Origin of the sequence: Coprobacillus cateniformis (assembly GCF_009767585.1) — a bacterium.
Taxonomy (GTDB): domain Bacteria; phylum Bacillota_I; class Bacilli_A; order Erysipelotrichales; family Coprobacillaceae; genus Coprobacillus; species Coprobacillus cateniformis.
In genome coordinates this window covers 2,679,384-2,737,054 of sequence record NZ_WSNW01000001.1, presented here as the reverse complement: position 1 = coordinate 2,737,054, position 57,671 = coordinate 2,679,384, and the positions used below count along the sequence as shown (strand labels likewise).

Below are 57,671 nucleotides of genomic sequence, written 5' to 3'. Positions count from 1 at the left end.
TTCTTATACCAATCAAATGATTTTTTCTTATAACGTTTATTTGTTCCGTTTCCTTGATCATCTCTATCTACGTAAATAAATCCATAACGTTTACTCATTTCACCAGTTGATGCTGATACAAGATCAATACATCCCCATGTTGTATAACCCCAAAGTTCAACACCATCAATTTCAATCGCATCACTCATAGCTTGAATATGCTGTCTTAAATAATCAATACGATAATCATCTTCAACAGTATTGTCAATAAGTTCATCTTTGGCACCTAAGCCATTTTCTACAATAAATAAAGGCTTTTGATAACGGTCATAAATACTATTTAAAGTAATTCTTAAACCTAATGGATCAATTTGCCAACCCCATTCACTGGCTTTTAAATATGGGTTCTTTAAAGTCGCAAAAACATTGCCTTCTGTTTGTTTATTCATATCAGGATCAGCACTTGTACAACGAGAAGAATAATAACTAAATGAGATAAAATCAACAGTATTATCTTTTAACAACTCTTGATCACCATCTTCCATTATAGGCATTGTCCCTTCTCTTTCCATTTGTTTCAGTGCATAACGGGGATAATATCCTCTTGCTTGAACATCAATAAAGAAATATCCTTCCCTATCAATTTGAATTGACTTCCATACATCATCAGGATTGCATGTATATGGATATGTATTACCAGCTGCTAACATACACCCCACTTTATTATCAGGATCAATTTCATGAGCAATCTTGGTTGCTAAAGCACTAGCGACTAATTCGTGATGAATCGCTTGGTACTTATCTTTTAATGCTGTTTCTTTATCTTCAATAAGTAACCCTGCACCCATAAATGGTAAATGTAAAATCATATTAATTTCATTAAATGTTAACCAATATTTGACTAATCCTTTATATCTTGTAAAGATTGTACGACATAATCTTTCATAGAACTCAATCAATTTTCTATTTTTCCAGCCACCATATTCTTTAATCAAATGGATTGGACAATCAAAATGAGTAATTGTCACTAATGGTTCAATCCCATATTTATGACATTCTTTAAACACATCTTCATAGAATTTCAAACCTTCTTCATTAGGTTCTAATTCATCTCCATTTGGAAAGATGCGAGACCAAGCTAATGACATTCTATAAGTCTTAAATCCCATTTCTCCAAATAATTGAATATCTTCTTTATAATGCGTATAAAAATCTATACCTTCTTTTGCTGGATAAAATTCTCCTTCATGAAAATCTAAACTATGATCTAGTCCTAACATCACTGGAAATCTGTTTTTGCCATGTGGTGTAATATCCACATTCGCTAGGCCTCTTCCACCTTTATCAAAACCACCTTCACATTGGTTAGCGGCAGTTGCACCACCCCATAAAAAATCTTTTGGAAATCCCATTAATCTTCCTCCTTCTTATATAGTTCAATACTTCCAATAATACCTAAAGGTTCTAATGCTAAATGTCTAGAGAATGTATCTCTTTGATTTCTTGATAAATTATTTGTTGCAATCAATTCAATATGATTCATCCCTAAATTCAAACAAGTTGACAAATCATATTCATATGGTGGTGTGATTAATGTTTCTACACTTTCACCATTAACAATCAATTCAACAATTTCATAAGCTTCTCTTAATACCAAAATCATATCTTTATCCTGACAATCAATATCAAATGCATATTTAATATTGCCTGAGAATCTTGGATAATCATATCCAAGATAATGATCTAAAGACATATCTATTGGTTGACTATAATCTTTTTGATTATATTCTCTGAATGAAACTTTCACTTTATCAATATTCTTTAATTGAGTAGAACTCTTTGTATATATTTTATCATAACATTGCCCATTCACCAATACAAGAGATTGATATGGATGCAAAGTTAATGTAAATTCAAAACCACCATCCACTTTATTTCCGTTTAAACTGTATGATTTATTTTGATAAGCATCATATATCATATAATTAGCATCATGCAGAGTCACTGTTGAATGAATAGAATCTGTTATGCTTTCATTATTAAACATATAAATATTTCCATCACTTTGTTGATAAGAATAGACAACTAAGTCTTTTTCAAAAGAAGATGTTTTCACAACTGAATAATCTTTTAATTCTTCTGATAAACAAGAAAGAGAAATCATTTTTCCTGAACTCATATTTTCTGGGTAGTCATTAATAAAAATAACTCTTATACTTTGTGATAATTCCTTTAATTTTTCTATTAATAATTGAGGTAATCTTTGTGCATAAGGGATAACCAATACATCATAATGATATCCATTAATACAGTACTGATGATTTGAAATCGTTGTATCATTTAAATAATCTTCACTTATAATATCGCATGAAATTTGATGTTGTTGTAACTCTTTTAAGACTTTTTCAATAGGCATATAATCTCCAGACCACTCAGCAAAGGCATGGTAAAGAACACCAACACTTGCTTTATGATATCCACCGCTGAAGAGATGACATAATCTATCAGCATATAAAGACCATTTATGGAAGTATGGATATTGTGGATTGTTTCCATGTGCATAGAAATGGGGAGGACAGTCCCAGTCTGGGAAGTCAGCTGGATCAAATGCATGAGGAACAATAACATTCACTCCATGACTCAGCATATGATCAGTTATCCATTTCATCATCTTTAATCCTTCTACCCAGCCATAAGCACCAAAAGCTTCACACATCAGTTTTCCTTGTTTACTTGGATCTAATTTTGCGAGTGAAGCACCAAGTTTAACCAAAGCGTAGTGATAAAATTCACCATTGCTACCCCCTGTGCTAAAAGCATCATGTTGATAATCCATACCAGGGATGACTTGACCACCAATAATATCAATACCAGCCATACTCTGACCTGCCATCGCCCTAAAGAAATGCCCTGCTCCATATCCTAACCTTGCATGAGCACCATTATCTTCAATTGTATGACCAACATAATCAACGTGACGCTGAGAACACCAATCTCCAATATATTGAGAGAAATTTTGGCTATATAATTGACTGACTATATTCATATAATTAAATCTTATTTGACTTGCTTTTGTACTCTTTGATGTGAATAAAAAGATTAAATCTGTATCTTGATAACCTTTGATATTTTGTAGTTTTTGATAAACTTCATCATTCCAAGGTAACGGCATCTTTTCTCTGCCAATAGAAGCAGTTGTCCCTTTGATATTTCCAAACCTTGGTTCATCAGAGAAGAATCCAATAATTGTTTTACCAAATTCATCTTTATAATGATTAAAATGCTTTTCATAAACTTCATTGATTAAGATTTGTGTTGCTTCTTTATTCATTGGGTCTAAATAATCTTGAGTGGCTTCTTCTCCACATATCGTTGTATAGAAAACAAATAAACTATAATGTTTATTTTCTAAATTGAGATGTAAGATATGATCTTTAAATCCCTCACTCACATCAATTGCTGTGTCTTCTTTTAATCCCTCTTGTAATAACATATCTTTTTCTACAAGAATAGCTTTAAAAAACTGATCATGCTGATGTCTTTTATCTTTCATAGCTTCTCGCATATCACAAAATAGACTTAAGTTCATCTCTGCATAAGGATTGGGTCCAACAAGATCAAAGCGATAATAATCAAGATATGTTTTCTTTAAATGATTTGGTACTTTTCCATTGGCATATCCTGTTGGAAACTTCGCATCATCTAATATCCATATTTTCATATCATTTTTCTTAGCTTCTTGAATAAGAAAGTCCATTGTATTCCACCAACCCTCTTCTAAGAATTCAGGATGTGGCCTTGATTCAATACATATATTATAAATACCCTGTTCTCGCATTTGATCTATATATTCTTTTAATTTCTCATTTGATTGTCCTTTTTGCCAAAAGAACGGATAAAGATAATGTTCATTTTTATTTTCTAAATTCTCTATTACTCTTTTCATAAGATCACCTCTACTTAGAAAAGGAAATGTATTATACATTTCCTTCAGTTTGTTCTTCTTGACATGCTTGTTTATCTAGTATTTTAAAGAATGGAAAATACACAAGTGTTGATACAATTGTTGCACAAATTTGGAATGTAGCCATTTGCCATCCTCCACAAATAAATCCACTGAGAATTAATGGCGTTCCTGACGGTGCTCCAATACCAGATACGACTGGCAATATTCCTGCAGTTGTTAAGAAATATGCAATTAAGATAAAGACAACTGGTAAGAACACAAATGGTACAAATAATAATGTATTTAACATACATGGCATACCAAAGACAACAGGTTCATTAATATTGACTATTGAAGGAATCGTTGCCACTTTCCCAAAAGTTTTATATCTCTTACTTTTTGCAAAGAGAAGTATACAAATAACTAAACCAATTGTTGCTCCTGCACCACCTGGTGAAGAAACAGCATTAATCCATTGATATGTAATAATATTAGGGGCAACTTGTCCTGCAGAAGTTGCGGCTAAGTTGGCTGCATCTGCTGCCATCCAAATGGGCATAATTGCACTGACAACTGCAATTCCATGAATTCCTAAGAACCAACATAAACCAGATAAAGTATAAATCAAACAACCAGTCCATACACTATTTCCAATCCCATTTAATGGTTGACCAATTAATGTATAAACAACATTATGAACATCTCCATAAGATGTTTGTGCTGCAAGAAATGAAAGTGTCGAAAAGACTGCTCCCACAACAAGACCTGGAATAATTCCTGTAAATGATTTAGAAACAAATTCAGGTACGCCTTCAGGCATCTTAATAATTAGGCCTTTATCAGATAACTTGATAAAAATAAGTGATGTTATAATGGCTACAAACATAGAGACAAAGATTCCCTTTGCTCCTAACCAGCTTAATGGTAAGTTCGTCACTGCTGCATAACCTTCACCAGTTGTCACCATTGGTGTCACAATAAAGAAACCTAATAGTGATAACAATCCAGCAACAAGTGGATCATGTTTTGTCTGTGCTGTATAAGCATAAGCAATTGTGAACGCAGTATACAAAGCCAACATATTTGTTGTGACGTTTACCAATGTATTAAAAACATTGTTTAATCCACAACTTGTAATAAATGACTGATAAGCATCGATTGGTAAGTTTAATAGGATTGAGCCTGCAGCCCCTACCATAAGAGCAGCCATCGTTGACATAATACCTTTTGATATGGCTTGAATCACTTTGTTGTTATTTAAGTAATTCGCCATAGGTGAAAGAATTTTTTCTAATTTTTCCATAATTTCAATCTCCCTTAATAATTTTTGTTTGTCGACACATTTATCTTATCAAAGAAAACACTTACAAAATATATCGCTTTTTGTCTATAAGATTATCCTATTTTGCAAAAGAAGAATATTTTTCTCTATAAACATGTGGTGTCATTTGAAACTCATTTTTAAATATCTTATAAAAATAAGTCATATTCTCATACCCTACTTCTAGCATAATATCAGTCACAGGTAGATGCGTTGACTTTAATAAATGAACTGCGTTTTTTAATCGTTCATTTTGAACCAATTGCTTAAATGTTTGACCTGTTTGTTTCTTTATGATTTTACAAACTTTATAATCTGGTAAATGTAACTGGCCTGATAATACAGCCAAAGACCCTTCTTGATAAGAGCATGCTATATACTTCAAAATTGTACTACTGATTAATTTCTCATAACTATTAGCCTGATAGGTTTCAATATATTCTGGATGTTTCATTAATTCTGTTAACAATAAACCGACTAACAACTTTTGTTCTAAGGAATTGTTGATTTGTGGTTCATAAATTGTTGTAATAATAGACTCAATATAAGACTGTATCAGTTCATTATCCTGAAGTTTAAAGATTAAAAATTCACCATCGTTATCATATGAGTATAAAGATGAAAATATAAAATGAAAAACATCATTTTCTTCTTCTGCCATGTGTGATAAGAATTCTAAAAATTCAGGCTTAATAATAAAATTAAAAATAATATCATTCTCATGACAATATTCAATAGAATGTTCAATGTTTTGATTTAGCAATAACAACTCACCTTCATAAATTGTTATCTGTTGCTCATTAATGATATGCGTCATACTGCCACCATACACATACATTAATTCAATATAATTGTGTTTATGCATGGGATATTCAATAAATCGTGTATGTTTCCTCACACCCAACTGCTGATGTTCCTCTAATAATTTATAACAATCTATAATATGACTATCTTCATCTATAAAGATACTTTTATCAATTGTTTCCATACCATTTAAATTATTCATTTCTTCTTCAGTAAAGTAGATTAATTTTTCTAATATTTCATCTTTTAACACAATCATACCCCCTAAACACTATCATATCTTTTCTTTATTATAACAACAGCATATATCTATTTATATAACCCATATTTTGTTATTTACTAACCAAACTTTAGATTATATAATAAAAAGAGGTGATAATCATGAGACAAGACGAACTCGATAAAATATTAAGAGAGTATTCTCTTTCTGAAACAAATCATAAAAAAAACATATTTGGAGATTATGCTTATATGCCTTATGTTTATGATGATGAGCATCATAAAATTTATAGTTTTTATTTTTCAAATCATTTACCACATAATACTGTCACTATTTTAAAAAATGAACGCTTTGCTGCTGTTCCTACACATATTCATGATTTTATAGAAATTAATTATATGTACTCTGGTAGTTGTGAACAAAGCATTGATGGTAAAAAAAGTTTATTGAAAAAGGGACAAATGACTTTAATTGATACAAGGACCCCTCATTCTCTTGGCTATACAGAAGAGAATGATATCATGATCAATATTTTAATTGGAAAAGATTATTTAAATAATCAGTTCTTTTCAAAATTATCACAACATAATCTCATTACATCTTTTTTTATAAATGCCATTAATGATAAAGAATCACATTTAAACTATATGATTTTTAATACTGAAAACAATGAAAGACTACAGACTTTTCTTACTGAATTACTTTTAGAGTATTATCGGCCATCTTATAACTCAAAAGAAATGATGAATAGTCTTTTTGTCCTAATTATATTAGAAATGATCAATACACTTGATACAAGTATAAACTATGAATCTGTCAATGAATCACATTCTATTATCTTTTTAACACTTCAATATATTGCTAAAAACTATCTTCACTGTACTTTAGAATCCACTGCCCAACACGTCCATGTCAATCCTTGTTATTTAACAACACTTTTAAAGAAGCATCTCAAAAAATCTTATAAAGAATTAATTATTGATTTAAAGATGAATAATGCTGCACAACTCCTTATTCACAGTGATGAACCTATAGATATCATTGCGAGACAAAGTGGGTATCAAAATCTCACTTTTTTCTATAAGAAATTTAAAGAACTTTATCATTGTTCTCCTAAAGAATACAGACAAAGAAATCGCTTGTCATTATAAAAAAACAACCAATATAATTGCCTCCATAAAGTGAAATGAAAACTCTAAAACATAGAGACAGTTTTGTAATGGTTGTTTTTTATAATTGTGAGTCTAGTAAATCATTAAAATTTTGAATAGGAATCGGTCGAGAATATACAAATCCTTGAATCAGGTCACATTCCGTATGCTCGAGAAAATTGACTTGTTCATGTGTTTCAATTCCTTCAGCGACAGTAGATATATTTAATGCCTTAGCCATATCAATAATATTTTTCACTATAATTTTTTCTTTTTCATAACTCATATCTTTTGTTGCAAAAAATGACTTATCTAATTTAATTGTATCTACTTCTAAATTTTTTAACATGCTCAAACTTGAATATCCACTTCCAAAATCATCCATACTGCACATAAATCCAGCTTGATGAATTGATTTTATAATGTTAATAAACATCTCAATATTTTCAAAAACAATAGACTCTGTAAGTTCTAATTCTAAATATTTGAAAGGAATATTATATTTATTGCGAATTTTTATATACTCGTTTAAAAAATGAGGATGCGAAAAATGCATTCTAGACATATTAATAGAAACTGGAACGACAGCCTGATGCGCATCTAATCTTTTTCTAATCATTTGACAGACAGTTTGAAATACAAAAAGATCAACATGTGTAATAAATCCATTATTTTCAAAAACAGGAATAAATTCAGCAGGTGATAGAAATCCTCTCGTTGGGTGATTCCATCTCACAAGTGCCTCTGCTCCTGATAATTGATGCTTTTTAACAGAGTATTTAGGTTGAAAATAGACTTCAAATTCACCATTTTGTAATGCAAGATAGGCACGATTTTCGATATCTTTTTCATTAAGCATCTGAATACGAATTGTATTATCATAATAATGATAGACACACAAATCATTGTCTTGAGGTGAAACTAATTTTCTAGCTGCATGAGCACGGTCTTTTATTTGGGTAATTGGAATATCAGTTTCATCAATTAAATAAATACCTGTTGTAAAAGAAAAACGGAATTTGTAGTCACTGTTTGATTCATAATCATTAATATCTTCAAAACATCGATTTAGACGATATTCAAGTTTTTGTTGATTATCATATAACATCAAGATAGCAAAATTATCAGAAAACATACGTGCCACATATTCATTATCTAACAGATGATTGCGAATTTCACTATATACATATTTTAAAGTTTGATTTCCTAAATCAAATCCACCAATTTCATTAATAACCTTAAATTTTTGCACATTCAACCATATCATGACATATTCATATGGCTGTGCTTTTTCTATAGTTTCTCTAGCGACAATATCAAATTTTCTCTGATTAAATCCCTTTGTAACATCATCTAAATAAGCCAATTCATTTAAATATTGATTATATTTTTCTAAGAGTTCTTTTTGAACAACAATTTCAGTAATATCAGAATAAATTAACAAATAAATTGGGTCATCCTCTATCCAATCAACACATTGGGCACTGATATTAAAATAACTTCTTTCTCCCTCTGGATTTTTATAAGAAATTGTTAACTTGGTATTTTCTCCATTTCGTAAACATGGATACATCTTTTTAATTTCTTCTAGACCATTCTCTGGAGTCATATCTGTTAAGTGAAAATAATTAACATTGATTCCATGAAAATAATCTAAATAATTTTTATTACTATCTAAGTATTGAAAACCATCTTTGGTAATTCTATATTTAGAAATAAGTCCTGGAAAATGATTTTCAGTCACATCTTTTTCAATTCTTGTTTGCATCAAACTCGTAATATCCATCATAACAGAATATGAGATTTGATAGCCATTAACATACTCATTAGTAAAAGTACCGACTAATCGAATCCATAATTTACGTCCATCTTTGTGTCTCATTCTACAAATAGTCATATAACGTTTTTCACCATTTTGAATTGCTTTAAGAACATGTTGATTCAAATGATTCCATTCATCTAAATCCTGCTTAAAAAATAAATCAGGACGATTATGAAAACAGTCTTCATATTCTTTTTGTTCATATCCAAACATTTCATAATAACGCTGATTGGCAGCAACCAAAGTAAAGTGTTCATCCAATAAATGCTTACTTACACTCGCATCTATTGATTCCATTAAATATTTGTATTCCAAGTCTTTAGACAACTCGGCAATTCCATCTTCCATTATGGCACCTCTTCTCCTTTTTATATTATATCACTCCTATATCTTGAAAAAAATAATGAAATATTAATTTTATAGCAAAAATATAAAATAATAAGTATTACTTTATTTTTTAAATAGGTGTAGTTTCTAAGTAGGTTATAACGAAAATAAATTCTAAGATAATAAAATTGATAAATTCAAGAATATTCCTACATAGAAAAATAAAAGTATATAAAATATAAAATCTAATTTTGTTGTGATTTCTCTCTGTACATTTGAGGTGTCATGGCATACTTTTTCTTAAATATTCTATAAAAGTAGGAAATATTCTCATATCCAACTTCTTGAATAATATCTTGCATTGTGAGTGAAGTTGTTATTAATAAATTCTCAGCAACTTTTAATTTTTCGTTTTGTAATAATTCTGTAAATGTTTGACATGTTTGTTTTTTTATGATTTTACATATTTTATAATTTGGCTGATGAATGAGTTGAGAGAGTTCGTGCAGACTCCCATATTGATAATTTGTTATGATATATTTCAAAATTGTACTGCTTAATATCTTTTCATAACTATCACCTGTATAACTTTCTATATTCTCAGGATGATTCATCAGTTCTGTTAATAGGATTCCAACCAACAGTTTAAGTTCAATATCATTATATAATTGAGGTTCATACAAACTTATAATAATAGATTCAATATAAGATGTCACTTTTTGATTGTTTTGAACTTTAAAAACAAGAAATTCACCATCATTATCATATGAATAAAGAGCATCAAATATAAATTTTGAAACAACATTCTCATCTTCTATCATTGTAGATAAAAAACGTAAATATTCTGGTCTGATAATAAAGTTAAAAATAATATCATTTTCATCACAATAGTTTATTGAATGTTCAATGTTTTGATTCAATAAGAGAAGTTGTCCTTTTTCAATTGTTATATCCTGTTCATTGATATGATGCGTCATTCTCCCACTGTAAACATACATTAGTTCTATATAATTATGGCGATGACTTGGGTACTGGCAAAATCTTGTGTGTTTTCTTACTGAAAACATTTGATTTTCTTTTAAAAGATAATGATAATCAATGACATGAGATAATTCACTCGCAAAGATACTTTTATCTATTGTCTCTTTTCCTTGGAGTAAATTCATTTCTTCTTCTGTAAAACTAACCAATTGTTCTAAAATATGTATAGGTATCATCATGTCCCTCCAGTTTCTTATATCCATAATCACAAGCTATAATCTTTCCATAATATAAAATATATTTCATATCTAAATTTCTTTTCTTAGATTGAAAGGATAGCTGAGCTATCCTTTTGTATATATAATGATTTGATTGTCTTGATAAACTTTTTGATAAGGTTGTTTAAGTAGGATTTGATATTGTATATCGCTAGGAACTTTAATCTTCCAAATAATATCACCTTGATTTCTTTGCCATGATGAAGTTATTATTCCCTGATTTGTCTCTATTGTGCATTCAAAACGATTTATCTGTTTTGAAAAATATGGTGATAATTTAATTTTATTAAATCCAACAGCATCCTCACAAATTTGAATACCTGCTAACCCCTGGTAATACCATTGCTGATAACTTGCAAACATCGCATGATTTAAAGATAATTGTTGTCCTACAAATAATTCAGATAAAGTTCTATTGCCACTCTTTAACATAGCCAAATATCCTATATCACTTTCCTGTAATAACCATCTTTCAATAATTTCATTATAGCCATATAAATTTAAAACTTCATATGTCAAAGCCATACCAAAAATACCTGAATTGAAAATACCTTGATCTTGTTCTATCTTTTCAACAAACTTTTGGCACAATAACTGTGGTGATGTTAATTGTAATGCAACTGCAAATGCGAAACCTGTCTGTGTTCCTTCTCCAAAAGTCCCATCTTTATTTTGGAACTGATGAATCATATGTAATTTCAGTTCATCATATGTTTTCTGATACTGAGAAATATCCTCATTGATAATTTGAGCTATCAAGATGTTATATTTCAAGAAGAATAATATTGTACAATAGCCTAAAAATAATTTATCTGGTGTAGGCTTTCTAAATTGACCAGCAATTAACATGCTTCCATGATCTCCTAAACAACAATGAACCAACTTATCTAAATCATAGTTAAGAAGGTATTGCATTTGTTTATAAAGATATGGATACTCTTCTTCTAATACCTTTTTATCTCCATAATACTGATAATGCTTATATGTCAAATATGGATAAACGAATTGCCATAAGAGTGGTCCTTCACCTTCTCCTGTCCCATTGGATTGAATTCCCATATAAGGAGCTGTTTCTGGAATTCCCCCATTTTGGGTTTGTTCATAACGAAAATCTCTGATAATTTTCTTATAGAATTCTGCCAAATCAAATGTATAGAGATTTGAAGTCGCTAAAGCAACCATGTCTCCGCCATACCCTAATCTTTCTCGTGCACAATCTTCAAAAATACTATGAACATTATTGAGTTTGGTACGTATAGCTGTATCATAGAGTTCATTCAAAATAGCATTATCTGTTACTATTCTTCCTATTTGCTTTAAATTTGTATGAACATAAATTGCTGATAAATTTTTTATATCTCTTTTTTTAAGTCCTTGCAACAATACATATCGAAAAGAATGATAGGTGAAAGTATTTGTATAACTATTTCTTCCATCACATGCAATGATTTCATCTTTTTGAATGCCCATATCTGGTGCTCCTGGTCCACCAGGAATAGTTATCTCCTGAATCTGTTCACCAACACTTCCAGCTAAACAAGTATGATAATTCATTTGATTATTTTCAAATTTTTCGCTGTATTGAAGAATAACATGTGTATTATCTTGAGCATGAAATTCTATATCAATAAATCCTGAAATCATTTCACCAAAATCAACAACAAGTCCTTCCTCTGTTGATATATATTGTTTAGGTTCAACAGTTTGTTTTTTTCTAACTGGAGGTATTGTATTCAATTGCATTACTCTTTTTGTTTGATCAATGCAGACTGGTTTAATATAAGAATCAAGCTCATGTAAATCAACTCTTTCACCTAAATATAAATTATTAAATAAGAAGTGCCCCTCTTTCATCTGCCATGACTCATCACTTGATAAAATCACATTTTCATCTTGAATGAAATCACAAATAACTCTTGGTTCTCCTATCTCTTTTAAACGTTCTCTTAAATTATATTTACCAAATAACTTTAATGGTGAAGGATTATACATTCCATTCCCTAATTCTATACAAATTTCATTTTGACCTATTCGTAAAAATTGAGTCACATCATACACATCATAATAAACACATTTTTGAAACTGCGTCCAAACAAGATTCAATTCATCTTCTGTTATTCTTTGTCCATTGATATAGATAATTGAATATCCAAGTGTTGCAATATATAAATATGTTTGTTTTCTATCCCTTATACTGAACTGTTTCAATACAACTGTATTTCTTTGATCCTGATAATATAAAGAATCATCTTGACCATAGTCTCGATCAGGACCTTTGATCCAGCATCCTTTAAATTGATAATCTTCTTTCATAAATTTCACTCTTTCATAAAAACATCAAAGAAGTTTATTCAACTTCTTTGTGTGTTTCTCCAGTTTGATTTTTTAATTCTATTTCGGCTTCTTCTTTAACCAATTGATTATCAGCAACCTTCACAAATGGTAACCAGATCAACACAACAGCAATCAAACAAACAATTTGTAAAATTGAACCGGCAATACTTCCCGTTGTTAAATATCCACTAATTATGAGTGGTGTTGTCCATGGTACCTGAGCTAGTCCTGTACATACGGGCACTAAGTTTAATGCAAAAGCTATGTATGAAATCACGATAGATGCAACATTACTCAAAATAAATGGAATGAAATAAATGACATTCATCATTAATGGAATACCAAAGAGTGTTGGTTCACCAACGTTGAAAATATATGGCACACCAGCAATTTTCTTCATTTCTTTATAACGCTTACTCTTAGCAATCAAAACAATTGCAATGATAGATCCGATAATTCCAATACTAGCAAAACTATCCCAGAAACTTTGACAGATAATATTTGTAGGAACACCGCCAGCCATAGATACTGTTTTATTGGCATCTTGTAAAACTTGGAAGATTGGTGTCATCACACCATTGACAATAGAATCCCCATGAATCCCAAAGAACCATAAGACTTGTGAGAACATTTTGACAATAATAACACCTGGTAAAGAACCTCCAACTGCTTGCAAAGGCATACCTAAAACACTATTGAAAACAGCTAAAGCACTCCCACCACTCAAAGCATCAATAACTAATCTTAAAATCCAGAAAATTGTAATAACAACAAATGATGGAATAATAGATTCAAATGGTGCTGAAACTGCAGGTGGAACTGCTGCTGGCATCTTAATCTTAATACCTTTACTATCAATAAACTGATAAATCTTAGCAGTCACAATGGAAATAAGAATAGATAAAAAGATTGTTTGTGCTCCTAAATAAGTCACATCAATAAACTTGACACTTTCTTGACTACCAAATGGAACCAATAACATAAAAGCAACAACAGCTGTTAATGTCACTTGCATTCCATTAATCTTTAATTTATCAGCCAAAGATCTAGAAATAGATAACAAAACCAATAAACCACCAATACCTAGACTTGCATCATTGACTAATGCCAACTTACCTTGCCATACAGCTGTTTCTAATCCTGTTATATTGGTAATAAAATCTGTAAATGCTGGTATTGGGAAAAAAGCGATAATTAAGAAGATAGATGCAATAAATGCAAATGGCATATATGCCAACATTCCATCTTTAATTGCGTTAATATAAATGTTACCACTTAGTTTAACTGATACTTTACCAAGTCCGTTGGAGAGAGTATCAAAAAACGAGTTTTTCTTTTCCATAAAAAGTGTTTCCCCTTTCCTTATTTTCTTTTTTTACACTTTTAACTGTAACTGAATAGGCCTTTTCATAAATTACAATTCTATTATAAAGTTTGATATGTTCTTTCACAATGTCATATTCTGATTTTATAACTATCAAAATTCGACTTATTATAGTACAATAAAGAAAAGGGGTAAATATTATGAACTATCAAGTTTTAGAAGAAACACTCAAATCTAGCAAAGCATATAGTTATACATCTGATGAGGAACTCATCAATCATTTTAAAGACAAATTCACAATTGTTCCATTTCATCATGATATTATGTTTATTTTTCATCATGAGCGTGAATTTCAAAATCGTAATCATATTATTTCATTACATCAAAGGTCAAGTGGACGTGTTCCTATGCATATCTTCCACTATATTGTAATGACATATGTTTACTCAGGCACATTTGTCATTACTGTTGAAGATGAAACAGTTACACTTCATCAAGGTGATATTATTATTTTAGATAAACATGTTCCTCATAGTGTTGCTCCAACAACTGAAAATGACCTTGGAGTCAATATTATCCTTCATGAAAATTACTTTTCTCATCGTTTTATTAATAAATTGCCTAATGATCAACTGATAACTCAGTTTATGATTGAACTCATGAATCATCAACACACTCATAATCATTATTTGCTATTCTATACACATCAAGATCAACTCATTCATAATTGTATTCAAAATATTCTATGTGAATATTTTGATTCACAATTATCCTCTGATGATATTATTGATAATTACATCATGATTCTCATCACTCACCTTGCTAGAATTGGTCAATATAATACAAACCTTTCTGTCAACACTTTTAAAAATAAAGATTTATTAGATAAGATTATTTTATATATTCATCAGCATTATCAAGAAGGAAACCTCAAAAAAATGTGTCAGCATTTTGGCTATGATCCATCATATACTAGTAAACTGATTAAAAAATTTGCTGGTAAAACATTTAAACAAATGGTTAATGAAGAACGCATGAAAAAAGCTATGATCCTTCTTCAGAATAAGGAATTACCTGTTTACGAAATTGCTCAAGAAGTAGGCATTCATAACTTAACCTCATTTTATAAAAGATTTCATGAATACAGTGGTTATACTCCTCAAGAATACCGTAATCAATTATCATAATATAAAGTTTCCTGGTATAGCGTTTTCAAAACTTACCTTTTTTTCTTCACAAGACCTCTTGTTCTTGATATAATATTACTCGAGGTGATGAATCGTGGAAAAACGTGAACCAAAGGACTTAAGTATTTACGACAAACGTTTTGAAGAAGATCCTAGCTCTTTTAATGATTTTCAAGCTATGGATTATGTTAAGGAATTAAAAAATCAAGGACGCAATGATGAAGCTATTGAGGCAGGAAAAACTTTTTTACAAGTTGGTGAAGGATTAACTGGTTATATTAATCACTATGGTTATGCACTTTATAATAAATTCATTAATGTTGACGAAAATCAAATCAAAGAAAAAGAAGATTTATTCTTCTCTATCGTTGATGAAATTGCTTCTTTATGCAAGCAAGAAAAATATTCTCCATTAGAAGCAACAATTAACAAAGCAATGAAATATGTTATGAACAAACAACCAGTTGACTATAAAAAATTATCTGATCTTTTAGATAAACTTGATGTGAAAACATTAAGTATTGAACCTTTTATTAATAAAGCTGGAAAAGAATATGAATCTAAAAGAGAAAAATGGTATCGTATTAAGGTAAGATGCTTATATGAATTAGGTAATTATAGAGACTGTGTTGAAATTGCAAACATGGCTTATACACAACCAATCAAATGGCATTATAACAACTTAAATTGGGTTAAATATTATAGAGCATCTTCTTTAGTTCAATTAGAAAGATATGAAGAAGCTGAAAATGAATTTATTTCTTTAGGCAATAAAATCCCTAATGTTGATTCATTTGAAGTTTTATATCAACTCTACATGAATACTGGCAAAGAAAAAGAAGCTTATACAAATTTGATTTATAAATTCTTTACAGCTGGATATAGTCTAAAACAACTTTCTTTATATGAAAAAGTTTTCAATATTGTTAAAGATGGTAAAAATCCAGAAGTTGCTGCCTTAGCAAATGCTTTAATTTATAAAATGAAAGCCGAGCTTGGACAAGATGTCACAGATTGTACAATCGCTGATGAATATAAAGAATTAGATAGCAGTACTATTTATGATCGTTTCTATAATCAGTTGATGGAGCATTTAGATGCATATATTACTCGTTATGAAGGCAAAGTTGTTTATTACAACAAGGATAAAGAATTTGGAAGTATTTATCAAGAAGATGAAGATAACTTATTCTTTAGACAAGCTGACTATATTTATGATGAAATTGTTGAAAAAAGAGATGTTGTTGAATATAGCATTATGAAAACATATGATGTCAAAAAACAAGTGCCAACAACAAAAGCTATTTTATTAAAAACATTATATGAAGATATTAATTATTAAGCCATGAAAACATGGCTTTTTTCATTGTTCGATTTTTTTACAAAAGTGATTGTGTTATAATTCTTATAAGGTAGGTGATGTCATGAATTCAATTTTATTAATTGGAGCTATTGTTATTATAATATGTATGTTATGTAGTCAACTTTCAAATAAATTTGGTATTCCAGTCTTATTTTTCTTTATTTTATTGGGGATGATTTTTGGGAGTGATGGTTTGTTTAAAATTCCCTTTGAAGATTTCCACTTTGCTGAAAATTTATGCAGTGTTGCATTAATATTTATTATCTTTTATGGTGGTTTTACAACCAATTGGAAACAAGCGAAGAAAGTTGCTTCTGTTTCTATTATCTTATCCTCTTTGGGGGTTATATTAACTGCTATAACAACAGGATTATTCTGTTATTATGTATTACATTTTGAATGGTTAGAAAGTTTATTAATTGGTTCTGTTTTATCTTCAACAGATGCAGCAAGTGTATTTTCTATTTTACGTAGTAAACAGTTAAATCTCAAATATAAGAGTGCATCTTTACTAGAATTAGAAAGCGGGAGTAATGACCCTTGGGCTTATACTTTAACAGTTATTATTTTATCTTTAATGTCGCAAAATATAAGTATTCAAGATATTTTCTCAATTGCTTTTTCCCAAATAGTATTTGGATTGATTTTTGGTGCTGTTATTGCTTATATCTCAGTCAAGATATTTGATTCTTTTCAGTCTGAATTATCTGGAATGGCCACTCTTATTATGGTTGCTATTGCTATTCTCTCTTATGCTCTGCCATCTTATTTTAATGGTAATGGCTATATAAGTGCTTATATCGTTGGAATTGTATTAGGAAATATTGAAATTGAAGATAAGAAGGGACTTGTGCATTTTTTTGATGGTATTGTAGAACTCTTTCAAATGTTTCTTTTTTTCCTTTTAGGTCTCCTAGCTTTCCCTTCTCAAATTCCTTCACTGCTAGGTGATGCTCTTTGGATTGCCTTATTTATTACTTTTTTAGCAAGACCTGCTGCTGTTTGGCTAATTATGAAAATCTTTCATAGACCGTTTCAGCAGATTCTGCTTGTTAGCTTTGCTGGCTTAAGAGGAGCAACATCTATTGTTTTTGCAATTATGGTAACTGTCTCTTCAGCCTATACTAAAAATGATATTTTTCATATTGTATTTTGTATTGTTCTTTTGTCTATTGCAATTCAAGGAACACTTCTGCCCTATCTTGCAAAATATCTTTCTATGATTGATGAAAAAGATAATGTATTAAAAACTTTTACAGACTATAGCGAAGAAACAAATATTCAATTTATTAATTTGAAAATGACTGAAAATCATCCCTGGATCGATATGTCTATTAAAGATATTGTTTTACCACCACAAACCCGTATTGTTATGATTAAACGTCATAATATAAAAATGATTCCAAAAGGTGACAGATGCATAGAAAAAGATGATGAATTGATTTTAAGTGCATTTGAATCACAAACTGATGATCATATGACATTGACAGAAATGCTCATTGATGAAAGCAATGATTGGCTAAATTGTTATTTAAAAGATTTAGAACTACACCATGCTTTGATTATTTTAATCAAACGACAAGACCAAACATTGATTCCTACTGGCGATGTACAATTATTAGATCAAGATATTATTGTTATGGCCCATAGTAAAAAGTAACACCCACACCTCTTTGTGCATAATGTATAAAGAGGTGAAAATATGTTATCATTACTCGAAGAGATGCCTGTACTCATCTTTATTGGAGCTATTATCTTCAACTGGCTATCTACCTTTTTAGGCGCCAGCCTTGTCTATGTTACAAATAAAGAAAATAAACATCTTGTCTCTATCGCTCTAGGTAGTAGTGCTGGAATTATGATTGCAGCTTCTTTTTTTTCATTGATTCTTCCTGCCATGGATTTGCTAGAAGGCTTAAGTAAATGGTATTTATTAATTATTCCTGCCGGATTCTTCTGTGGGGTTCTTTTCTTGACACTATGTGATAAATTACTTCCTCATGAACATATGATGTCACATGAACGTGAAGGTGTCAAAGCTAAATTATCTCAAAATCAGTTATTAATGTTAGCAATGACATTGCATAATATTCCTGAAGGTTTAGCTGTTGGTGTGGCTTTTGCATGTGCACAGCATGATATTATACCAGCATTAATTCTATCAATTGGAATAGGAATACAAAACTTTCCAGAAGGAACTGCCATATCCTTACCTATGCACCAATATGGAAAAAGTAAATTTGTTGCTATGATGTATGGTCAATTTTCTGGAATTATTGAAATTCCTTCAGCAATACTTGGCTACATCTTTGCAACAACAATTAATAATATCTTACCCTTTGCACTTAGTTTTGCAGCAGGTGCCATGTTGTTTGTCTGTGTTGAAGATATGATACCAGAGGCGTCATGCAAGAATCAGATAGATATTGGAGCTATTTCCTGTATGTGTGGTTTTTTAGTGATGATGGTTTTGGATATTATGTTGTCATAAAAGAAGAGTTTGCACTCTTCTTTTATGATTTTTAGAAACATTTTTTTATAAATCTGTATTTTCCTAATTATAGAATTTATTTTTTAAATATTGAATCATATTTGTATTGACAAAGCCTGTATAGTCATTTATCATAGGACATATACATTTATAAAAACAAAAACATTGATGTGACAGAGTAAAAGTCTTTGCGACAATAGAGATATGGTGGTTGGTGCAAACCATACGATGAAAGATTTTGAATTCACCACGGAGTTATTACTTTGATAAGGAGTAGTCGGAATCATAACGTTACTATGAATGGTTTTTAACTAACTAAGGTTATTTCTGCGAAGGAATAATAAACTGAGGTGGTACCGCGATAACTCGCCCTCTATTGGTGAGTTTTTTTGTTTTTATAAAAGAAAATGGGGAGGAAATAACATGAAAAAATTAGCTGTATGTATGCTTGCTTTGGGATTATTATTAACTGGATGTGGTTCTAATGATGAACAAAATAGTCAAACAAAATCATTATCTGATGTAAAAATAGGAGCTCTTCAATTAGCACAACATCCTGCATTAGACAAAGCGTATGAAGGATTCAAAGAGACTTTAATTGAAGCTGGAATTAAAGAAAGTCAGATTGATTTTCAAAATGCTAGTGGTGATCCATCAAACTGTCAAACAATTGCAGAAAAGTTTGTCAATGATGGTGATGATTTAATTTATGCAATTGCTACTGATGCTCTTCAAGCCGCTGCCAATAAAACAAATACTATTCCTGTTATTGGGGCTGCTGTGACAAATTTTGAAGAGGCTGGAGTTGTAAAATCTAACGATAAACCACAAACAAATGTCACTGGTGCTAGTGATATGAATCCTGTTAAAGAACAAATGGATTTATTAAAGAAACTTGTCCCAAATGCAAAAAAGATTGCTATCTTCTATTGTAGTGATGAAGCCAATTCAATTTATCAAGGTCAAATTGCTGAAAAGGCGGCTAAAGAAATTGGATTAGAAACTGCTATTGTCACTGTTCCAAATGATTCTAGTGCTATCCAACAAGTGACTGAATCCATGATTGGTAAATACGATGCTATTTATATTCCTACAGATAACTTATTGGCTACCAATATGGCTACTGTCGCACAAATAACAAATGCAAATAAAATTCCATGTATTGTTGGTGAAGAAAATATGTGCTTAAATGGCGGACTTGCAACATTAAGTTTGGATTATTATACAGTTGGACAAAATGCTGCTAAACAGGCTCTTGCCATTTTAAAAGGTGAAGCTAAACCTGAAGACACTGCTGTTTCATTCATTGATGCAAAAGACTGTAAATATTTTATTAATGAAAAGGTTGCTAAGCAATTAGGTATTGAGATACCATCTGATTTAGATGCAACTCTTATTGGAAAATAGGTGTATATAATGAGTATATTATTATCGTTACAAGGTGCTATTGGTCAAGGAATTCTTTGGGGTATTATGGCACTGGGAATTTATTTGACATTTCGTGTCTTAGATATTGCTGATTTATCAGTTGATGGCAGCTTTGCAACTGGTGGGGCTGTTTGTGCAATTTCTATCATTAATGGTATTCATCCACTGATTGCAATTATATTAGCAACTTTATCTGGCTTTGCTGCTGGATTTATCACAGGATTTTTGCATACCAAATGTAAAATGCCTGCTATTCTTGCTGGAATTTTAACTCAACTTGCCTTGTATTCAATTAATTTAAGAATTATGGGTAAAAGTAATATCCCATTAATGCAGTCATCTACTTTATTTAAAGATTTTGCTCAATTGATAAATATGACTCCAAATTGGATTACCATCATTATTGGTCTTATTTGTAGTGGATTGGTGGTTTTAGGAATCTACTGGTTCTTAGGGACTGAATTTGGTTCTTGTTTAAGAGCAACTGGTAATAATGAAAATATGGTGAGAGCAAGTGGGGTTAATACAGATACGACAAAATTGTTTGGACTAATGTTAAGTAATGGATTGGTTGCGATGAGTGGCGCACTTGTCACTCAACAGCAAAGCGTTGCTGATGTCAAAATGGGGACTGGTGCTATTGTCATTGGTCTTGCATCTATTGTCATAGGTGAAGTTGTATTTGGAAAAAAAGCAGGATTTAAGTTACGTTTAGTTTCTATTGTCGTAGGTTCAATTATATATCGTATTATTGTCGCAATTGTATTGCAAATGGGATTGAATACTGATGACCTAAAACTATTAACTGCTTTAATTGTTGCTATTGCTTTAACAGTCCCAGTTATACTTGATAGAAGAAAACGTGTATCAATGTACAAAAAACTAACTGGAAAGGAGCTCAACAACAATGCTTAAATTAGAAAAAGTCACAAAATCATTCAATGTTGGGACTCCAAATGAAAAATGTGTCCTCAAAAAAATAGATTTAATTCTTGAAGAAGGCGACTTTGTTACTGTTATTGGTGGAAATGGAGCAGGTAAAAGCACTATGCTCAATATGATTGCAGGTGTTTATCCTATTGATTGTGGTATTATCACATTAGATGGTAAAGATATTTCACTCGATGCAGAGTTTGAGCGTGCGAAATCAATTGGTCGTGTATTTCAGGATCCTATGATGGGAACTGCTGCAGATATGCAAATTATTGAAAACTTAGCAATGGCTGCTCGTCGAGGACAGAGGCGAACTTTAAGATGGGGTGTTACAAAAAGCGAGAAAGAAAAATACTTTGAGGCAGTAAAATCTCTTGGATTGGGACTTGAAGAACGTCTCACAAGTAAAGTTGGCTTATTATCAGGTGGACAAAGACAAGCATTGACACTTCTTATGGCGACTCTTAACCAACCTAAACTTCTCTTGTTAGATGAACATACTGCTGCCTTAGATCCAGCCACAAGTGCAAAAGTATTAGCGATTACAAATAAAATTGTGACAGAGCAAAACTTAACAACTTTAATGGTCACACATAATATGAAAGATGCAATTGATATTGGGAATCGATTAATTATGATGTATGATGGTCATATTATTTATGATGTAAAAGGTGAAGAAAAGAAAAACTTAGAAGTTGCTGATTTATTAAAGAAGTTTGAAGAAGCAATTGGTGAAGAGTTTGTTAATGACAGAATGCTATTAGGTTAGAAAAGTTACACGGAAGATTTATATGTCTTCTTTGTAACTTTTTTATCTCATTTAAAAATGGACTATTTTTTAATATAAAATAGTCCATTATTTTCCATAACACAATAAAATATATCTTTATAGTTTTTGATACCAACAGCATGAAGTGAATCTAATAACCATGTTTCATCTTTACCCATTGTTTCTAAAATTTCATAATTAATTTCACCATCACTGATTAAAACATCAGGCATCATAACTTGACTTTGTTGTTTTGTAATAACTGATAAGTTCCCATCTGTTTCTAAAACAGCAAATTCCACTTCAGATAAAGACCCTACCCCTTCTTGTCTTAAATGATGACAAAGATCATCAATAGAATAGTTCAATGCTTTCATCTTATATTGATTTAATTGTCCCTGATAAACAATATAAGTTGGATGCCCTTCTAATATTTTTTTGACAGGTTTATACCTTAATGCAAAATAAGAACATAACTTATCAATAATAACAATAACTGCTGAAGCCAAAGCTCCTTCTAAAAATCCAATATTATCATCACCAATAGATATTGTCATTAACTCACTAATTAATAGGAAAACAATTAAGTCAGATACACTTAATTTACTCATTTCTTTCTTTCCTAAAAATCTTAATAATAATATCAAATAAAAATAAGTTCCAAAACACTCAATAAATATTTCTACATATTTCATAAAATAGCCTTCCCTTCATATAATATACAAGGAGGAAACCATGAAAAAAACAATACGTATCTATATCAATACTTTATTATTATTTCTTATTCCCTTTACACTTATCTCTCTTATTCTAGCCATTTTATCTTATTTCATGCAAATAAATGCAACTGTTCTTGAAATCATTATCCAAGTTCTTTCTTATGCATTCTTAATACTCTCTGCCCTATACTTTACATCACAAATCAATCAAAAGAGAATTTCTCATTGTTTATGCTTAAGTTTGCTTTATTTTTTAGTAAGTTTATTAATTCATTTAGGGAACTTAAATTATATTCATTTGTTAATGAAATCAATTTTATTTATGGTGATTGGACTTTATAAGGAATTAAGAGATCGTCGTTTGAATGCATAAAAAAAAACAAGTTGTTAACCAACTTGTTCATAAAACATAAAAACGATTACACTGAGTAATAACAAAGTGGGTATGATGGCTGCCATGTAGGAAAGTGAATTTGTAAGAATAGTTCCTAAACAGGCTCCAATGATAAAAAAGAAAATAACAATAAAGTACTGAAGACTCTTCAACAGAGTCTTTTTATTATGTGTTTGAAAATACTGATAAAGATGTTCTGTAGCACTTCTTAAATTTCCTGTACACATTGTTGAAGCATAAGGGTTTCCATTAAACTTCCTAAAGCTCTCCACTTGTAACGAACAAATAAATGATATCATAATATTGCAAAACATATTAAAATCTTTTGGTAGAAATGCAACTATTAATATCACAATGGCTTCTATCATTAAAACTATCTGACGCCAATGAATTTTAGGATGTTCAAAAAAGTGATGCTTAATCATTTCAGCGATAACTATCCCAATAAAAAATGCCAAGATTGGCAAAGCGTAATATAAAGCTTGTATAATGTGTCCTTCCATCATTTTAATTCCAAATAAAACCATATTTCCAGTCTGTGCATTCGCAAAAACTTGTCCTCTGCATAAATAAGTATAGGCATCTAAAAAACCACCAACAATTGCTAATAATAAGCCAACACGAATAGTATCTGACATTTGTTTTTTCATTTTATAACCCCCAAAAAGAAAAGATGATGTTGCCATCACCTTCATTAAGAAATATATTCAATCTTTAAAATTTTAACTTCATAAGGTTCAGCAACCCCAACAGAAACAATTTCATTGACTCCATGTTCCAGGATAGCTTTAGCAAGTGGTGATTCATTTGAAATTTTCCCATTAAGAGGATCTGTTTCAAATGTACCAACAATTGTAAATGATTCTGGTTCTGCACCTTCTTCAGATAAATCTAAGATTGTTACGGTTGCTCCAGGTTTTGCAACAGCACTATCCATTTGTGATTCATCAATAATTTGTACATGTAGTAACATTTGATCAATTTCTTTAATTCTTGATTCAATATGTGCTTGCTTATCTCTTGCAGAATCATAATCAGCATTTTCAGACAAGTCACCTTGTGAACGTGCTAATTGTAATTCTTCAATCACCTTAGGTCTTTCAATATTAATTAATTGTTCTCTTTCTTTTTTTAACTTTTCAACCCCACTTTGGGTTAATAATACTGCATCATGATCCATAATTATCCACCTCGCGAACTATACTATATCATAAAAATATCAAAAATACTAGCATTAATCAACGATACTTTTGATTTTTGTTATCAATAAATCGACAGCAACAATATTACTTCCGCCCTCTGGAACAATAATATGTGCATACTTTTTAGATGGTTCTATAAACTGCTCATGCATAGGTCTTACTGTTTCTAAATACTGTTTACAAACAGAATCAAGACTTCTTCCACGCTCTTCTATATCTCTTCTTAAACGTCTAATAAAACGAATATCACTATCAGTATCTACATACACCAAGATATCACACATATCACGAACAGCCTGTTCAGCTAGAACAAAAATACCCTCAAGAATGATAACATCTCTTCCTTCAATTGTTTCTGTTATATGACTTCTTGTATGTAATGTATAATCATATGTTGGCTTAAGAATCGTTTCTTTATTCTTCAGTTTCTTTAAATGTTCTACTAATAAATCAGTATCAAAAGCAAATGGATGATCATAGTTGGTTTTTGTTCTTTCTTCAAAAGCCATATGTGATTGATCTTTGTAATAATCATCCTGCTTCATAATTTTAACTTTATGATGTCCTTGAAAACAATCATATAGTTGATGAGCAATTGATGTTTTTCCAGAAGCACTTCCTCCTGCAATACCTATGATAACAGCCTGTTCTCTCATTTTGAAACCTTCCTTCCCATATCATTCACTTCTAATGGTAAATCAACATCAATATATAATATTTCCATAGGATGATTTGCCACTTCAATCATCTCTTTATCTTTATTATAAAGCTTTTTAACTGTAAAGAAAAGATTTGGATGATTTGGTGAGAAAATTTCTATATTATCTCCAACTTTAAAATAATTCCTCTGTTCTATCTTAGCTTGCTTATTTTTCTTATCATAATCCAGAATACGCATAACAAATTCTTGAGTTGGGTGTTCATCACGCAAATTAAAAAGTTGTTCTTCATTGCTTGGGTGATCATAAAAGAAGCCATGACATAAAGCTCGATTCGCAGCTTTCATTAATTCCTGATGATAACTTTCATCTTGAATAAAATCATCTGGATTTTCACAATAAGCATCAATAAGTTTACGATATGTTGAAACAACTGTTGCTATATAATGTAGAGATTTCATACGACCTTCTATTTTAAATGAATTGACACCTAATTCAATTAACTCCCCAATATGATCAATTAATGACATATCTTTACTGGACATACTAAATGGCATATCGCCTTCTTGATTCATCAAAACTCCATTTTGATATAAATCATAATACCAACGACATGACTGTGAACAACCACCACGATTTGCATCACGTCGACTGAGATAATTCGATAACATACATCTTCCTGAATAATGAATACACATGGCTCCATGAATAAAGTACTCAACATCAACAGGAGCATACTCCATAATCGTTCTTAAATCATCATATGTGACTTCACGTCCTAGTACAACACGATCCATTCCCATACTTTTATAAAATTCAATCGCTTTTAAATTCAACGTTGATAACTGCGTTGAAACATGAACCTCTAAGTTTAAATGCATATCTTTAGCTATTTTCATAATATATGGATCAGCAACAATAATAGCAGTTACACCAATATCATCCAATGCCTGTAAGTAATTCTGAATGCCTTCTAAATTATCCTGATGTAATATGATATTGCATGTGACATGAATGTGTGCCCCATATTGAGAAGCAAATTCAACTGCTTCTTTTATATCTTCCAATGTAAAATTAGAAGCTTGAGAACGCAAAGAAAATTCTTTACCACCAACAAAAACAGCATCTGCTCCATAGATAATAGCAATCTTTAGTTTCTCTAAATTCCCAGCAGGAGCAAGCAACTCTGGCTTCTTTATAATTTTTCTCTTTCCATTAATGATTTGACTCACGTTTCTCATTATCTATCTTCCTCATATCTTCTAATTTATAAACTGTTTGATCAAATAAAAATCCTCTATCTAATGGTGTCTTTAATTGATATAAAAGTTTCATATATTCTTTTATATCTTTATCATATGTTCCATTTTGGAAACTCTTTAAAGCATCACTATATAATGAAGCTATCTCCACTGCTTCTTCCTCACCCATCATCAGTGTTTCAATATATAAATAATCAAAATTATGAATTTGATTGAATAAATCGAGAGTATATAATCTCGTCTCAGAAAAAATATGTGTTCCCTTGGAATCTTCAAAAATTTTAAAAACATAATCCGAATTTTTAGCCAGCAAGGTAAAATCATTATGGTTATTGATATCTAGATTCAAACCAGATGCTTCCTTATAATTAGATAACAATGCCCTTTTACTTGCTGCTATATATTCAACACCATGTCCCTGTAACATCACAGGCATATGAACTTCCTGAGCAATAAGACATTGTTCATCTAAAGGAATAACACGAGATAAAAATGCACTTGTTACACCTTGTTCCTGTAACACATTGAGTGTCATCGCATTTGTATTTAATGTTTCAGGTGCATACATCATATCAAATGTATAGCCTCTTTCTTTCACAATCTGTAAAATACCAAAATCCTGAAATACAATCCCCTGAATAGGTAACTGACTAAGTTGCTCTATATAACCTTCAACTTCAGACATCATATATTGATCATATAAAGCATTCATTGAAACATAGAATATTTGTTCAGGATAATTTCCTATTATTTTTGTCATATCATCTAGTGAAAAAACATAGGGGCAATGAAATGAGTATTGACCACCTAATATAAAAGTGTCAATCCCCATACTTATATAATCATATAATCTTTCTTGATTATTTAATGATAAAACTATCTTCATGTTTAATCCTTTCTTCTAATCACACAGATACCATCGCCTATTGGGTAATAGTCAACATCATAATCATTATGATTAAAAATCCAATCTTTAAATCTTTTTATTTTCTTGACCAATTGTTTTGTATTTCTATTCTTAATGTGGTCAATATCAAAAATCATACCATGAAAATCTAAATTATCAACAATTATGATTCCATTTTTTTTCACAAAAGAAACATATTTTTCAAAAAACTTCTGATACTGTGCTTTGGCAGCATCAATAAAGAGACAATCATAAGGCCCATAATGTAATTTCGTTGTATCAAAAGTTAAGGCATCATCATGATATATTGAAATCTGAGAATCTAAATGATATTTATGAATATTATGAACTGCCTCTTGATATCTTTCTTCATTTAATTCTATTGTATCAATTTTTAAATCATCAACATGAGTCACCATCATCATAGATGAATAACCTATTGCTGAACCAATCTCTAAACAAGAAGTTGCTTTGATTTCATTTAACTGAGAAATTAAAAAGAGTATTCCCTCTTTTTGCATAATGGGAATATTTCTTTTTAAAGCATCTTGCTCTATTTGATCAAAATCTTTTAATCTAACCATAATCCTGCGTCCTTTGCTTTTTTCACTTGCTGTGTATGTTCTTCATATGTTTTAGTATAAACAACAACAGTCTTTGATTTATCTTGAGCATCTTTAATTGCAAAGAAATAAAAATAGTCATGTTTTTTATACTGAAGACATGCTTCCATAGTTGTTGCAGGAACACTACTAATAGGTCCAACAGGTAAACCTGTATATTTGTATGTGTTATATTGAGAATTTATTTCTAGATGTGAATAAGAAACATCTACACCTGTTCTTTGCCAAGCATAGTTAACAGTAATATCACTTTGTAAAAGCATTCCCTTTTTCAAACGATTCATAAAGACACCAGCAATCATAGGACGATCTGTTTCACCTTGCCCAGATTCTCTTTCAACAATAGAAGCAAATGTTAAGAATTGATGAGGTGTCCAATTCATTTCTTTCATTTTATCTTTATATGGTGTTAATTTCTTATCCATCATATCTAATGCTAATTTTGTAATACCTTCTAAAGTAGGATTTTCATCTGTTACATAATATGTATCAGGATACAGATAGCCTTCTAAGGGATACAGAATATTCCTATTAAGAATACTATTATCTATAAACCAATAATCCTTAATCAATGATTTTAAATATTCCTGATTTGACCACGCTTTAATAATATCATCATCTGACATATCTAATATTTCAGAAAATGCTTTTGCAACTTCTGGAATGGTATTTCCTTCTTTAATTGTTAATTTTGATTTTAAGATATATTTAAAGTCTGGATTTTGAATAATATCAAAAATCTCTGATAATGACATATTTTTATGGAATATATATGTATTTGCTTGAAGTTTATCAAAATGATTAAACTTTAAAAACAATTTTCCACATAATTTATTATTTACTAATCCAGCCTTATCAAGCGTATCTAACATTTGTGATGCACTTGAACCAGATTCAATTTTAACAATGACTTCTTCATCTTTAGTAGAGACTGCAGAAATACCATGATTATAAAAGAGGATAGAACCAATTAATGCTATTCCTACAACAACTCCTATAATAATTAAAATGATTTTTTTATTTTTCATAAATCGTCCTCCATCTCTATTATTATAAGTGATTTTACAAGAATTATCAATAAAACATACTCTTTTACATTTCTCACTATGATGATATATATTGTTTAAGCATGAACACTCATTGTAAAACAAATGTCTTAATAACATTATATGAAAGTCTGTTGATATGATATCTTTAGCAATTGTTTAATGAATTCAATGATAAAAAAGTTAAAAGTCATCTATAACTCAATTAAGAATCGTTTTTTTGCATAATCAATAGGCAATATAATATAAAAGAGTTCAAACTGAACTCTTTTATAATCCTCTACCTTCTATTAAACAAACAGGTTCACCAACCATGTAACTAAAATGTGTCTCATAAAGAACACCCTTTGATTCATTTCGTTTTAATTCAAATGATTCTAATGTCCCACCTAATTGTGAAGCAACAACAAGCCAACGATCATTAACTAAAATCATTGCACGAGGTTTTTCATCAGTATCTAAGTATTCAATATATGTTAATTTCCCTGTTGCAGAATCAACTTCAAATGCCGCTACTGAATCATGTCCACGGTTTGACACAAATAAATAGTCACCTTTTTCACTAATAACAATATCACCAGCCAAGCTTTCTTTCGTATATTCATCTTTTGGATAAGTATCAATTTCTTGTATAAAAGTAAATTGGCAATCTTGATAACTATAAACACAAACTGTATTTGATAATTCATTTAAGACATATGCATATTTACCATCAGGAGTAAAAATCATTTTCTTAGGACCACTTCCTGGAGCCAATTGAAATGAATTTTCTTCATCTCTTTCTAATCTTCCTTTTTCACCAACTTTATATAATACAACTTCATCAGTTCCTAAATCACAAACAAACATTCTTTTCTGATCAGGTGTTTGCTCAATAAAATGCGGATGAGCTTCACTTTGACGTTTAGAATCAAGTCCATGTCCTTCATGTTTTATAGTTTGTGTTACTTTTACAATCTTTTGTTTCAAAATTGCAATTGTTACAACTTCACCATTATAATAATCTACAGCATAAGCAAAATCACGATTTTCATTGACAAAACAGCTCATATACGTTTTTCCCTGACAAGTTGCTTTACCAGCTAAACCAAACTGTAAATCCATTGTTGCATATTGCCATAATCCACCATCAGTCTTTTTTCCTGTATGATTCTTATAACATACATAAATAAAGCGCTCACGCTTAAATAATGCTGTTGGATTTGCTAATGACTTATAAAACTTTTTCTTGAGAATTTCTCCATTATCAATATCCAAGTGAAAAACATACATCCCTCTTGTCATGTTATTCCCATAACTTCCTACGAAGATAGGCTTCACATTACGTTTCTTAAAAAACAGTCCCATTTGTTAATCCTCCTTAATACTTTCCTTATTATGTCATATAATTATGAATTCATTATAAACAAAGAAAAGGTAACCAAAGTTACCCTTCTTTTTTATGACAACAACATTCATGATCTTCATCATGATGTCCTTCACCATGGCAACATTCATGATCTTCATCATGATGCCCTTCTCCATGACAGCATTCATGATCTTCTTGACCATGGCAACAACTATGTTCTTCATTCTCTTCACTTTCGTCTTCAGAAATAAAACTATTAAAGACTTCTTCAATCATATCCCATTCTTCTGGTGTATCTACTGGATACAAATGTCCTTCATCATCATAAACCGATGAATAAACTTGAGGTTCTTCTGCAGTCGCATCATAATATAAAACATATTTTTTACCAGTATCATCACTTTCAAAAGTAAATAATACATCAAATTCTAATTCTTTTCCATTATCATCAATAACTTTAATTTTGTTTGCGTCCATGACTATCTCCTTTGACTATCTAAATACCCTTGTAGAATTTGAACAGCAGCGAGTTTATCAATAACTTCTTTGCGCTTCTTTCTAGAAACATCAGCAAAGATCAGTTGATTCTCCATCATTACAGTTGTTAATCTTTCATCTACAAGTATAACTTCGACATCCATCATTTTCTCTAATCGTTCCTTAAAATCAATAGAGATTTGTGCTCTCTCGCCCAAATCTCCATTCATATGCTTAGGAAGACCGAGTACAATTGTATGGATATTATTTTCCTGGACTATCGTTTTGATATGATAAGCAGCACTTTTATAGTGATTATCTTTAAAACGATATGTCTCAACTCCTTGGGCAATAATTCCTAATGGATCACTTATTGCTATACCACACGTTCTTGATCCCAAATCTAATCCTAATATTTTCTCCACTATTTTGACTCCAAATAGAATTTTACAAGTTCCTCAATAATTTCATCACGATCAATCTGTTGAATAATTGAACGTGCTCCTTTGTGGCTTGAAATATATGCAGGGTCATTAGAGATTAAGTAACCTGCAATCTGATGAACTGCATTATATCCTCTTTCATCCAGTGCTTGAGAAACAGTCATTAAATTAGAATGAATGACTTCTCTTTTAATTTCTTCTGAATTAAATAGACGTGTTTGAGTAAAATCTTTTGCCATAGCACATACCTCCTGTCTATATAATTCATATTACACCATATTGCTAAAAATTGCTAGTAAAAGTGCTTAGAATACGCTTTTTATTTGCTTGATTGCATCATTTATATGTTCTTGTGAAGGACACCCACCTTGTGCAAAGTCTGGTTTTCCACCACCTCTACCGCCTGTCACTTCATTTATCATTTTAACAAGATCACCAGCTTTATAACCATTTTTGACCATTGAAGCTGTTAAACCAACAAAATAAGATGTTTTTCCTTCATATTCACTCACCAGAACAACAACACCATTTGTTAATTGATCCCTTAATTCAAATGTCATTTGTTTAGCAATAGAAGCATCTTTACTTTCACTAACATATAAGAATTGTACACCATTTATCTCTTCTATATTCTTAGATTTTTCTTTTGCTTCAATACTATTTAATTTGTCTAAATATTGATCTCTTTCCTTTTTGACTTCATGCGTCTCATCTATGAATTGCGTCACTTTTTCTACAATTTCATTTCTATTCTTTAATTTGAATAATTCACTTATTGTTTGAATTGTTTCTTCAGATTTCTTCATTGATTGATATGCTTTCTGTGCAGTCACAGCTTCAATACGACGAATCCCTGATCCAACACTTTCCTCACTTTCAATCTTAAACAAAGCAATCTGAGCACTATTGGAAACATGGCACCCACCACAAAGTTCTTTAGAGTAATCTCCAACACTGACAACACGAACTTGATCTCCATACTTTTCATCAAACAATGCCATTGCACCAGAATGCATAGCTTCATCTTTGCTCATGAATTCAATTTGTACATTTAACCCATTAAAAATTTGTTCATTAACTTGATCTTCAACTTTGCGTATTTCTTCATCAGTCATCTTTTGTGGATGTGTAAAGTCAAAACGTAATCTTTCAGCATCAACATAAGACCCTGATTGCGAAACATGTTCACCTAATACTGTCTTTAAAGCCTTTTGTAATAAGTGAGTTGCAGTATGATTATTTTGAATCAATGCACGTTTATGTGCATCAACTTTTAAAATCAATTCATCTCCAACCTTGACACTTCCATTTTTAATTTTAATCACATGTAAATGTTGTAGACGGGGTGCTCTTGAAACATATGTCACATCTAACAATGTTGTCTCATTAGACATCGTTCCAGTATCAGCACACTGTCCTCCCATCTCTGCATAGAAAGTTGTTTGGTCTAAAATAATTTCTCCCTGTGTAGTAATTTCATCACATTTAACACCATCAATAAAAGTAGCAATGACTTTAGCTGTTATTGGTGAATGATCATATACAAATTGACTTGGTGTATCAAAAGCCATTAAATCTGGTTTTTGTGATGACATTGATTCATTATCACCTCGTGCATTTCTTGCACGGACTTGCTGAGCTTTCATTTCAGCTTTAAAACCAGCTTCATCAACTGTAAATCCTGTTTCTTCTGCAATTTCAACTGTTAATTCTAATGGGAATCCATATGTATCATATAATTTGAATGCATCTTTACCGTCTAATTGCTGATCAATTGTTTTTTTCAACATCTGATTTAATAATTTCTCACCATTAGATAATGTTTTATGAAAAGCCTCTTCTTCCTTTTTTACAAGTCCACTCACATAGTCTGCTTTAGCTGGTAAATAATCATAGAATTCTTTCATAATATCAGCCACAACATAAACCAATTTATACATAAAAGAATGATCAATTCCAATCTTCTTCCCATAACGAACTGCACGTCTTAAAATACGTCTTAAAACATACCCTCTACCTGCATTATCAAACAATGCCCCATCACTTAATGCAAAAGTAACAGTACGAATATGGTCTGCAATGACACGATAAGCCATTTTATTGTCTTCATATCTGACATTTGTCATTTCTTCAGTTGCATGAATAATTGGCAGGAAGAAATCCGTATCAAAATTTGTTTCTCCACCTTGAATAATACTAACCAGTCTTTCAAGACCCATTCCAGTATCAATGTTTTTTTGTGGTAATTCTTTATATTCCTTTCGGTCAATAGTAGGATTACAATCAAATTGTGAAAAAACAACGTTCCAAATTTCAATATAACGATCATTTTCTAACTCTTCAAAAAATAATTTTTCACCTAAACCATCAGGGTCATATTCAACACCACGATCATAGAAAATTTCAGAATCAGGACCACCTGGACCTTCTCCAATTTCCCAAAAGTTTCCATCAGTTTTTAAAATATGACTTGGATCTACATGACAAACTTCAGTCCAAATACGATAAGCATCGTCATCATCAGTATAAACTGTCACATATAATTTTTCTTTATCAAATCCTATCCATTCCGGACTTGTTAGAAACTCCCATGCAAAAGGAATCGCATCTTCTTTAAAATAATCTCCTATTGAAAAATTTCCTAACATTTCAAAGAAAGTATGATGTCTTGCTGTTTTTCCAACATTTTCAATATCATTTGTACGAATTGATTTTTGAGCATTGACTATTCTATGGCATGCGGGTTGTTCACTTCCATCAAAATATTTTTTTAATGCTGCAACTCCTGCGTTAATCCATAATAATGTTGGATCATTATGAGGAATCAATGATGCCCCAGGTTCAATCATGTGTCCTTTAGATTTAAAATAATCCAAGAACATTTGTCTTACTTGATTTCCAGTTAATTGTTTCATAATATCCTTCTCCTTTACAAAATAAAAAGTCCTTCCTATAAAAGGAACGACTTAAATCGCGGTACCATCCTTATTCATAATCAAAAGATTATGCTCTCTAAGTCGATAACGCCGACTATGCGTTGATGTTTACATCACTCTTCAAAGTAGCTTTCTTTATATTCTGATAGAAATTTGCACCAACCATTTCCTCTCTAAAAACAGAATTATAAATACTCTTCTTTTTTAACGATTTGACTTTTGTATTATACCCAATTTTATTGTAAAAATCAATATAAAAACAATTCTTGTTATATATATCCTTTTTCCCTCTTCTTTGTTAATGGAATTAATCTTTCAATAAATTTTAGAATAGGCTTATCAATGAATAAAAAGGCCGCTGTTGTTATGACATTAAATAATGTATGCATATTCGCAATTTTACGCATTGGTTCATGGGGAGTCCAGCCTTCAACTATTGATACAATTGGAGTAAATTGACAAATAACAAGAAAAGCTGAAGTTCCCAATACATTAAAAAGAAGATGAAACAAAGCTAATCTTTTAGCATTACGACAACCAGATAATGATGCAATGAAAGCAGTCATACATGTTCCAATATCAAATCCAAATAAAAAATATACTGCCTGAGAAAAAGGGATAAGATGTTGCATTGCAAGGGTTTGTAAGATACCAATAGAAGCTGATGAACTTTGAATAATTGCTGTAAATAATGCCCCAACTAAAACCGCAAATAAAGGATGCGAAAGAGTGATCATGGAATTTAAGAACAATTCAGATGACTGTAAAGGTATCATTGATTGTGACATCATTTCTAATCCCATAAACAACATCCCTATTCCAGTCAAAACTTCGCCACATAAACGAGCTGCACGCCATGAGAAAAAGACAATCAGAATAACCCCTACAATAGCAAATACAGGTGCAAAAACACCTATATCAAAAGCAATCAATTGTCCTGTCATTGTGGTCCCAATATTTGCTCCCATTATAACCCAAATAGCTCTATTTAGTTTCATCACTTTGGCATTCACAAAGCCTATTAACATGACTGTCATTGCAGATGAACTTTGAATAATACAAGTTATCAATGTCCCTACCAAAATAGCTTTTAATTTGTGATTAGTGAGTTTTTCTAAAATATATTCTAATTTAATCCCTGCCCCATCTAACAAGCCATCAGACATCATTTTCATACCATAAAGAAATAAGGCAAGACCTCCTAGTAATCCTAAAATATCTTTTGTTTCCATAAATGACTCCTTTTTCTTTTATTATAAAGAATATCATTTAAAGAATTTGTAAGATAAAGAATAATCATAATATGAATATTTTTTATGATTATTCTTTTGAAACAATTTGTTTAACTTTCGTAAAAACATTTAGATTTTTTAGTAACTCTAGCAAAAGTAAACTATATGATAATAGCAATGGTGAAAAGATCATCCCTACAATACCAAATAAATCACCAAAGAAGGTCAATGCTATAAACAAAGCAATAGGATGTAGTCGTATACACTTAGAAAAAAGATAAGGCTGTAAATATGAAGATTCTAAATATTGTAGAACAATGACTGCAATAAAAGCAACATATCCCATTTGAGGATCAGCTATATATTCATAAATAACAACAGGTATCCCACCTATATAAGGTCCAATATAAGGCACAAGATTGGTAATTGATAAAAAGAGGGCAATCCATAAAAAGAGATCTTCATCAATAAAAAAGAAAGGAATAAGACACATTAAAAAGAAAAAGAGAAAATCTAAAATTAAAGATTTCATAAACTGATAAGTTAAAAGTTTTAAGCGTTTTAAGGTTTGCATACATGGTCCTTGTTTATCAAATGGTAAATAAACAATTAATTTCTCGATAAGATGCATATTATCATAAGAAAGATAAAATGATATTCCCATGGCTAAAAGGATATTGGTAACCCAGTAAATGACAGATTGTGTCCAACCATTAAGAATTCCCATTAAATAATCTATGACTTGATATTGTTGTAAAAAATCAAAGATTGTAGAGAAAATTGGATTCAATCTTAAATGACCATTACAATATTGATTATAAAATTTTAAACATTGTTCCAAAATATAAGGAGCAACAAAATAGCATCCTATCACAAATAACAATGATAAGGATAGATAAATATGGACAACAACAATTTTTCTGCTTAATCTATCATTTGTAAAATAATCTATCAAAGGATCTAATAAAAAATGAAAGAACAAAGCAATAATAAGTGGAAAAAATAAATTAAAAACATAACAAAAGAATGCACCTATTTGAAATAATGTAATGACATAATATAACAAAATAGCACAAATACTAAAGATAATGATATTTTTAGCTAGCGTAACTTTATTCATATGAAAACCCCTTTATATCAAAAAGGACTAAAAATTAGTCCTTAGTACTCCTTAAAGTTGTTCTTTGATAGCCTTTTTTGCTTTATGAACTGTATGTTCAATTTCATCAGCACAAGGCATATCACTCATCATAATCATTGCTGCGGCAACAATTCCTGCTGAGAAAAAGGCAACTGCTAATTTAGACATTATGTCTCACTCCTTTAAAAGTACATTCTTAGTATGACCATTTTACATAAAATCATACGGTGAAATTGATTGAGTTTGTGACATTTTTTCAGATAGCGTTGTTCGTCTTTTTTCATCATGATTATTAGCAATTCCATAAGCAAATGCCTGATGATTTCCAATTACAAATAAAGATTGCTTTGCCCGTGTTAAACCTGTATAAATTAAATTTTTCTTTAACATAATATAATAGTCTTTTAAAACTGGCATAATAACAATTTTGAATTCATTTCCTTGAGATTTATGAATACTCATACAATAAGCATGTGTAATTGTATAAAAATCATTAGCAGTATATTCTACATATACTCCATCAAAATTAACAATCAGTGTATCTGCCAAAAATTCAAAATTATCTTTATAACATATTTCTTCTAAAATACCAATATCGCCATTAAAAACATTATCGTCAATACGATTTTTTAATTGTAAAATCTTATCGCCCTCACGATAAATACGTTTACCAACACGCAATTCATTTTTATACTCATCATGAGGATTTAAAAGTTCTTGTAAACAGTCATTTAAGGCATCAATTCCTGCTACACCATTATACATTGGTGCTAGAACTTGAATATCATTAGCATCATATCCTTCTTTCATTGCTTTTGAAACAAGAACCTTTACATAGTTCACAATGTCATAAGAAGCACATGTTTGAAAATGGATATCTTTATAATCAAAAAAAAGATGTTCTTGATAATGATCATTACGAATACTATGTGCTAATTGAGTAATTCCACTTTCCTGTGACTGACGATAAATACGATCTAATTTAACTGTTGGTATCATTTGGCTTTCTAGTAAATCCTTCAATACATGTCCTGGTGCAACTGAAGGTAACTGCTGGTCATCACCAATCAATAAAATTTTTGTCACCTTACAAGAAGCAGAGAGGAGATTTGAAAACAATAAAGAATCTACCATTGAAAATTCATCAATAACCAACAAATCTATATCTAAAGGATTTTGAGCATTAACTGCAAATGTATTCGTATGTAAATCCCATTTTAAAAGTCGATGAATTGTACAAGCTTCAAGACCTGTGACTTCACTTAATCTTTTTGATGCACGACCAGTTGGTGCAACCATAGCAATTCGTTGGTCTGGATTTAATTTTGTATATAATTTTATTATAGCCTCAACAATGGTCGTTTTTCCAGTTCCAGGTCCACCAGTTAAAATCATTGCTGATTGTTCTAAAAATAAACGAATAGCCTCTTTTTGTAAATCATCATATTCAATAGCCAATGTATTTTGTAAGTCATCTAATAATTGATTGACTTCCTCATCATCATATTTATAAAGTGGTGCTTTAAGCCAACGCTGAAATGTCTTGGCAATGATATTTTCACTTTCATATAAATCAAACGGATAATATTTTTCTACTTCTTGTATAATCTTTTCTTCATCAATCAGTTCATCTAAATAGTCATCACATTGCTCATATGAGATGTTTGGTATAAAGCGATGGAAATTCTTATAAATGCGATCATGTTCTTGAAAAGTACTGCCATCTTGAAAACAAGCTTCTTTTAATGCATAAAGAACAGCTGCTTTCATGCGATTGTCATCTAAAGGATCAACGCCTATTTTCAAAGCCAGTTCATCTGCTGTTTTAAAACCAATTCCATCAATATCATCTATAAGCTGATAAGGATTGTTTTGCAAAACATCTAATGTATGTTCCTGATAAACAGCTTGGATGAGTGCTAAATTTTTAGTACTAATACCATGTCCCATAAAAAATGATAAAACCTCTTGATCAAAATCCTGAGAGGATAAAACATCAATAATTGTTTCACGCTTTTTTTCATTCATTCCACGAACACTATCTAAAACATGTTTATCTTCTTTAATTTTATTGAGTGCATCTTTTCCCAATGTATCAACAATAGCAGTTGCTTGTTTTTCACCAATTCCCTTGAATAATGGGCTAGATAAATAGCGAATGATTTCACTCTCATCATCCGCTAAAATAATCTCATATGATTGAATTTGAAATTGTTTACCATATTTAGGATGAATTGTGTATTCCCCTTGAAAATGATATTTATCTTGTGGGTTTACATAACTCATATATCCTGTTGCCAATATTGGTTTATCTTCTTGTTCACTATCAATCACACAAACAATAAACTTTGTATCTTCACTATAGAATCGCACCTGTTTAATAATTCCAGTGTATTCTAACATTATAAATATGTAATCTCCTTTTGATCTTTATAAACTTTTTCAATTGTTCCCCCACCCAAGCACACATCAGCATTGTAAAAGACTGCTGCCTGTCCTGGTGTAACAGCTTTAATAGGCTGTTTAAATGTGACATAAATTGTTGTTTCATCTACAAAATGAACAGAAACATCATTATCTTTTTGGCGATATCTAAATTTTGCAGTACATGTAAAATCATCTTCTGGTCTTAAACTTGATATCCAATTAACATCTGTTATCAAAGCGCCTTCACTCATTAGCCAATCATTTTGATCTCCTTGACAAACATATAATATATTCTCATCATATTCTTTTCCAACAACAAACCATGCATCTCCAGGTCCACCAATATTAAGACCTTTTCTTTGTCCTATAGTATAATACATAATTCCTTGATGTTCACCAACAATTTGTTTTGTTTGAATATCTACCATATGACCATTTTTAGCAGGAATATAATTTTTTAGAAACTCTCTAAAGTCACGTTCTCCAATAAAACAAATTCCTGTACTATCTTTTTTATGTGCAACTGGTAGATTTAGATCTTCTGCAAGTTTTCTAACTTCAGGCTTTGTTAATTCACCAATTGGAAATAGTGAAGACTGGAGTTGTGACTGATTCAATTGACATAGAAAATATGTCTGATCTTTATTATTATCAACGCCTCTTAACATAAGAGAATCTTGTCCTAAATGATGTTCAACACGTGCATAATGTCCTGTTGCTATATAATTGGCATCAATCGATTTTGCATAATCCAAAAAGGCTTTGAACTTAATATGTTTATTACATAAAATATCTGGATTCGGTGTCCTTCCTTTGGCATATTCTTCTAAAAAATATGTAAAAACATGATCCCAATATTCTTTAATAAAATCAACACGGCGAAGTTCCAATCCTAAATGTTCAGCAACTTTCTTAGCATCATTATAATCTTCTTCCTGAGGGCATATCTCATTATTATTGGTAGGATTTCCTAAAATATCATTATTAAGCGAAGAATCCCAGTTACGCATAAAAACGCAAATCACTTCATAGCCCTGTTCTTTTAATAAATAGGCAGCAACCGCACTATCAACTCCACCACTGAGACCTAATACGACTTTTTCTTTCATAAACACCCTCCTTCACTGCTTCTTTATTCTAACACTTTATGTTCCTTTTATAAAGAAAAAAATGATAAAGGATTGACCTTTATCATTTAACATTATTTTAATCTAGACATTGGTAACATTGCAGCACCAATTGCTCCACAATCTTCCAATTCTGTTTCTAATAGCGGTATGTATCCTCTCATACCAACATGGATTTTGGCATTGAATTGTTCAACCAATCGATCATAGAAATAACGTTTAGATTTCATCACGCCACCTCCAATAATAAAGCAATGAGGGTCAACTGTATGAGCAATATTAGCAAGCATTGTTGCAAGTTCACTTACACATTCATCTACAATTCCTTGCGCTTTCACATCACCTTCATCTGCTAATCTAAAGACATCACCAGCATGAGCAACCTTATCTTCACCTAGAATTTCTTTACCCTTACGTGTAATTGCAGTACCGCTCGCTTCACCTTCAACCGCTCCAGGATTTAGTCCACCAAATTTATAACCATTGTTTTTTACAATGATATTTCCAATTTCACCGGCATGTCCTCTTCCACCTGAAACAACTTGCCCATTCACAATAAAGGCTCCTCCAATTCCAGTTGAAATTGTAACATAATAACATGTTGCTTTCCCTTTTCCAGCTCCAAGTAATGCTTCTGCCAATCCAGCAACATTTGCATCATTATCAATAAACACTGGCAAGTTAAAACGACTTGATAATTTCTCACAAATTGGATAATTTTCAAAACCAGGCAAGTTTGTTGCCATAATCATGACTCCATGAACAGTATCTACAGGTCCTGGTACTCCAATTCCAATCCCTTCAATATTTGCAATTCCCCCACAAATACTACAATCTAAGCTTTCAATTTGACGAATGATTTTTGAACAAACAAAATCAGGTCCTTTTTCTCTTTCTGTTGCATCCTTTACTTCACTATATGTTTTCCCATTTTCATCAACCAAAAGAGTACGAACATTAGTTCCCCCTAAGTCAATTCCTATATAGTATTTCATTCTCCGTTCTCCTTCCATACATATATGATTATTATACAATAAAAATAGATATTTTCATAGTTACAATTTACAAAACATACTTCTTTTTATATCTTGTAAATTTTGGGGAAGTGGACACATCATCACTTGATTTTGTAAATATTTTAAACAACCAATTGGCTTCACAAATTTAATTGTATAAGCATGTAAAAATTGATGTTGAAGATGATATTTTTTCTTCATTTCTCTATTTAATTCAAAATCACCATATTTACTATCACCTATGATAGGATGTCCAACACTAGCCAAATGAACTCTAATCTGATGCGTTCTTCCTGTGACTAATTTCACTTTCAATAATGAAAATCCCTGATAAAATTCAATATTTTCTACAAGTGTATGCATCATTAATGCGCCAGGTGTATTTTGAGTTACGACTTTGACAAGTGACTGGTCACCATCTTTTTTCATATAACCAACAAGATCTATTGAAGACATATAGCCCTTGCATATTGTTAAATACGTTTTTTCTATACAATGGCGTTTCTTCATCATCTCATTTAAATCCTGTAGTGCTCGCAGAGTCTTTCCAAAAATAACAATTCCACTTGTATTACGATCTAATCTATGAACTGGTCCTGGTGTAAACCCCAATGAAGTTTGAGGATCATATTCACCTTTTTGATGGAGATAAGTTAACACCTGATTAGATAAAGTATTCATATCTTCATTGATATCTTCATGAACAAGTAAGCCTGCCGGTTTTCCTACAACTAATATCTTATCATCTTCATAAATCACCTGAAATTCTATTTTTAAATCAAATATTGTTTGTGCTCTTGTATATTCCTGAAACTTATCTTCATACAAAAATAGTTCTACAATATCATGATTTTGTAAGATATAGTTTTCTTTGACTTTGACTCCATTCACTTTTACATCCTTTTTCCTTAACATTTTATAAACGAGTTGCGATGGAGCTTGACATAAAAGTTTTTTCAAATACTTATCTATTCTTTGATTTGCATGATTTTCATCTATAATTAACTTTTTCATTCTAATCACCATAAACATTATACATAAAATATGTGAAAAAATATACAAAAAGTGTTTGAAAGCCTTTACAACAATGAAATATTTGTTATAATATACATGTTAAGTGATATTCACTTAATCATACCCCCCTATTATCACCCTAACGTGTAAATAATAGAGAGAATAAGAAAGTGTGCTCCCCCGCATACTTTCTTTTCTTTTTATGATATAATAGAAACAAGGAGTTGAGAAAATGGAAAAAGAAATTAATCGAGAGATGATTTTTGATGGAAACATCATGCAAGTCACAAAAGAAGAAGTTGAACTTGAAGATGGTAAACACGCATTTCGAGAAGTTGTTTATCATCATGGTGGAGTTTGTATTCTTGCAATTGAAAATAACCAAATTCTTTTGGTTAAGCAATTTCGCTACCCTAACCGCATTGAAACCTTAGAAATTCCAGCTGGAAAACTGGAAAAAGATGAAGACACAAAAGCATGTGCTTTTCGTGAACTTGAAGAAGAAACAAATTGTCGTGCACTTGACATGCAATTTATCCTTAAAGTTCTACCATCTCCTGGCTATACCAGTGAATGGCTCTATCTTTATAAAGCAATCGATTTTCATGAAGTTAATGATTCTCTTGCATGTGATGATGATGAATTTATTGATATCATCAAAATGGACCTTGATGAAGCATATCAAAAAGTTTTAGATGGCACAATTGTTGATGCCAAAACAGTTATAGCAATTATGTATGCATATAATCAAAAATAATTTTTATTTTATACATTTGTAATATTTATTCACAAAAAAACAATCCCTTTTGGGATTGTTAATATTCTATATGGCGGTCTGGACGGGACTCGAACCCGCGACCTCCGCCGTGACAGGGCGGCATTCTAACCAACTGAACTACCAGACCAATATAAGCAACAAATATGGCGGAGACAGAGGGATTTGAACCCTCGCGCCAGTTTCCCGACCTACACCCTTAGCAGGGGCGCCTCTTCAGCCTCTTGAGTATGTCTCCATCAGTTGCTTAAATATAATATCATATCTTGATTTTAATTTCAATATAAAATTACATATTTTTAAATGAGAAAACCGGGAACATTAGTTTCCGGTTATTTATCATTGGTCTCCCCTCACGGGTTCGAACCGTGGACCCTCTGATTAAGAGTCAGATGCTCTGCCAGCTGAGCTAAGGAGAGATTGTCAACGAATATATGATACACTACTCTTCCAAAAAAATCAAGTCAATTTACATGGAATAATATGAAAAAGTTTGATATAATATGATGCATAAGGCGGTGAGGGTATGTACAGGCAATCTATTAATAGTATAAAAGTCGTCATTATTCCTTTGGATGGAGTTATTTTTGACTTAAATAGATTTAGATATAATTATTATCATCATTTATGTGACAATAAGAATATACCAATCAGTAAAAAAGATTTTTATCCCCATCTCTCTAATATGTATGATATGTATAAAGATCTTCCTCTTGATGGAAAGATAGATACAGGTCCTTTAAATGCCAAAATCGAAAGAGAACTGATGCAGTATCTAGATTACAAAGGTTTAAAACCTAATGAAGGTTTTTTAGAATTATTAGAATATCTTCATCAAAAGGAAATACAAGTTGCCGTTATTTCTACTCATAGGACAAAAGATGCAGTCCATTATTTACAAGCAGCTAAAATATATAATAAAGTTCACTTTATTATTGGTAGTGATACTTCTAGTATGCCATTACCTTCAACGCAAATGCTAGAGACAATTACTAATCATTTTCATGTTCATACTGTTGAAACACTCGTTATTTCTTCTTTTATGTCATTAAATTATGCTGCAAATGAATTGAATATGAATATTATTTATTGTGAAGACTTAATACCAGCAGGGAAACTTGAAATGGAAACATCTTACAAGATTTGTAAAAATCTATTTGAAGTTTTGAATACTCTGCTTTTTGATCAATATGAAGAAAGTGAAATGTATTCATCTATTCTTGGCATGAATGCTGATATGAGCTTAGATGAATTGAATAAAGTGAAAGATCGACTTGAACAGACTTATTGTAATGATCATCAAATTTTAGATGTTGTGAATAAAACTTATTCTTATTATGTTACACAGTTAAATCAACAGAATATTAAAGATGGAAGTGTTCTTTTTAAGAATGCTCCTCATAGAAAAAAATTTCAATTTAATGATGAATCTCAAACAATTCAGGAAACTCCACCTCAAGAAAGTCTCCTTGAAGAAATACAACATGTAGCTCAAAAAGAAGACATTGAACAAAACGAAATACATATATCTTCCTTAGATAATGAGGAAGAAGAAACACTTACTCGTTTACTTCAGCAAATTAATAAGACAGATGAATCTATTGAAAAAACACCAATGAAAGTTGTTACTGACTATCAGGAAATTGAAGATATAGTCAAAAGTTCTTATCAAGAGGATATAATTAATGAAGAACAACAGGAATCATTTTTTCTATCTTTAATTATTAATGTCCTCTATATTTTTGCAATATCTTTTCTGATTTTATTTATTGGTATCATTATTTATATAGCTTTTGTCAACCAATTTGCATCTCAAGATGGTATTTTCAAAATAATTTCTTCGCTCTTTCATATTTATTACTCATTTATTGAAGGTTTCTTTGCTTGCATACTAAATGGACTCCATGCAATCATAAAGTTTATCCCTTCCTATCAAGAATATGCAATGACAAATGCTTTCTTCTCTCTTGATGGTATTCCTTTATTAAATATTTTTGTCTTCCATGCATTGCTCATTAGTTCTGTTAAAATAATTATCTTTATCATAAAAAGGAGAAATGTTGATGAAGTCATTGATTAACAAAATTCAAGATATTGATATCCATATAGCTTTTTATATGACTCATTTTTACAAACATCATCTCACAAATGAAATCATGAAATTTATTAGTATGTGCGGTGACTTTGGAATGAGTTGGTTAATTGTTATCTTGATTACAAATATGATTGATCAAACAAGAACAATGTCAATTGATATGCTCATAGCCTTAATAGCAGCGACACTTATTGGACAGGTGACAATCAAATCCCTTGTGAGAAGAAAAAGACCATGTCATACATATCCTGAAGTTCAATTACTCATAACAACACCAAGTGATTTATCATTTCCTTCTGGACATACTACTTCATCTTTTGCTTGCAGTACTGTTATGATGCTTTATAATCCTATTCTAGGAATTATTGGCTATATATATGCAATATTAACAGCTATTTCAAGATTATATCTCTTTGTGCATTATTTGAGTGATGTTGTTACTGGTGTCATTCTTGGAATCACAATAGGTATCATTACATACTTATTATAAAAAAAGACTTACTTCATTCGTGTAAGTCTTTTAAAATATCATTAAGAGCATTGCGATGAAATTATTCATAGCATGCGACAAGATAGGAACATAAATATTGTTTCTCTTTTCATAAAGATAACTCAGGGCTGCCCCCATAAAGAAGTAAGAGAATATCTGGATCCATTCAGAAATATTTCCAGACAGAACGCTAATCATAACATGTACAAAACCAAAAACAAATGCAGAAACAAAATGAGCAAGTTTAGGGTTTATCTCATATACCCAACCAAATACTATACCTCTAAATATCATTTCTTCTAATAATGGAGCAAAAACAACAGTTGTCAGTGACATTAAAAGTGGATGTGCAGCAACAATAGTTTGAATCAGATTTTGATTTTCACTCGTTGAAGCTCCACCTAAAAGCAAAGTGATAAAACCACCAACAATACCTACTCCGTAGACCAATGCTGTTCCAATTAACAATCCATAGAGAAGATGACCTTTTATATCTTGTTTAAAATCGTGCCATTGTTCAATCATAGAATCCTTAAAAGTCAACCAAACAATAATCAACATGCCAAGATCAAAGAGTAAATTGACATAACAATTGATTGTACTTTCACTTAAAGTTAGTGAAAATGTTAAGATAATAAATTTTAAAAAGGCACTAATGATAATACTACCACAATACATATATAATGGTAATATAACAAGTAAAAACATCCATTTTGCTTGAGTATTAACTTTTCTTGTAAATGAGTTACTCAACATCTTGATATTCTCCCTGAAAACGTTGTTTTGGCTCTTCATAACGATAATAAGCTAATTCTTCAAAGAAAATAGCTTGAGATACCATATACTTTGGTAAGTAAACATAAATTGCAATTAACCCTGAAACAACACTTGCAATCAATGTTCCTAAAACAGGAATAAACATGAGTAATTCTCCAATTACGCCTTGTATAATTCCTACCAGTATCATCCATCCTAAAAACGAAAGTTCTAACTTAATCAAATCCCAGATATGATTTTGCATTAATGAAAATGACTCTTTTAATGCAGTCATTGTTGTCATATGGTATTGTTCCAATAAATAGGGCATAGCAAAGACAAACGCAGAAGCAACAACCATAACAATAATCATAATAAGAACAAACAGCAAAATAACAAGAACGAGTGATGGAACAGCTTGAATTAATGAATATAATACGTTATAGGTTCCACTCTGTGAAAATGCTGAATTTACAATAAGATAAGGTATTTCAGAAAAAACATTTCCAAAGAACATAATTAAAAAGAACATCATAATGAAAAGTAAAATAAATGCAACAACAAACAAAACCAACCCTGAAACAAGGTATGTAGGAAAAAGTTCTTTAAATCTTCTAAACCCTACAAAAGCATCATCATCACTTAAAGATTCAGAATTATTTCTAACAACCTTTAATGTTGTAACAATATAACCATGACTAAATGTTAAAAAAACAATTGTTAATACCAAAGAAATCAAAGAGATAAAAGTATTCTCTGAACCATTAAATAATGAAGGAATTAACCCTACTAATAACATAATGGTCATAATACGAATCACTTGCGGTTTGCAGTGAATTAATAACTCATCTGCTCTATTTTTAATACTTGAAATATTCATATTTATCACTCCTTTTAATGCATCATATTATACCATATACATTACTTAATGTCTAAACTTGTTTTTATAGCTATGTTGACTTTCTCCATTGTATCACTAGATAAGCACCCTAATCGTTCATCTATCCTCTTTTTATCAATAGTCCTAATCTGTTCTAATAAAATAACTGACTTTTTTTCCAAGAATATTGGTTCAATAATGACATGTGTAGGCAAATCATTTTTCGTCATTCTAGATGATATAGGTGCAACAATCACAGTTGTAGAATACTTATTTCCTTTATTATTCTGCAGAATCAAAACAGGTCTATATCCACCTTGCTCACTTCCAATAACTGGAGATAAGTCAGCATAATATATTTCTCCCCTATTCATAACTTTCCTCCTATACTTTTTAATAAAGCATATGTAAGAAAACTATAAAATATGATAAAGAACCAGTTTAGTTTTTACTGGTTCTATATCATTGATTTCGTATTTTAATATCTACTCTAATTTACATATTGATTAATATGAATCTCGCTGATTATCAACAATTTCTTTCATAAATTGAATAACTCTTTGGGTACTCATTCCATCTTGATATTTAAAAAATATATCCTTTAGTTCTTTCATATGTTCTACTTGACATATATCATTTTTAATTGCATTAACAATTGCATCTTCTTGATAACAAATTGGGCAATGTAAATCATTCAAGTCAACGAAAACACCTAAATATTGACTATATTCAATATAATCAGGTACATAAAATAATAATTTTTTTTCTAAAATCATATAATCAAAAATAATGGAAGAGAAATCAGATATCAAATAATCACATATACTAAATAAAGCATGTGTATCTTCATGATTCATATTATAGATACGTTCATGTTTAGCAAGTTGATAATCTCCCATTAATGGATGATATTTATAGATAATAATATAGTTATCTGGCAGTTGCTCAATAATTTTTAATGAATCAAATGGAATTGCTGTAAAACCTTTATAAATATTACCTCTAAAGGTAGGTGCATATAAGATGATTTTTTTATCTTTGAGAAATGGATATTTATAAAGCATATCATTCTGACTATTTTCAAGCCACTGCTTATCAAACAACTCATCAGTCCTTGGTAATCCAATTGGTAAAACATGTGATTCAGGTATACTAAATGCCTCGCTATATGCTTTTTGCCAATAAGAAGATGTTGCTAAAACATAATCATAGTTTGCAATAGGATATTGTCTTTCAATAGCGTTACCAAATTTTTTAACAGCTCCACATGCATGCCATACTTGCAACACAATGACACCTTCTCTTTTAAAATGAGAAACTACATAATTATTATCATGTAATAAAACAATTTTTGAAGTATTAATCAAATAAAGTTGTTTCATACAATTGATAAAATAAAGAAATTGTCCCCATAAATCTTTATGATACTTAATTAAACATAGATGAACATCAAACTCATTTAAATCTAATTGATCATAAATTAATTTAAAATCTGATGTTAACTGATCAGATTCTAATGAGATAAATGTAACTTTATTTGATTTGATCTTAAATATAGATATAATAAGCGATTCAATTGTTAATATAAAATTTAAAATCAATTTTTGAATTCCCATAATTTTCTCCTTAATAACTGTTCTCATTCTAACATTTTTTAAACAACAAGAAAATAGAAAAAATCCTATATTTTCATAGGATTCCTTATCATATATCTTTAAATACAATATCAATAACTTTTTGAGCACAATTTCCTGTTTGTTCTGAATTAAAACGTTCGTTAAATATCTTTAAATAAGAATAATCATAAACATTATTTTTAATATCTAATAACATTTGTTTTTCATATTCATATATTTTCCCTGGTAATTCTTTATAAATATCCAAATAGAAACCTCTCAGTTCCCCTTTATATTCATCAATATCATACATATAAAAATAAATAGGCCTATTTAATACAGCATAATCAAAAAACACGCTTGAATAATCAGTAATCAATATGTCACTCAACACATATAGTTCATTAATCTCAGCATTAGCTGAAATTGAATATAAAAATCCATCTAATGAATGATCATTCTCATATTTATTAATGATAAGATAATGTGGTTTAAAAACAATAACATACTCATCTCCTAAAATATCCTTCCATTTATGGAAATCTGCTTTCAAATCAAAAGTATATCCGGCAGCTACAAAAGAATTATCTCTCCATGTTGGAGCATATAAAATTATTTTTTTATCCATTGGCAAATGAAATTTATCCTTCAATGATTTTACATCATCTGCAGTTGCATTTGTTATAAAATCATTACGTGGATATCCAGTCTCAATGAGACGCTCTCTATTAATTCCAAAAGAAGTTTGAAAAACTTCAGTACAGAATTTATTTGGAGAAATCATATAATTATATCTTGCTACATCAATATCATATGATTGACACATACTTTCAAAAGACATAGCAGAGCGATAGAAAGTTGCATTATCAGATGCAATAATATCATGCCCTAATCGTTTTAAAGGTGTTCCATGCCATGTTTGTAAATAAATCTGATCTGGTTTCTTACATATATATGTAGGCAGTTTACAATTAATAATCCAATATTTTGCTTTTGACATATAGTAAAAATATGGAAGACTAAAATATTCTTTAACTTCTGCACCTGGTATTTCTATGTTCTTTTGCTTATGATTCTTAATAAACCAAATAAATTTGTAATCTTTGAATCGTGCATCTTGGCGCATTTGCTCATAAATAGCCCTTGGATTATCTGAATATCCACGCCCATGAAAAGATATAAAAATAATAACTTTATCATCAATAGATATTAAATTATATGTATATCTATAAACTATTCTAATTATATTAGCTACTATTTTTTTAACAAATCGCAATAAAAACATAAATACCCACTCCTATCTTTGATTATGCTAACATTTTGTCACTAAAAGAGCAAGGTTTTTTACAGCATAATCATACTAATCTTTTTTCCATACAGAAGCCTTTTTCCAATATTCAAATGGAACCATTTGTCTCCAAAATGCATCAATTGACTTCATTTCTGCTTTATATATTTCTAAAGTATTATTTTTTTTCATAATTTCTTCTTCTGTTAAAGATGGTTGTAATGTTTCAGGAACTTTTCCTTTTTCATAGAACTTCCCAAAGCAACTAAGAAAATTATATTTATTAAGGGCTTTAGCACTCTTTGTAACAATTTTGCTTGTAAATTTATGATGACGATGGCCCGTTTCTCCAATTGGGCTATGTGTAGCTATTGTTTCCCATTCTTTAAACCCTAAAACCATATCCACATCTTTACGTACACCTTCTTTATTATGTTCCCAATTGCTTTTAGTTCCATTATTTAAATCAGGATATGACAGAATAATCCCTTTAGCTCCAATATACTCTATTGCTTTATAAAATTCATCTTTTCTCACTTCATTAAAACTATTAGTCAAACAAAGAATAAAATATTTATCTCTCAACAGATGTCCACCACCCCATAATGTTTCATCATCCGGATGTGCAACAATCATGATTTTATTACATTCATCAATTCCAGCAGCTTCTAACATTTGTTTTGTTAAATACCCTATAGTTTTTGATACATATATCTTATGTTGTATTTTCTTTCCATTATCCCTAGCTGTAATTGTTATTGTTGTCAAACCTGGTCTTAATCCACGAACCACTCCTTTGTCATCAACAGAAGCTATAGTTGGTTCTGATGAAGAAAAAGATAAATCCTTATTATTAACACTTTCAGGATTTATAGATACTGATAGTTTCATTGTTTCTCCTTCTTCTAAAGTAGATTTAATATTTTTATCTAAACTCAAACTTTTAACATGCTGTACTTTTTTTTGGGATTGTATTTCAATATTTTTATAAATGTCTGTATTCTCAATATTTAAAATAATTTTTGTAATTCCTTCTCCTTTTATATAAAGAGTACCTTGTTGATCAACATCAACAATATTAGAATTTGTACTTGAATAAATAATCTTATTTTTTTGAAATAATTCATCAAGATCAATTCTTAATTGTTGTTTGCTGTCAACTTCTTGAATCTGTGATAAATCACTTTTAATATTTATATGCCCAAAACTATCAAATAAATTATCTTTAGTAACACTTAATTTTATTTTTGACTGTTTTTTATTTTTATGACTTCCTGCATATACTATCGTCTTTCCAATCTTCTTAGCTAATACATTACCATTCTCATCGATATCAGCAATAGCTGTATCCTCAATTGAATAAATGACTTGATTATTTCCTTCACCTTTAAATCTTGCTTCTAACCTCTTTACTTCCCCAGCTTTCAAACTTATCTCTTCAACATCATTTCTAAACTCAACATCATTTCTAGGAATAAAAAGATACAAAATAACACTTCCTATAAAGAATATTCCTAAATATATTAAGAATATTTTATATTTCTTTTTTAATCTTAATTTTTTCAAATATATTCCCCCTTGACCATAATTATTGTAATATCCTTATATGTAATTTCTGTGAAAAAAACAATAATTTCTGACTTCATTAATATATAATTTTTGAATATATATCCCCGATATAAATGTAATCACCATAAATAAAACTCTTGACACAAAATAAAATGGATAAATTCACTTAAATACAAAAATATGAAACTATCAATTACCTATCATTTATAGGAATATACTTTACAAATCCTATCGATAATTCTTAAAAAATCATGAAATAATAGCTAATTCATTTCAAGTAGGCATTGAAAATTTCAAGATAAGAAATTCAAATTTTAACCATTATTAATTTTATTATTAACATAGAAAAGGGAATATTGATAAATAAATTATATAAAGATTATATCTCCCTATTCTTTCCTGCTCATAAATAGCAAAATGAGGCTGCACACTTATAGTATCTTTAAAAAAATTTCATATGCAATTTTAAAAAATCAATATCTTTCTTATAATATTATATAATTCACCTTCAACATTTTCTACAAACTGTAATAATAAGATAATCTTGTAAAACAAATAAAAAGTATCTTGTTTCTAAGAAAAATTTTTATTGGACATATGGTTTTACACATATTATAAGAAATACATATTTTCTATATATAAACCAAAAAAGTGAATTTTTGCAATATAAATATTAGATTATTTCCACTAAAACTTTATAGGTTACTTGAAAATTCATAAAGTCATCTTAATAGCACAAATTATTAAATTGGCTATTCATTAATGAATACTAGATAGCAGCATTTTAGTTTAATATCATCTTTTTTATATGTTATCTTGGAATCTGTTTATAAATCATAAGTCCTTTATTAAGAAGCTATTAATAAATCTTACGTTTAAACTACTCAATATCATAAAAAGTAATAAATATCCTTCTCAAAACCTAACAACAATAAATACATAATTAATCCAAAAAAAGTAGCAAATAGACAGTTACAAATTCATAATAATTTTATAGTAAAAATCCATATTAAGCGAATAATAAGATTATGAAATAAATAATTTGTATAATAAATAAAAGAACAATATATTAAAAAATCTAGAATACTCTTTTTTAGAATACGCTAGACTTTTATCAAAAAATATAGTAAGTATAAATAAATTAGTGGAGAAATGATAAGTTTTAATATAAATTAGATATCCAAGAAAAGTTTTTTCTTTTTATACACTATAATTAATATAGTTACTTTTTATTAATAGTTGAAAATGCTTTAAAAACTCTTTGTAAAAAACATGATGGATTTTTACGATATTCTATTTCATCAATAATGATATTTGGCAATAAATTATCAAACGCTCTCATTTGTAATCGCTCAATTTTAATAAAAGGCAGATATTTTGATAACCCGATTTTAATTCTCTCAAATAGTGTATAAGCTATACTTTGTTTAACAATAATATAATCAACTTTATCATTATATTCATAGAGAAGTGATTCTCTTAATAAATAATTAAACTGACTTTTCATAAAAACTATAACAGGATTTTTTAATTGATGAATTTCTCTTAGTTGATTATAATCTTCTCTCTTTACAATTTTGGGTGCAAAATATAATGTATGATGAACATCCTTATTATATGAATAGTCAAATACTTGTAAATCATTTTGATTATCGTCAAAGAAATACTCATTTAACTTTTGAGTACAATCTAACGAATCATATTGATTAAACTGCAAATAATAGTCATTTAATCCATCATAATTATGAACACCTTTATTCTCTAAATGGATGTATTCAACAAGCTTATCCAAAGTATAAATTTTTTCAAATGGTAATGTTCTTGCATCAAAGTAAGTTCCTCGATCACTCATATATTCCTCATAGTCATACATGAATAAAACAATTGGTTTTTTCGTTATTGAGAAATCAAAAAATACACTTGAATAGTCTGAAATAAGAACATCAACACAGTTCAAAAACTCATAGTTATCTATATTAGGGAATGGAAAAATATGTTTATAACCATCAACTGGCACATCATCTTTAACTAATGAATGAAGATTAACAAACAAAATTTGATTATCATTTAATTCTTGATCTAAACGTTCTAATATTGCATTAACATCTTTTGCATAAAGTTCATTTACTGCAACATTACTTTGTGTACCACGCCAAGTTGGCATATATGCAAAAACTTCTTTATCCTCAAGATGAAAATTCATTCTTGTTCTTTTCGCTTTTTCAACATCCATAAAAATACTATTTCGTGGATATCCACTAACTATGGTTTTTCCAGTGAATAATCCAAATAAGTTATAATCCTCCATCATATGGGCCATTGTAAAATCGTTAGGATATAATAAATCTGTACAATGCAAAAAATTTCTTTGCATATTAGACATATCCTCAATCCCCTGAACCATTTTCTTTCCTAACGTTTTAAGTGGTGTTCCATGCCAAGTATTTAAATATTTTTGATTCTTGTGACGCATAAAATATGGTGGGAAAGAAACATTATTAACCAAATATTTAGATGTCGCAAGAACTTTGGCATAGCGAAATGAATTTAATTTAACTAACTCTACATCAAAACCATAATCATCAATCATTTTTTTATGAGTTTCATAATGTTGAGTCGTAAAATAAATTTTCATATTTTTACCAGATTCATGCAATTCTTTCATCATATAAAAAGGAGAATCTGAAAGGGTTGTTCCATGAAACGATTCAAATAAAACAGCTTTCTCATCTAATACACCATATTTGAGATAATGTGCATATATATACTTAACAAAATTATTCTGACTAAAGAGTTTTTTTAATTTCTTTGTGAAACTACTAACTTTTGCAAAAAAATGATGAATAAAATTCGGAATTAAAATAACATAATACCAATAAATTTTTGACTTCATTCTCCACTGCTTAAAAGGTTGATTAACATCATAATAAGTAAAATAATATGGGCTTTTTCTCCAGCCAGGAAAAAATGTATCAAGATGTTTAAATCCATCTTTAACAAACTTATACTTCATTTTAAAATCTCTATATTTTACAAATTCTTTAAATCTAAAAATTATATGGCGCATATTTATAAATAATAATTCTTCATAAAATTCTTCAAAAACTCCCAATTCTTTGAATCTCTCTAATAAAAGTTCTAACGATTGGAAAAGTTGTAATTGCTTTCTTGAATAAGTGGCAGTAATTGAACCTTCTCTTTTTAATACATAATATATAAGTGGTTCGTCAACTTTTGAAATTTTATTGGCACATGCAAGTAATGGATATGTTGTAGGAATATCCTCCCAAATCCACCCTTTAGGATATCGAATATTTGTTCTTTCAAATAATGAACGATGATATATTTTATTCCATGCATATGGTGAATTATTATGAATAAGTGTTGGACTATTCAATAAATCAGTATTATAGATATCAGTATTACCTTTTTGTAACCATTTATATGTCCCTTCTATTTCGTTCACTCCATAATAACCACAAACAACAATCTCAGAATGACTCTCAATAGCTCTATTATACATTTTTTCTAAATATGTTTCATCAACATAATCATCACTATCAATAAAAGAAATGTATTCACCTTTAGCATAATCAATACCAAAATTACGTGCATCAGATAAACCACCATTTTCCTTTATCAAAGATACAATTTTATTAGGATACAAAGAAGCATAATGCTCAATGATAGATTGCGAATTATCTGGTGATCCATCATTCACCAATATAATTTCTATTTCCTGTAACGTTTGATTAATTAAACTTTCTATGCACCTCGGCAAATATGCTTCGACATTATAGATTGGAACTATAACTGATACTTTAATATTTTCCATATTTATTTTCCTTTCATATACATATATACAGAAAAAATTATCTTAAAAAGATAATTTATCAACTTTATTTCAATTTGAGTTCTTTCTTGATTTTTGTAGTACTAATACCATCAGTCCTTGGAAGATAAACAACTTGACAATAATCTTTTAAGAAATCAAATTTCCCTTCCCAATCATCTCCCATTACAAAAATATCAATATCATGACTTTTAATATCATTTACTTTTTGATCCCAAGAATCTTCTGAAATAACTTCATCAACATACTTTATTGCTTCAACTATTGCCATTCTTTCTTTATCAGGAATAGCACATTTTTTTCCTTTGACTGCATTAAAGTCATCACTTGATACCGCAACTACTAAATAATCTCCTAAAGCCTTTGCACGCTTTAAAATATTTAAATGTCCAATGTGAAACAAATCAAATGTTCCATATGTAATTACTCTTTTCATTCTTGCCTCTTTCTCAATTACCCAAACAATTTACTAAAGAAACCTTTTTTATGATTATTTGGAATAATACGTTTTTCAAATTTCAAATCTCTTTCTTTCTTTTTGCTTTCATTATCTAGAGAATTATAATAATCAACATATGTAGCATAATGATCGCAAACCTCATTAATTTCACCGTACTCTTTAAGCATTCCACCTTCTATCCACATTGCTGTATCACAAAAATCACGCACTTGTGGTAAAGAGTGAGATATGAAAACAATAGTTTTTCCTTCTTTTTTTAGGCTCTTCATTTTATCAATACATTTTTGTGCAAAACCCTTGTCACCAACAGATAATGCCTCATCAACAATTAAAATATCAGGATTTAAACAAAGATTTATTGAAAAACCTAATCGTGATTTCATACCACTTGAATATTTTTTTACAGGTTGGTATAAAAAATCACCAATTTCAGCAAATTCAATAACACCATCCGTTATCTCTTGAATTCGTTTTTTAGATAATCCTAACAACGCCCCTTTTAATTGAATATTTTCCAAACCAGTAAGTTGTTGATTAAGACCAGTATTAATAGCAATTAGCGCTTGTTCTCCATTAACTATCATTTCACCTTCATCAACCTCACTAATTCCAGCCAAAATAATTGACATTGTTGATTTACCAGAGCCATTTGTTCCCAATATGCCAACTACCTCACCTTTTGGGATTCTAAAACTTATTTTTTTCAAAGCATAAAAGCGTTTATCAGTTAGATGTTTCTTATCCTTAGATTTTAAACTGTATATTTTTGAAACTTGCTTAAACTCTATTGCACATTCTTTTTCCACATTATCACCTCTATATCATATCAATAAACTTATGTTTAAATTTATACATCATATAACTTCCAAATGCAAATAACAAAATAGTAACAACCCAGAAAGCAATCATAGAATTAGTATATGAAAATATCCCTTTATGAAAAAAGAAACAGTCACGATACCCCTGTACTATATAATAAATTGGATTTGCTTTTAATATAAGTTTAACAATATGAGGTAAATTTTTTGGTATTTCCCACAAAATTGGTGTTAAGTATAATAAGAGCCTCATACATGCCAAAACCAGTTTTCTTGTATCACGAGCTAACATATTCAAAACTGAAGTCGTCATTGATAAAGATATAGAGAAAATAACAGCACAGAACAAATAATATATTAATTCAAACCAATGCAGGGATGGATAATATCCACCCATTATAAAGAGCACAACCAGGATTAACATTAAGCAAAGATGATTA

General features: G+C 30.0%; 50 protein-coding genes, 3 tRNA genes and 2 other annotated features (2 of these 55 cut by a window edge). Of the genes, 12 read left to right on the top strand and 41 right to left on the bottom strand.

The annotated features are described in order from the left end of the window. From GQF29_RS13400 to GQF29_RS13385, 4 genes are all read right to left on the bottom strand, one after another. Positions 1-1,391 carry the 5' portion of a 6-phospho-beta-glucosidase gene (locus GQF29_RS13400; RefSeq protein WP_117598696.1) on the bottom strand. Its footprint begins 34 nt before the window's first position, so only the first 1,391 of its 1,425 coding nucleotides appear in the window; it begins with the start codon at positions 1,389-1,391; the stop codon falls past the left edge of the window. Further along, complete coding sequence (locus GQF29_RS13395) at positions 1,391-3,925, bottom strand: hypothetical protein (protein WP_054325280.1); 2,535 nt, start codon at positions 3,923-3,925, stop codon at positions 1,391-1,393. Before GQF29_RS13395 ends, GQF29_RS13400 begins: the two co-directional genes overlap by 1 nt. Positions 3,926-3,956: 31 nt before the next feature. Further along, a complete protein-coding gene (locus tag GQF29_RS13390) occupies positions 3,957-5,228 on the bottom strand; it encodes a PTS sugar transporter subunit IIC (protein ID WP_054325237.1) in 1,272 nt (423 codons plus the stop codon). Between the two features lie 97 nt (positions 5,229-5,325). Beyond that, a complete protein-coding gene (locus GQF29_RS13385) occupies positions 5,326-6,309 on the bottom strand; it encodes an AraC family transcriptional regulator (protein ID WP_202086360.1) in 984 nt (327 codons plus the stop codon). A 122-nt stretch (positions 6,310-6,431) separates the two neighbouring features. Here GQF29_RS13385 and GQF29_RS13380 point away from each other — a divergent pair, with 122 nt between their 5' ends. Continuing rightward, positions 6,432-7,421: an AraC family transcriptional regulator gene (locus GQF29_RS13380; protein ID WP_117768911.1), complete on the top strand. Its 990-nt coding sequence runs from the start codon at positions 6,432-6,434 to the stop codon at positions 7,419-7,421. A 79-nt stretch (positions 7,422-7,500) separates the two neighbouring features. Here the strand turns inward: GQF29_RS13380 and GQF29_RS13375 are convergent, their stop codons facing one another. The 4 genes from GQF29_RS13375 to GQF29_RS13360 form a co-directional block, all read right to left on the bottom strand. After that, positions 7,501-9,591, bottom strand: coding sequence for a bifunctional diguanylate cyclase/phosphodiesterase (locus GQF29_RS13375; RefSeq protein WP_054688427.1), 2,091 nt, complete (start codon positions 9,589-9,591; stop codon positions 7,501-7,503). A 224-nt stretch (positions 9,592-9,815) separates the two neighbouring features. Beyond that, positions 9,816-10,787: an AraC family transcriptional regulator gene (locus tag GQF29_RS13370; RefSeq protein WP_054688429.1), complete on the bottom strand. Its 972-nt coding sequence runs from the start codon at positions 10,785-10,787 to the stop codon at positions 9,816-9,818. 108 nt (positions 10,788-10,895) lie between these two features. After that, entirely contained in the window at positions 10,896-13,142 is a 2,247-nt protein-coding gene (locus tag GQF29_RS13365; RefSeq protein ID WP_117598702.1) for a family 78 glycoside hydrolase catalytic domain, read from the bottom strand. Between the two features lie 34 nt (positions 13,143-13,176). Further along, positions 13,177-14,505 carry a PTS sugar transporter subunit IIC gene (locus GQF29_RS13360; protein WP_117598703.1) on the bottom strand — a complete coding sequence of 443 codons (1,329 nt, stop codon included), beginning with the start codon at positions 14,503-14,505 and terminating at the stop codon, positions 13,177-13,179. Between the two features lie 182 nt (positions 14,506-14,687). Between GQF29_RS13360 and GQF29_RS13355 the strand changes: the two genes are divergently transcribed. The 7 genes from GQF29_RS13355 (at position 14,688) to GQF29_RS13325 (ending at position 22,658) form a co-directional block, all read left to right on the top strand. Next, on the top strand, positions 14,688-15,674 hold the full coding sequence (locus tag GQF29_RS13355) for an AraC family transcriptional regulator (protein ID WP_054688433.1): 987 nt from the start codon (positions 14,688-14,690) through the stop codon (positions 15,672-15,674). A 94-nt stretch (positions 15,675-15,768) separates the two neighbouring features. Beyond that, positions 15,769-17,016, top strand: coding sequence for a hypothetical protein (locus tag GQF29_RS13350; RefSeq protein WP_054325241.1), 1,248 nt, complete (start codon positions 15,769-15,771; stop codon positions 17,014-17,016). An 82-nt stretch (positions 17,017-17,098) separates the two neighbouring features. After that, positions 17,099-18,697, top strand: coding sequence for a potassium/proton antiporter (locus GQF29_RS13345; protein WP_117598704.1), 1,599 nt, complete (start codon positions 17,099-17,101; stop codon positions 18,695-18,697). Between the two features lie 42 nt (positions 18,698-18,739). After that, a complete protein-coding gene (locus GQF29_RS13340) occupies positions 18,740-19,528 on the top strand; it encodes a ZIP family metal transporter (protein ID WP_117598705.1) in 789 nt (262 codons plus the stop codon). A 156-nt stretch (positions 19,529-19,684) separates the two neighbouring features. Next, positions 19,685-19,905 (top strand) — a binding site (T-box leader). Positions 19,906-19,951: 46 nt separating this feature from the next. Beyond that, complete coding sequence (locus tag GQF29_RS13335; protein WP_054325242.1) at positions 19,952-20,935, top strand: ABC transporter substrate-binding protein; 984 nt, start codon at positions 19,952-19,954, stop codon at positions 20,933-20,935. Between the two features lie 9 nt (positions 20,936-20,944). After that, positions 20,945-21,871, top strand: a complete 927-nt coding sequence (locus GQF29_RS13330; RefSeq protein ID WP_117598706.1) for an ABC transporter permease — start codon at positions 20,945-20,947, stop codon at positions 21,869-21,871. Then, positions 21,864-22,658: an ABC transporter ATP-binding protein gene (locus GQF29_RS13325; RefSeq protein WP_054688435.1), complete on the top strand. Its 795-nt coding sequence runs from the start codon at positions 21,864-21,866 to the stop codon at positions 22,656-22,658. The genes GQF29_RS13330 and GQF29_RS13325 overlap by 8 nt, the downstream gene beginning before the upstream one ends. 62 nt (positions 22,659-22,720) lie before the next feature. On the opposite strand, the gene GQF29_RS13320 is transcribed toward GQF29_RS13325, so the two are convergent. Beyond that, positions 22,721-23,353: a DUF421 domain-containing protein gene (locus GQF29_RS13320; RefSeq protein WP_008787898.1), complete on the bottom strand. Its 633-nt coding sequence runs from the start codon at positions 23,351-23,353 to the stop codon at positions 22,721-22,723. A gap of 40 nt (positions 23,354-23,393) precedes the next feature. Between GQF29_RS13320 and GQF29_RS13315 the strand changes: the two genes are divergently transcribed. Further along, complete coding sequence (locus GQF29_RS13315) at positions 23,394-23,750, top strand: DUF3792 family protein (RefSeq protein ID WP_054688438.1); 357 nt, start codon at positions 23,394-23,396, stop codon at positions 23,748-23,750. 14 nt (positions 23,751-23,764) lie between these two features. Here the strand turns inward: GQF29_RS13315 and GQF29_RS13310 are convergent, their stop codons facing one another. The 19 genes from GQF29_RS13310 to GQF29_RS13220 form a co-directional block, all read right to left on the bottom strand. Next, positions 23,765-24,421: a YoaK family protein gene (locus GQF29_RS13310; RefSeq protein ID WP_117598707.1), complete on the bottom strand. Its 657-nt coding sequence runs from the start codon at positions 24,419-24,421 to the stop codon at positions 23,765-23,767. A 44-nt stretch (positions 24,422-24,465) separates the two neighbouring features. Beyond that, a complete protein-coding gene (gene greA, locus GQF29_RS13305) occupies positions 24,466-24,951 on the bottom strand; it encodes a transcription elongation factor GreA (RefSeq protein WP_008787895.1) in 486 nt (161 codons plus the stop codon). 54 nt (positions 24,952-25,005) lie between these two features. Beyond that, positions 25,006-25,629, bottom strand: coding sequence for a uridine kinase (gene udk / locus GQF29_RS13300; protein ID WP_054325244.1), 624 nt, complete (start codon positions 25,627-25,629; stop codon positions 25,006-25,008). Continuing rightward, positions 25,626-26,873 carry a peptidase U32 family protein gene (locus tag GQF29_RS13295; protein WP_117598708.1) on the bottom strand — a complete coding sequence of 416 codons (1,248 nt, stop codon included), beginning with the start codon at positions 26,871-26,873 and terminating at the stop codon, positions 25,626-25,628. The genes udk and GQF29_RS13295 overlap by 4 nt, the downstream gene beginning before the upstream one ends. Next, on the bottom strand, positions 26,848-27,780 hold the full coding sequence (locus GQF29_RS13290) for a peptidase U32 family protein (RefSeq protein WP_160340823.1): 933 nt from the start codon (positions 27,778-27,780) through the stop codon (positions 26,848-26,850). Before GQF29_RS13290 ends, GQF29_RS13295 begins: the two co-directional genes overlap by 26 nt. Positions 27,781-27,782: 2 nt before the next feature. Further along, positions 27,783-28,385: an O-methyltransferase gene (locus GQF29_RS13285; RefSeq protein ID WP_054688441.1), complete on the bottom strand. Its 603-nt coding sequence runs from the start codon at positions 28,383-28,385 to the stop codon at positions 27,783-27,785. Further along, on the bottom strand, positions 28,373-29,452 hold the full coding sequence (gene mltG, locus GQF29_RS13280) for an endolytic transglycosylase MltG (protein WP_054688444.1): 1,080 nt from the start codon (positions 29,450-29,452) through the stop codon (positions 28,373-28,375). Before mltG ends, GQF29_RS13285 begins: the two co-directional genes overlap by 13 nt. Before the next feature lie 288 nt (positions 29,453-29,740). Continuing rightward, the gene (locus GQF29_RS13275; protein WP_054688446.1) at positions 29,741-30,817 is read right to left on the bottom strand and encodes a lactonase family protein; all 1,077 of its coding nucleotides are present in this window, start codon (positions 30,815-30,817) and stop codon (positions 29,741-29,743) included. A 79-nt stretch (positions 30,818-30,896) separates the two neighbouring features. Beyond that, complete coding sequence (locus GQF29_RS13270) at positions 30,897-31,295, bottom strand: DUF1292 domain-containing protein (protein ID WP_117598710.1); 399 nt, start codon at positions 31,293-31,295, stop codon at positions 30,897-30,899. 2 nt (positions 31,296-31,297) lie between these two features. Continuing rightward, positions 31,298-31,720: a Holliday junction resolvase RuvX gene (gene ruvX / locus GQF29_RS13265; protein ID WP_008787886.1), complete on the bottom strand. Its 423-nt coding sequence runs from the start codon at positions 31,718-31,720 to the stop codon at positions 31,298-31,300. Further along, positions 31,720-31,977, bottom strand: coding sequence for an IreB family regulatory phosphoprotein (locus GQF29_RS13260; RefSeq protein ID WP_008787885.1), 258 nt, complete (start codon positions 31,975-31,977; stop codon positions 31,720-31,722). Before GQF29_RS13260 ends, ruvX begins: the two co-directional genes overlap by 1 nt. A gap of 66 nt (positions 31,978-32,043) precedes the next feature. Beyond that, entirely contained in the window at positions 32,044-34,653 is a 2,610-nt protein-coding gene (gene alaS, locus GQF29_RS13255) for an alanine--tRNA ligase (protein WP_008787884.1), read from the bottom strand. Positions 34,654-34,692: 39 nt separating this feature from the next. Continuing rightward, positions 34,693-34,891: a binding site (T-box leader), on the bottom strand. A gap of 52 nt (positions 34,892-34,943) precedes the next feature. Then, positions 34,944-35,906, bottom strand: a complete 963-nt coding sequence (locus GQF29_RS13250; protein ID WP_008787883.1) for a Na/Pi cotransporter family protein — start codon at positions 35,904-35,906, stop codon at positions 34,944-34,946. An 88-nt stretch (positions 35,907-35,994) separates the two neighbouring features. Then, complete coding sequence (locus tag GQF29_RS13245; protein WP_008787882.1) at positions 35,995-37,026, bottom strand: AI-2E family transporter; 1,032 nt, start codon at positions 37,024-37,026, stop codon at positions 35,995-35,997. Positions 37,027-37,077: 51 nt separating this feature from the next. Then, the gene (locus tag GQF29_RS13240; protein ID WP_017143851.1) at positions 37,078-37,215 is read right to left on the bottom strand and encodes a hypothetical protein; all 138 of its coding nucleotides are present in this window, start codon (positions 37,213-37,215) and stop codon (positions 37,078-37,080) included. A gap of 42 nt (positions 37,216-37,257) precedes the next feature. Then, positions 37,258-39,450, bottom strand: coding sequence for an SF1B family DNA helicase RecD2 (gene recD2, locus GQF29_RS13235; RefSeq protein WP_117598711.1), 2,193 nt, complete (start codon positions 39,448-39,450; stop codon positions 37,258-37,260). After that, positions 39,450-40,583, bottom strand: coding sequence for a tRNA 2-thiouridine(34) synthase MnmA (mnmA, locus tag GQF29_RS13230; protein WP_117598712.1), 1,134 nt, complete (start codon positions 40,581-40,583; stop codon positions 39,450-39,452). The genes recD2 and mnmA overlap by 1 nt, the downstream gene beginning before the upstream one ends. A gap of 92 nt (positions 40,584-40,675) precedes the next feature. Beyond that, a complete protein-coding gene (locus GQF29_RS13225; RefSeq protein ID WP_117598713.1) occupies positions 40,676-41,596 on the bottom strand; it encodes an ROK family protein in 921 nt (306 codons plus the stop codon). 60 nt (positions 41,597-41,656) lie between these two features. Further along, positions 41,657-42,631 (bottom strand): RluA family pseudouridine synthase, encoded by a 975-nt coding sequence (locus tag GQF29_RS13220; RefSeq protein ID WP_117598714.1) that lies wholly within the window; start codon positions 42,629-42,631, stop codon positions 41,657-41,659. A 232-nt stretch (positions 42,632-42,863) separates the two neighbouring features. Here GQF29_RS13220 and GQF29_RS13215 point away from each other — a divergent pair, with 232 nt between their 5' ends. Next, complete coding sequence (locus GQF29_RS13215; RefSeq protein WP_054325249.1) at positions 42,864-43,388, top strand: NUDIX hydrolase; 525 nt, start codon at positions 42,864-42,866, stop codon at positions 43,386-43,388. 71 nt (positions 43,389-43,459) lie between these two features. Here the strand turns inward: GQF29_RS13215 and GQF29_RS13210 are convergent. The 3 genes from GQF29_RS13210 to GQF29_RS13200 form a co-directional block, all read right to left on the bottom strand. Further along, a tRNA-Asp gene (locus GQF29_RS13210) sits at positions 43,460-43,536 on the bottom strand. 17 nt (positions 43,537-43,553) lie between these two features. After that, positions 43,554-43,644 (bottom strand) — tRNA-Ser (locus tag GQF29_RS13205). Positions 43,645-43,749: 105 nt separating this feature from the next. Then, positions 43,750-43,825: transfer RNA gene (locus tag GQF29_RS13200), tRNA-Lys, on the bottom strand. A gap of 107 nt (positions 43,826-43,932) precedes the next feature. Between GQF29_RS13200 and GQF29_RS13195 the strand changes: the two genes are divergently transcribed. Continuing rightward, on the top strand, positions 43,933-45,486 hold the full coding sequence (locus tag GQF29_RS13195; RefSeq protein ID WP_117598715.1) for an HAD family hydrolase: 1,554 nt from the start codon (positions 43,933-43,935) through the stop codon (positions 45,484-45,486). Beyond that, positions 45,470-45,991, top strand: coding sequence for a phosphatase PAP2 family protein (locus GQF29_RS13190; RefSeq protein ID WP_054325251.1), 522 nt, complete (start codon positions 45,470-45,472; stop codon positions 45,989-45,991). Before GQF29_RS13195 ends, GQF29_RS13190 begins: the two co-directional genes overlap by 17 nt. Before the next feature lie 30 nt (positions 45,992-46,021). On the opposite strand, the gene GQF29_RS13185 is transcribed toward GQF29_RS13190, so the two are convergent. The 10 genes from GQF29_RS13185 to GQF29_RS13140 all read right to left on the bottom strand — a co-directional run. Next, positions 46,022-46,747, bottom strand: a complete 726-nt coding sequence (locus GQF29_RS13185) for a CPBP family intramembrane glutamic endopeptidase (RefSeq protein ID WP_117598716.1) — start codon at positions 46,745-46,747, stop codon at positions 46,022-46,024. Further along, positions 46,737-47,627 (bottom strand): DUF975 family protein, encoded by an 891-nt coding sequence (locus GQF29_RS13180; protein WP_054688454.1) that lies wholly within the window; start codon positions 47,625-47,627, stop codon positions 46,737-46,739. The genes GQF29_RS13185 and GQF29_RS13180 overlap by 11 nt, the downstream gene beginning before the upstream one ends. Positions 47,628-47,668: 41 nt before the next feature. Next, positions 47,669-48,001 carry a type II toxin-antitoxin system PemK/MazF family toxin gene (locus GQF29_RS13175; RefSeq protein WP_054688456.1) on the bottom strand — a complete coding sequence of 111 codons (333 nt, stop codon included), beginning with the start codon at positions 47,999-48,001 and terminating at the stop codon, positions 47,669-47,671. A 132-nt stretch (positions 48,002-48,133) separates the two neighbouring features. Next, on the bottom strand, positions 48,134-49,243 hold the full coding sequence (locus GQF29_RS13170) for a CDP-glycerol glycerophosphotransferase family protein (protein ID WP_117598717.1): 1,110 nt from the start codon (positions 49,241-49,243) through the stop codon (positions 48,134-48,136). Positions 49,244-49,331: 88 nt separating this feature from the next. Beyond that, the gene (locus GQF29_RS13165) at positions 49,332-50,528 is read right to left on the bottom strand and encodes a CDP-glycerol glycerophosphotransferase family protein (protein ID WP_202086358.1); all 1,197 of its coding nucleotides are present in this window, start codon (positions 50,526-50,528) and stop codon (positions 49,332-49,334) included. 75 nt (positions 50,529-50,603) lie between these two features. Further along, complete coding sequence (locus GQF29_RS13160) at positions 50,604-52,097, bottom strand: Ig-like domain-containing protein (RefSeq protein ID WP_160340822.1); 1,494 nt, start codon at positions 52,095-52,097, stop codon at positions 50,604-50,606. A gap of 1,225 nt (positions 52,098-53,322) precedes the next feature. Further along, entirely contained in the window at positions 53,323-55,935 is a 2,613-nt protein-coding gene (locus tag GQF29_RS18900) for a bifunctional glycosyltransferase/CDP-glycerol:glycerophosphate glycerophosphotransferase (protein ID WP_160340821.1), read from the bottom strand. Positions 55,936-55,999: 64 nt separating this feature from the next. Next, on the bottom strand, positions 56,000-56,389 hold the full coding sequence (tagD, locus tag GQF29_RS13150) for a glycerol-3-phosphate cytidylyltransferase (RefSeq protein WP_054688467.1): 390 nt from the start codon (positions 56,387-56,389) through the stop codon (positions 56,000-56,002). A gap of 17 nt (positions 56,390-56,406) precedes the next feature. Next, positions 56,407-57,219 (bottom strand): ABC transporter ATP-binding protein, encoded by an 813-nt coding sequence (locus GQF29_RS13145; RefSeq protein ID WP_054688469.1) that lies wholly within the window; start codon positions 57,217-57,219, stop codon positions 56,407-56,409. A 10-nt stretch (positions 57,220-57,229) separates the two neighbouring features. Then, positions 57,230-57,671: the 3' portion of an ABC transporter permease gene (locus GQF29_RS13140; protein ID WP_054688470.1), read on the bottom strand. The gene runs 365 nt beyond the window's last position; the window shows 442 of its 807 coding nt (coding positions 366-807); the start codon falls outside the window, past its right edge; the stop codon is at positions 57,230-57,232.

What these genes read in the sequence shown, in the direction of transcription:
- GQF29_RS13395 (WP_054325280.1), bottom strand. Translation starts at nt 3,925, where the DNA reads ATGAAAAGAGTAATAGAGAATTTAGAAAATAAAAATGAACATTATCTT.
- GQF29_RS13390 (WP_054325237.1), bottom strand. Translation starts at nt 5,228, where the DNA reads ATGGAAAAATTAGAAAAAATTCTTTCACCTATGGCGAATTACTTAAAT.
- GQF29_RS13385 (WP_202086360.1), bottom strand. Translation starts at nt 6,309, where the DNA reads ATGATTGTGTTAAAAGATGAAATATTAGAAAAATTAATCTACTTTACT.
- GQF29_RS13380 (WP_117768911.1), top strand. Translation starts at nt 6,432, where the DNA reads ATGAGACAAGACGAACTCGATAAAATATTAAGAGAGTATTCTCTTTCT.
- GQF29_RS13375 (WP_054688427.1), bottom strand. Translation starts at nt 9,591, where the DNA reads ATGGAAGATGGAATTGCCGAGTTGTCTAAAGACTTGGAATACAAATAT.
- GQF29_RS13370 (WP_054688429.1), bottom strand. Translation starts at nt 10,787, where the DNA reads ATGATACCTATACATATTTTAGAACAATTGGTTAGTTTTACAGAAGAA.
- GQF29_RS13365 (WP_117598702.1), bottom strand. Translation starts at nt 13,142, where the DNA reads ATGAAAGAAGATTATCAATTTAAAGGATGCTGGATCAAAGGTCCTGAT.
- GQF29_RS13360 (WP_117598703.1), bottom strand. Translation starts at nt 14,505, where the DNA reads ATGGAAAAGAAAAACTCGTTTTTTGATACTCTCTCCAACGGACTTGGT.
- GQF29_RS13355 (WP_054688433.1), top strand. Translation starts at nt 14,688, where the DNA reads ATGAACTATCAAGTTTTAGAAGAAACACTCAAATCTAGCAAAGCATAT.
- GQF29_RS13345 (WP_117598704.1), top strand. Translation starts at nt 17,099, where the DNA reads ATGAATTCAATTTTATTAATTGGAGCTATTGTTATTATAATATGTATG.
- GQF29_RS13340 (WP_117598705.1), top strand. Translation starts at nt 18,740, where the DNA reads ATGTTATCATTACTCGAAGAGATGCCTGTACTCATCTTTATTGGAGCT.
- GQF29_RS13335 (WP_054325242.1), top strand. Translation starts at nt 19,952, where the DNA reads ATGAAAAAATTAGCTGTATGTATGCTTGCTTTGGGATTATTATTAACT.
- GQF29_RS13330 (WP_117598706.1), top strand. Translation starts at nt 20,945, where the DNA reads ATGAGTATATTATTATCGTTACAAGGTGCTATTGGTCAAGGAATTCTT.
- GQF29_RS13325 (WP_054688435.1), top strand. Translation starts at nt 21,864, where the DNA reads ATGCTTAAATTAGAAAAAGTCACAAAATCATTCAATGTTGGGACTCCA.
- GQF29_RS13320 (WP_008787898.1), bottom strand. Translation starts at nt 23,353, where the DNA reads ATGAAATATGTAGAAATATTTATTGAGTGTTTTGGAACTTATTTTTAT.
- GQF29_RS13315 (WP_054688438.1), top strand. Translation starts at nt 23,394, where the DNA reads ATGAAAAAAACAATACGTATCTATATCAATACTTTATTATTATTTCTT.
- GQF29_RS13310 (WP_117598707.1), bottom strand. Translation starts at nt 24,421, where the DNA reads ATGAAAAAACAAATGTCAGATACTATTCGTGTTGGCTTATTATTAGCA.
- greA (WP_008787895.1), bottom strand. Translation starts at nt 24,951, where the DNA reads ATGGATCATGATGCAGTATTATTAACCCAAAGTGGGGTTGAAAAGTTA.
- udk (WP_054325244.1), bottom strand. Translation starts at nt 25,629, where the DNA reads ATGAGAGAACAGGCTGTTATCATAGGTATTGCAGGAGGAAGTGCTTCT.
- GQF29_RS13295 (WP_117598708.1), bottom strand. Translation starts at nt 26,873, where the DNA reads ATGAGAAACGTGAGTCAAATCATTAATGGAAAGAGAAAAATTATAAAG.
- GQF29_RS13290 (WP_160340823.1), bottom strand. Translation starts at nt 27,780, where the DNA reads ATGAAGATAGTTTTATCATTAAATAATCAAGAAAGATTATATGATTAT.
- GQF29_RS13285 (WP_054688441.1), bottom strand. Translation starts at nt 28,385, where the DNA reads ATGGTTAGATTAAAAGATTTTGATCAAATAGAGCAAGATGCTTTAAAA.
- mltG (WP_054688444.1), bottom strand. Translation starts at nt 29,452, where the DNA reads ATGAAAAATAAAAAAATCATTTTAATTATTATAGGAGTTGTTGTAGGA.
- GQF29_RS13275 (WP_054688446.1), bottom strand. Translation starts at nt 30,817, where the DNA reads ATGGGACTGTTTTTTAAGAAACGTAATGTGAAGCCTATCTTCGTAGGA.
- GQF29_RS13270 (WP_117598710.1), bottom strand. Translation starts at nt 31,295, where the DNA reads ATGGACGCAAACAAAATTAAAGTTATTGATGATAATGGAAAAGAATTA.
- GQF29_RS13260 (WP_008787885.1), bottom strand. Translation starts at nt 31,977, where the DNA reads ATGGCAAAAGATTTTACTCAAACACGTCTATTTAATTCAGAAGAAATT.
- alaS (WP_008787884.1), bottom strand. Translation starts at nt 34,653, where the DNA reads ATGAAACAATTAACTGGAAATCAAGTAAGACAAATGTTCTTGGATTAT.
- GQF29_RS13250 (WP_008787883.1), bottom strand. Translation starts at nt 35,906, where the DNA reads ATGGAAACAAAAGATATTTTAGGATTACTAGGAGGTCTTGCCTTATTT.
- GQF29_RS13245 (WP_008787882.1), bottom strand. Translation starts at nt 37,026, where the DNA reads ATGAATAAAGTTACGCTAGCTAAAAATATCATTATCTTTAGTATTTGT.
- GQF29_RS13240 (WP_017143851.1), bottom strand. Translation starts at nt 37,215, where the DNA reads ATGTCTAAATTAGCAGTTGCCTTTTTCTCAGCAGGAATTGTTGCCGCA.
- recD2 (WP_117598711.1), bottom strand. Translation starts at nt 39,450, where the DNA reads ATGTTAGAATACACTGGAATTATTAAACAGGTGCGATTCTATAGTGAA.
- mnmA (WP_117598712.1), bottom strand. Translation starts at nt 40,583, where the DNA reads ATGAAAGAAAAAGTCGTATTAGGTCTCAGTGGTGGAGTTGATAGTGCG.
- GQF29_RS13225 (WP_117598713.1), bottom strand. Translation starts at nt 41,596, where the DNA reads ATGAAATACTATATAGGAATTGACTTAGGGGGAACTAATGTTCGTACT.
- GQF29_RS13220 (WP_117598714.1), bottom strand. Translation starts at nt 42,631, where the DNA reads ATGAAAAAGTTAATTATAGATGAAAATCATGCAAATCAAAGAATAGAT.
- GQF29_RS13215 (WP_054325249.1), top strand. Translation starts at nt 42,864, where the DNA reads ATGGAAAAAGAAATTAATCGAGAGATGATTTTTGATGGAAACATCATG.
- GQF29_RS13195 (WP_117598715.1), top strand. Translation starts at nt 43,933, where the DNA reads ATGTACAGGCAATCTATTAATAGTATAAAAGTCGTCATTATTCCTTTG.
- GQF29_RS13190 (WP_054325251.1), top strand. Translation starts at nt 45,470, where the DNA reads ATGAAGTCATTGATTAACAAAATTCAAGATATTGATATCCATATAGCT.
- GQF29_RS13185 (WP_117598716.1), bottom strand. Translation starts at nt 46,747, where the DNA reads ATGTTGAGTAACTCATTTACAAGAAAAGTTAATACTCAAGCAAAATGG.
- GQF29_RS13180 (WP_054688454.1), bottom strand. Translation starts at nt 47,627, where the DNA reads ATGAATATTTCAAGTATTAAAAATAGAGCAGATGAGTTATTAATTCAC.
- GQF29_RS13175 (WP_054688456.1), bottom strand. Translation starts at nt 48,001, where the DNA reads ATGAATAGGGGAGAAATATATTATGCTGACTTATCTCCAGTTATTGGA.
- GQF29_RS13170 (WP_117598717.1), bottom strand. Translation starts at nt 49,243, where the DNA reads ATGGGAATTCAAAAATTGATTTTAAATTTTATATTAACAATTGAATCG.
- GQF29_RS13165 (WP_202086358.1), bottom strand. Translation starts at nt 50,528, where the DNA reads ATGTTTTTATTGCGATTTGTTAAAAAAATAGTAGCTAATATAATTAGA.
- GQF29_RS18900 (WP_160340821.1), bottom strand. Translation starts at nt 55,935, where the DNA reads ATGGAAAATATTAAAGTATCAGTTATAGTTCCAATCTATAATGTCGAA.
- tagD (WP_054688467.1), bottom strand. Translation starts at nt 56,389, where the DNA reads ATGAAAAGAGTAATTACATATGGAACATTTGATTTGTTTCACATTGGA.